At 49.6% G+C, this 57,671-nt stretch carries 48 protein-coding genes and 1 pseudogene (1 of these 49 running past the window's edge); 13 read left to right on the top strand and 36 right to left on the bottom strand.

Annotation, left to right across the window (positions count from 1 at the left end; all coding sequences use genetic code 11):
* The 11 genes from IQ217_RS07790 to IQ217_RS07740 form a co-directional block, all read right to left on the bottom strand.
* Positions 1 to 567 carry the start of a secretin N-terminal domain-containing protein gene (locus IQ217_RS07790; RefSeq protein ID WP_338116534.1) on the bottom strand. The gene continues 1,794 nt to the left of window position 1, outside the view, so only the first 567 of its 2,361 coding nucleotides appear in the window; the start codon lies at positions 565 to 567; the stop codon falls past the left edge of the window.
* A gap of 95 nt (positions 568 to 662) precedes the next feature.
* Positions 663 to 1,472: a pilus assembly protein gene (locus IQ217_RS07785; RefSeq protein WP_190596364.1), complete on the bottom strand. Its 810-nt coding sequence runs from the start codon at positions 1,470 to 1,472 to the stop codon at positions 663 to 665.
* Positions 1,473 to 1,526: 54 nt separating this feature from the next.
* Positions 1,527 to 2,375: a PilN domain-containing protein gene (locus IQ217_RS07780; RefSeq protein WP_194019507.1), complete on the bottom strand. Its 849-nt coding sequence runs from the start codon at positions 2,373 to 2,375 to the stop codon at positions 1,527 to 1,529.
* Positions 2,376 to 2,462: 87 nt separating this feature from the next.
* On the bottom strand, positions 2,463 to 3,566 hold the full coding sequence (gene pilM / locus IQ217_RS07775; RefSeq protein ID WP_190596361.1) for a type IV pilus biogenesis protein PilM: 1,104 nt from the start codon (positions 3,564 to 3,566) through the stop codon (positions 2,463 to 2,465).
* A 184-nt stretch (positions 3,567 to 3,750) separates the two neighbouring features.
* Positions 3,751 to 4,191 carry a hypothetical protein gene (locus IQ217_RS07770; protein ID WP_194019506.1) on the bottom strand — a complete coding sequence of 147 codons (441 nt, stop codon included), beginning with the start codon at positions 4,189 to 4,191 and terminating at the stop codon, positions 3,751 to 3,753.
* A gap of 29 nt (positions 4,192 to 4,220) precedes the next feature.
* Positions 4,221 to 5,015 (bottom strand): iron uptake porin, encoded by a 795-nt coding sequence (locus IQ217_RS07765; RefSeq protein WP_228025717.1) that lies wholly within the window; start codon positions 5,013 to 5,015, stop codon positions 4,221 to 4,223.
* Positions 5,016 to 5,214: 199 nt separating this feature from the next.
* On the bottom strand, positions 5,215 to 5,955 hold the full coding sequence (locus IQ217_RS07760; RefSeq protein WP_194019505.1) for a WecB/TagA/CpsF family glycosyltransferase: 741 nt from the start codon (positions 5,953 to 5,955) through the stop codon (positions 5,215 to 5,217).
* A 132-nt stretch (positions 5,956 to 6,087) separates the two neighbouring features.
* Positions 6,088 to 7,677, bottom strand: a complete 1,590-nt coding sequence (locus tag IQ217_RS07755) for a TolC family protein (RefSeq protein WP_190596354.1) — start codon at positions 7,675 to 7,677, stop codon at positions 6,088 to 6,090.
* Between the two features lie 96 nt (positions 7,678 to 7,773).
* The gene (ggt, locus tag IQ217_RS07750) at positions 7,774 to 9,327 is read right to left on the bottom strand and encodes a gamma-glutamyltransferase (protein ID WP_194019504.1); all 1,554 of its coding nucleotides are present in this window, start codon (positions 9,325 to 9,327) and stop codon (positions 7,774 to 7,776) included.
* A 30-nt stretch (positions 9,328 to 9,357) separates the two neighbouring features.
* Complete coding sequence (locus IQ217_RS07745) at positions 9,358 to 10,539, bottom strand: FtsW/RodA/SpoVE family cell cycle protein (RefSeq protein ID WP_194019503.1); 1,182 nt, start codon at positions 10,537 to 10,539, stop codon at positions 9,358 to 9,360.
* Positions 10,540 to 10,543: 4 nt separating this feature from the next.
* A complete protein-coding gene (locus IQ217_RS07740; protein WP_190596348.1) occupies positions 10,544 to 11,101 on the bottom strand; it encodes a DUF2808 domain-containing protein in 558 nt (185 codons plus the stop codon).
* 129 nt (positions 11,102 to 11,230) lie between these two features.
* On the opposite strand from IQ217_RS07740, the gene IQ217_RS07735 reads away from it, so the two are divergent.
* Complete coding sequence (locus tag IQ217_RS07735; RefSeq protein ID WP_194019502.1) at positions 11,231 to 13,078, top strand: carbamoyltransferase N-terminal domain-containing protein; 1,848 nt, start codon at positions 11,231 to 11,233, stop codon at positions 13,076 to 13,078.
* Positions 13,079 to 13,164: 86 nt separating this feature from the next.
* Here the strand turns inward: IQ217_RS07735 and rpoC1 are convergent, their stop codons facing one another.
* Positions 13,165 to 15,045: a DNA-directed RNA polymerase subunit gamma gene (rpoC1, locus tag IQ217_RS07730; protein ID WP_190596344.1), complete on the bottom strand. Its 1,881-nt coding sequence runs from the start codon at positions 15,043 to 15,045 to the stop codon at positions 13,165 to 13,167.
* Positions 15,046 to 15,399: 354 nt separating this feature from the next.
* On the opposite strand from rpoC1, the pseudogene IQ217_RS19485 reads away from it, so the two are divergent.
* The 8 genes and pseudogenes from IQ217_RS19485 to IQ217_RS07690 all read left to right on the top strand — a co-directional run bounded on the left by IQ217_RS19485 (position 15,400) and on the right by IQ217_RS07690 (position 25,998).
* A pseudogene (locus IQ217_RS19485) lies at positions 15,400 to 18,394 on the top strand (peptidase domain-containing ABC transporter).
* 149 nt (positions 18,395 to 18,543) lie between these two features.
* A complete protein-coding gene (locus IQ217_RS07720; protein ID WP_190596340.1) occupies positions 18,544 to 20,301 on the top strand; it encodes a beta-barrel domain-containing protein in 1,758 nt (585 codons plus the stop codon).
* An 87-nt stretch (positions 20,302 to 20,388) separates the two neighbouring features.
* Positions 20,389 to 20,790, top strand: a complete 402-nt coding sequence (locus IQ217_RS07715; protein WP_190596337.1) for a QcrA and Rieske domain-containing protein — start codon at positions 20,389 to 20,391, stop codon at positions 20,788 to 20,790.
* A 59-nt stretch (positions 20,791 to 20,849) separates the two neighbouring features.
* On the top strand, positions 20,850 to 22,142 hold the full coding sequence (locus tag IQ217_RS07710) for a D-alanyl-D-alanine carboxypeptidase/D-alanyl-D-alanine-endopeptidase (RefSeq protein ID WP_194019501.1): 1,293 nt from the start codon (positions 20,850 to 20,852) through the stop codon (positions 22,140 to 22,142).
* A gap of 75 nt (positions 22,143 to 22,217) precedes the next feature.
* Positions 22,218 to 23,288 (top strand): mannose-1-phosphate guanylyltransferase, encoded by a 1,071-nt coding sequence (locus IQ217_RS07705; protein WP_194019500.1) that lies wholly within the window; start codon positions 22,218 to 22,220, stop codon positions 23,286 to 23,288.
* A gap of 68 nt (positions 23,289 to 23,356) precedes the next feature.
* On the top strand, positions 23,357 to 24,748 hold the full coding sequence (gene rlmD, locus IQ217_RS07700) for a 23S rRNA (uracil(1939)-C(5))-methyltransferase RlmD (protein WP_194019499.1): 1,392 nt from the start codon (positions 23,357 to 23,359) through the stop codon (positions 24,746 to 24,748).
* A 65-nt stretch (positions 24,749 to 24,813) separates the two neighbouring features.
* A complete protein-coding gene (locus tag IQ217_RS07695) occupies positions 24,814 to 25,383 on the top strand; it encodes an ATP-binding protein (protein ID WP_476718267.1) in 570 nt (189 codons plus the stop codon).
* A 6-nt stretch (positions 25,384 to 25,389) separates the two neighbouring features.
* Positions 25,390 to 25,998 carry an alpha/beta fold hydrolase gene (locus IQ217_RS07690; RefSeq protein ID WP_194019498.1) on the top strand — a complete coding sequence of 203 codons (609 nt, stop codon included), beginning with the start codon at positions 25,390 to 25,392 and terminating at the stop codon, positions 25,996 to 25,998.
* Positions 25,999 to 26,035: 37 nt separating this feature from the next.
* On the opposite strand, the gene IQ217_RS07685 is transcribed toward IQ217_RS07690, so the two are convergent.
* Both IQ217_RS07685 and IQ217_RS07680 read right to left on the bottom strand, forming a co-directional pair.
* Complete coding sequence (locus tag IQ217_RS07685; RefSeq protein ID WP_194019497.1) at positions 26,036 to 26,359, bottom strand: hypothetical protein; 324 nt, start codon at positions 26,357 to 26,359, stop codon at positions 26,036 to 26,038.
* 171 nt (positions 26,360 to 26,530) lie between these two features.
* Positions 26,531 to 27,307, bottom strand: coding sequence for a DUF1868 domain-containing protein (locus IQ217_RS07680; protein ID WP_338116535.1), 777 nt, complete (start codon positions 27,305 to 27,307; stop codon positions 26,531 to 26,533).
* Between the two features lie 226 nt (positions 27,308 to 27,533).
* Between IQ217_RS07680 and IQ217_RS07675 the strand changes: the two genes are divergently transcribed.
* Positions 27,534 to 28,775: a glycosyltransferase family 4 protein gene (locus IQ217_RS07675; protein ID WP_228016654.1), complete on the top strand. Its 1,242-nt coding sequence runs from the start codon at positions 27,534 to 27,536 to the stop codon at positions 28,773 to 28,775.
* A 10-nt stretch (positions 28,776 to 28,785) separates the two neighbouring features.
* On the opposite strand, the gene mgtE is transcribed toward IQ217_RS07675, so the two are convergent.
* Positions 28,786 to 30,177, bottom strand: coding sequence for a magnesium transporter (mgtE, locus tag IQ217_RS07670; RefSeq protein ID WP_190596325.1), 1,392 nt, complete (start codon positions 30,175 to 30,177; stop codon positions 28,786 to 28,788).
* A gap of 350 nt (positions 30,178 to 30,527) precedes the next feature.
* Here mgtE and IQ217_RS07665 point away from each other — a divergent pair, with 350 nt between their 5' ends.
* Positions 30,528 to 30,665 (top strand): hypothetical protein, encoded by a 138-nt coding sequence (locus IQ217_RS07665; protein WP_190596324.1) that lies wholly within the window; start codon positions 30,528 to 30,530, stop codon positions 30,663 to 30,665.
* Between the two features lie 26 nt (positions 30,666 to 30,691).
* Positions 30,692 to 31,150, top strand: coding sequence for a type II 3-dehydroquinate dehydratase (aroQ, locus tag IQ217_RS07660; RefSeq protein ID WP_194019495.1), 459 nt, complete (start codon positions 30,692 to 30,694; stop codon positions 31,148 to 31,150).
* 5 nt (positions 31,151 to 31,155) lie between these two features.
* Here the strand turns inward: aroQ and IQ217_RS07655 are convergent, their stop codons facing one another.
* The 19 genes from IQ217_RS07655 to IQ217_RS19480 form a co-directional block, all read right to left on the bottom strand.
* Positions 31,156 to 31,815 (bottom strand): hypothetical protein, encoded by a 660-nt coding sequence (locus IQ217_RS07655; RefSeq protein WP_194019494.1) that lies wholly within the window; start codon positions 31,813 to 31,815, stop codon positions 31,156 to 31,158.
* Between the two features lie 71 nt (positions 31,816 to 31,886).
* A complete protein-coding gene (locus tag IQ217_RS07650; RefSeq protein ID WP_194019493.1) occupies positions 31,887 to 33,005 on the bottom strand; it encodes a response regulator in 1,119 nt (372 codons plus the stop codon).
* Positions 33,006 to 33,531: 526 nt separating this feature from the next.
* On the bottom strand, positions 33,532 to 34,257 hold the full coding sequence (locus IQ217_RS07645; protein ID WP_194019492.1) for a response regulator transcription factor: 726 nt from the start codon (positions 34,255 to 34,257) through the stop codon (positions 33,532 to 33,534).
* Between the two features lie 57 nt (positions 34,258 to 34,314).
* Positions 34,315 to 36,849, bottom strand: coding sequence for a PAS domain S-box protein (locus IQ217_RS07640; RefSeq protein WP_194019491.1), 2,535 nt, complete (start codon positions 36,847 to 36,849; stop codon positions 34,315 to 34,317).
* A 91-nt stretch (positions 36,850 to 36,940) separates the two neighbouring features.
* Positions 36,941 to 40,207 carry a cobaltochelatase subunit CobN gene (gene cobN / locus IQ217_RS07635; protein WP_194019490.1) on the bottom strand — a complete coding sequence of 1,089 codons (3,267 nt, stop codon included), beginning with the start codon at positions 40,205 to 40,207 and terminating at the stop codon, positions 36,941 to 36,943.
* The gene (locus IQ217_RS07630; RefSeq protein ID WP_194019489.1) at positions 40,208 to 42,181 is read right to left on the bottom strand and encodes a bifunctional aldolase/short-chain dehydrogenase; all 1,974 of its coding nucleotides are present in this window, start codon (positions 42,179 to 42,181) and stop codon (positions 40,208 to 40,210) included.
* A 245-nt stretch (positions 42,182 to 42,426) separates the two neighbouring features.
* On the bottom strand, positions 42,427 to 42,624 hold the full coding sequence (pgr5, locus tag IQ217_RS07625) for a cyclic electron transport protein PGR5 (RefSeq protein ID WP_010872019.1): 198 nt from the start codon (positions 42,622 to 42,624) through the stop codon (positions 42,427 to 42,429).
* A gap of 223 nt (positions 42,625 to 42,847) precedes the next feature.
* Positions 42,848 to 44,386 carry an efflux RND transporter periplasmic adaptor subunit gene (locus tag IQ217_RS07620; RefSeq protein ID WP_194019488.1) on the bottom strand — a complete coding sequence of 513 codons (1,539 nt, stop codon included), beginning with the start codon at positions 44,384 to 44,386 and terminating at the stop codon, positions 42,848 to 42,850.
* Between the two features lie 73 nt (positions 44,387 to 44,459).
* Complete coding sequence (locus IQ217_RS07615; protein ID WP_228023970.1) at positions 44,460 to 45,182, bottom strand: DUF1997 domain-containing protein; 723 nt, start codon at positions 45,180 to 45,182, stop codon at positions 44,460 to 44,462.
* Between the two features lie 186 nt (positions 45,183 to 45,368).
* The gene (locus IQ217_RS07610) at positions 45,369 to 45,722 is read right to left on the bottom strand and encodes a Rieske (2Fe-2S) protein (RefSeq protein WP_194019487.1); all 354 of its coding nucleotides are present in this window, start codon (positions 45,720 to 45,722) and stop codon (positions 45,369 to 45,371) included.
* 188 nt (positions 45,723 to 45,910) lie between these two features.
* Positions 45,911 to 47,170: an HhoA/HhoB/HtrA family serine endopeptidase gene (locus tag IQ217_RS07605; RefSeq protein WP_194019486.1), complete on the bottom strand. Its 1,260-nt coding sequence runs from the start codon at positions 47,168 to 47,170 to the stop codon at positions 45,911 to 45,913.
* Between the two features lie 204 nt (positions 47,171 to 47,374).
* Positions 47,375 to 47,812, bottom strand: coding sequence for a DUF29 domain-containing protein (locus IQ217_RS07600; RefSeq protein WP_194019485.1), 438 nt, complete (start codon positions 47,810 to 47,812; stop codon positions 47,375 to 47,377).
* A 110-nt stretch (positions 47,813 to 47,922) separates the two neighbouring features.
* Complete coding sequence (locus IQ217_RS07595; protein ID WP_194019484.1) at positions 47,923 to 48,819, bottom strand: carbohydrate ABC transporter permease; 897 nt, start codon at positions 48,817 to 48,819, stop codon at positions 47,923 to 47,925.
* A gap of 158 nt (positions 48,820 to 48,977) precedes the next feature.
* Positions 48,978 to 50,210, bottom strand: coding sequence for an urea ABC transporter permease subunit UrtC (gene urtC / locus IQ217_RS07590; protein ID WP_190596289.1), 1,233 nt, complete (start codon positions 50,208 to 50,210; stop codon positions 48,978 to 48,980).
* A gap of 103 nt (positions 50,211 to 50,313) precedes the next feature.
* Positions 50,314 to 51,480, bottom strand: a complete 1,167-nt coding sequence (locus IQ217_RS07585) for an ABC transporter permease subunit (RefSeq protein WP_194019483.1) — start codon at positions 51,478 to 51,480, stop codon at positions 50,314 to 50,316.
* A 183-nt stretch (positions 51,481 to 51,663) separates the two neighbouring features.
* Positions 51,664 to 53,334 (bottom strand): DNA mismatch repair endonuclease MutL, encoded by a 1,671-nt coding sequence (gene mutL / locus IQ217_RS07580; RefSeq protein ID WP_194019482.1) that lies wholly within the window; start codon positions 53,332 to 53,334, stop codon positions 51,664 to 51,666.
* Between the two features lie 211 nt (positions 53,335 to 53,545).
* Positions 53,546 to 54,181 carry a peroxiredoxin gene (locus IQ217_RS07575; protein WP_194019481.1) on the bottom strand — a complete coding sequence of 212 codons (636 nt, stop codon included), beginning with the start codon at positions 54,179 to 54,181 and terminating at the stop codon, positions 53,546 to 53,548.
* Positions 54,182 to 54,364: 183 nt separating this feature from the next.
* Positions 54,365 to 54,637: a DUF2442 domain-containing protein gene (locus IQ217_RS07570; protein ID WP_194019480.1), complete on the bottom strand. Its 273-nt coding sequence runs from the start codon at positions 54,635 to 54,637 to the stop codon at positions 54,365 to 54,367.
* A 49-nt stretch (positions 54,638 to 54,686) separates the two neighbouring features.
* Positions 54,687 to 54,878, bottom strand: coding sequence for a DUF4160 domain-containing protein (locus IQ217_RS19480; RefSeq protein WP_194019517.1), 192 nt, complete (start codon positions 54,876 to 54,878; stop codon positions 54,687 to 54,689).
* A 73-nt stretch (positions 54,879 to 54,951) separates the two neighbouring features.
* Here IQ217_RS19480 and IQ217_RS07560 point away from each other — a divergent pair, with 73 nt between their 5' ends.
* Positions 54,952 to 55,278 (top strand): YbjQ family protein, encoded by a 327-nt coding sequence (locus IQ217_RS07560; RefSeq protein ID WP_194019479.1) that lies wholly within the window; start codon positions 54,952 to 54,954, stop codon positions 55,276 to 55,278.
* Between the two features lie 32 nt (positions 55,279 to 55,310).
* Here IQ217_RS07560 and dprA read toward each other — a convergent pair whose 3' ends face one another.
* Together dprA and IQ217_RS07550 are read right to left on the bottom strand one after the other, a co-directional pair.
* Positions 55,311 to 56,507, bottom strand: coding sequence for a DNA-processing protein DprA (gene dprA, locus IQ217_RS07555; RefSeq protein ID WP_194019478.1), 1,197 nt, complete (start codon positions 56,505 to 56,507; stop codon positions 55,311 to 55,313).
* A 27-nt stretch (positions 56,508 to 56,534) separates the two neighbouring features.
* The coding region (locus tag IQ217_RS07550; protein WP_194019477.1) for a tetratricopeptide repeat protein at positions 56,535 to 57,671 on the bottom strand (1,137 nt) is incomplete at its 5' end.

Genomic DNA, 57,671 nt, shown 5'->3' with positions numbered 1-57,671 from the left:
AATAGCCAAATCTCCCACCGGTGGGGGCACTGCCCTAGAACGGACAGGAGCCACGGGCACAGCGGGGGACAAAATACTGGGATTACCTACTCTCGCTCCTCCCTGGGGAGCACCACCCTGTTGTTGAATAATAATTTCCGGATTGGGAAACATGACTTGTCCACTGCCCGCTGGGGGAGGAGGCATAGGACGGCTGGGGGGAGCCATTTGAGCAACACTGGTCTGGTTCGGTTCTGGAAAGTTTAAAGCTAAGGGATCGGATAGGGCTTCCAACTCCTGCACTAGCAACTCAATATTCGTTAACTTTTGCCTTGGCTTGATAAGAGATTTGGTCTGAGTCAACTCCAATGATGGTGACCAAGAATCAATATCTCCTTTTTGCTTGAGGGACTGCTCCAAATTTTTTTCAAACTTTAGCCAATCTCGACTCGAGTCACTGGCGATCGCCGTTTCTAGATTTGCGCCAAATGTATCCGACTGGGGCAGGGTTTCCGCCTGGGCGGGGGCCATAGTCAGTAAACAGCAGGCTACCATTTCCGTCGTTAACCAAAACCGAAAATTTTTCACAGAATTGCTCCTCACACACCAATTAAAATCAATTATTGAATAATTATTCAAAAACCGTAAGACCGTTAGCGATAATTTATCAGTAAAATTGCCCACTAGGGAGCCGGAGGCGTTTCTCCTTCCGCTGGGGGTTGTCCCTCCTGGCCAGGTGGCGGCGGTGGGGGAGTCAGGGCCGCAATCTCCTCAGGGGTTAATGGCATAAACACCTCCAAAGTTAAATCTGTAGTCAGAGTATCCGACGCATCGGTCTGTACTTGCACGGTGTCCCCATCCCTGACCACATTGACTGGAAATTCTGGGTTGACCAAACTAGTCCGCAAATTTTTCATTAAAATCAGCGGCTGTAGCCGTTCAATGTCCCTGATTAAGGCCAAGGTTTGGCTAAAGCCACCGGCCATGGAAATGGTATAGGTTTGCCGCTTCAGCCGATTATTGACGTTGGCCCCCAGACTATCATCAGCAATCACCACCGGCTCTCCCTGGGGCAAAAAACTCAATAACTTCATGTCCCTATCGACGAACAAAGTGTTGAAGTTATAGAGGATTGTGTTCAAATCCTCGCTATTGGCATAGAGTTCTAGTACCGTTGCTTTTCTCTGCTGCGCTTCCTGTAACTGCACCTCCGCATTAGCCAAACGACGCATCAAAATTTCCGGGGATTGCTGATCAACCTCGGCCTGCTTTGCCTGTTCATCTTGCTTAAGTTGTTGATACTCCCCCAAAGCTGGCATGAAAAAATTGAGCAACACATAGCCCATGGCCAGCAAGCCAAGAATCCCTAGGCTGATGCCACTTACCTGGGGAGTAAAAGTTATCCCAAATGCCGTCGGATAATTGCCCCCGGCGTCAAATTCCTCATCAATAATTGTCGTTGTTGACGAATACTCTTCACTGTAGCTAGTCATGACACCCCTCTAAAAACAAATTCAGTCGCAATTGTTGGTAATAAATTAAGGTTGCTAGTTTGACGGCTCCGGTGGAGGAGCATCCCCTGTCGGTTCCACAATCGGGGGAGGGGGGACATCCGGCACATCTGCTGGCCGATCCAATACCCCCTTGAGCTCTAAAAACTTAAACCGGGCCACTAAACCCGCCGCCCCATTTTTAATTAATGCTGTTATCAGATCTTTGTCTGGGGTGTTAGTGATTTCCGTTTGGATGGTGTAGCTCACCCCCGCTGGAATCAAAACCGTAGAAGTGCCCTGGTCAGCTTCTGGTTCCTCTGTGCCGCCCGTTTGGGCTGTTGTGCCTTCCCCGGTAATGGGTAAAGCTGCTGCATTGGCCGTCATTAACTGAGTTTTATTAGCCTGTAAAAACTTTGAACTCTGTAAAGTGAGGAGAAAATCATTTAGGGCGCCGTAGTTCCCGGCAAACCCAGACAGAGTCAACACGTTTCCTTCCTGTTGGATACTTTGTAACTGTACTTCCTGGGGTAACTGATTAGTAATCTCCTGCAACAAAGCCGACCAAGGCTTAATTTGATTAAACACAGCGATTAAGCCGTCCGCATCCTGGTGGGCCGCCGCTGTTTTTGCTTGCACTTCCTGGATTTTCTGCTGTTCCCCCTGTAGTTGGGTCAACTCTGTTTCTAACTGTTGAATATTGGTCTGGGCGACACCCTTTTGCCAATTTATCAGCAGCACTCCCAACCCAGCTAAAGCAGGTAGTAGTACCATCACCCCTGCCCCAATGTAAAGCGGCATTTGTTTCTGTAGATCGTCCCCCGCTAGGGTAATGCTGGTGGTTTGGGTGGACCGAACAACGTCAGAGTTGCGGTCCTTGAGAAAGTTGACGTCTAGGCTATACATGGGAGGGTTTCAGTGGAGTATGGCATCGAATAAAGAAGAGGAGTGAAGTAACTAACAAGTATGGGCAAGGCGAACAAGTCTAAGGAGCTAGGCTTCCCGGATACCCAATCCCAAAACCGTGGCCAGACTGGGACGTTCTACGTCAGAAAAGTTCTGATCAGTATCGATCGCCAGGGCTTCAAAGGGGTCTACCTTGACAGTGGGAATACTTAAGCGTTGGGTGAAATACTCGTCCAATTGGATCAGACCACCACCGGGACCGGCCAAGAGCAACTGCACCAGTTCCAATTCCTCACTCTGGTTGAGGTAGAAGTTGATGGACCGCCGCAGCTCATCAGTTAGTTCCCCCATGACCCGCATTAGGGCGTTCATACCGGGATTAACCGCTGTGCCTTGGGTGCTCATAGTGTCGAACTGGGTGACGGGAATGGTCATACCCTGCAAAATTTCTGGGTTGCGGGAAGGGGGCAAATTCATCGCCCGGGAAAGGGCATTCTGCATCTGGTAGGTGCCAATGGGAACTGTGCGGGAAAATTGGGGCACTCCATCCACAATGATGGCAATTTCCGTGCTGTCGAATTCAATATCCACCAGCACCGCCGCCTCCCGGGAACCAAACTGCCGCAACTGTTCCCGAATGGTTCTAATCAGGGCAAAACTATTAATTTCCAGCACATCTACCTGGAGCCCCGCCTGCTGAAAAGTATCTAGATAGGAATCGGTTACCTCCCGACGGGTGGCAACCAACAACACCTGCACCTTTTCAATGCCGTCTTCATCCTCGAACAAGCCTAGTTTTTGGTAATCCAAATCCACTTCTTCCCTGGGATAGGGCAAATACAGGGCCGCTTCGTGGTTCAGCACCATGTCGCGCAATTCATTTTCGTCCAACTCCGCCGGCACCGGCAGCATACGAATAATGGCCTCCCGCATGGGCACCGCCGTCGCCACCTGCTTGGTGTTAATGCTATGCTCGCCCAGCAGTTCCTGAATAATTTCCGCCAGGGCCGGAGAATCAACGATCTTCCCCTCCTCAAAAATTCCCTCCGGAATGGAAGCGTGGCCAAATTTCCTCAGTTTATAATTCTGACCCTGGGAAGTAAGTTGGGCAACATTAACCCTTTCGGGGGTAATTTCTAGCCCTACCCCGGAGGATTTACGGCTAAATAAGCTAGTGAGACGGCTAAACATGGGGGTTGCGGTAACCGCTGGCGATGATAAAACAAAATTATTAAGGAGTAAGGGTGGGAGGTGGAAAAAATCTATCAGTCTATGGTACTGTCCTGGCCAACACTGTCAATAACAAGTAACAAAGTGTTAACTCAGTCTCAATCAAAACTCCGCTGAGATCTGACCGGAGGCCAGTCAACAAAGTTTACAGTGCCTGGCCGCGGATTTTAGCGGAAAAACCCGAGGCTTTGAACTGTTCTAACTGCAAAGGTAGGGGTTGTTGGGCGGGCACGTTGATACGCACCTCAAAGTTGCTTTTTCCTGGGGGAATTTCGGCAATGTTACCCAAGCGGGTGCGATTTTGCATGGCCGGTTCGTGGTTGGCATCGTAGATACGGCCAAAAACGTCGGCATCATACACTGTTTTCCCCGTCCGATTATTGGCAATGCCGGTTACTAAAAAGCAGTTGGCCGGATTGCTCGAACCACTGCCCACATTGCCTTCCGCTAGGTCTGCCGGACAGGGTTTGTAGTCAATTTCCGTCAGGGGTACTTCAGTCAAGGCCCAAGCGGGCATGGCGATCGCCAAGGAGAGACCGGCTATGGCCAGGATGACAAGAAAAGACCGCAGAGCAGTTAGAAACATAGATTCAGAGGAAAACGAGCGTTAATGCCTTAAAAACCGGGGGCGGTGGGGGGCAGAGGAGGATTCCCAAAGCGGGTGTATTGAGACCAATCTTCCAACAGGGACTGGTTAAAGGGGTCTGGTAAGTCCCTGGTATGGATCACGGTGCCCCTGGTTTGTTGCTCCAACGCATCTTGGTAAACAGCTTCCACCACTGCCGCGTCTTCAGCAATCATGTTGTCAAAGTAGGAGCCAGGCCAACTGCGCCAACCGAAAATTTTGTTAGCTTGTCCAGAAATACTGGTGAGGTCGTAAAAACGCCCTGTGGAATTGTAGGAAGCTCGGGTGAAAACATTCTCCAGGGTGTCCCCAGCGGCGATGGATGTTTCTTTTTCTTCCATAAACTGCCCCAATTGTTGCCGGGAGGCCAACATTCTTGCCTCCAACTGAGTTAGGCAGGCGCTCAAACCGGCGGCAAACTCGTTGCGGGTCAAAGCCCGATCGCCACGGAAAGTTCTATCAGGGTAACCAACAATACAACCGTAGTTATCGACTAAATTCCGCAGTGCTTCGTAGGCCCAATTGTTGGGGGACACGTCCCGAAACTGGTTAATGCTGGTGACCTGCCCCAAAAGCTCTGTATAGGCTTGGTAACTCTGGTCATAGTTGGCTTGGGCCGTTTCTTTGTCCGGGGCTGGGGCCGCCATACCAGGGACAATACTAACGGGGTTGGCGATCGCCGGAGCGGCCATTCCCCCCAGTAGCAATCCCCCTAGGGCCGCTAATAAACAAGATTTCATCGATCGGTTAATCATCACAGAACACTCCTCAACCAAAATGACCAACGGACTGGAAAATAAGCCGCAAAAGTTAATAAAATTTAATATTTCGTCAGCGTAACCGGAGGTGTGGGCGATCGCCTGCCAGTCAACACCAATCTAGACGGCGATACCTAATAAATGTAACCCAATTTCCCCCAGGCGTAACCTTTATCCACAATTTCTCCCCCTTTTCGTCCCCGGAGCAAAATTTATGGTTAAAACATCACCGATGGATGAGGGTGCGGAAGAAAAATTTAGGCAGGGCCAACATCCGCCGCCAGCGCCAGGGTTCTTGGTAGAGCCGATAAAACCACTCCAGGTTATAGCGACAGAAAAATTCCGGTGCCCTTTCCTTAGTACCAGACCACACATCAAAACTTCCCCCTACCCCAATCCAAATCCCTTGGGGACAAAGGTGGCGGTGGTCCCGAATCCAATACTCCTGCCGAGGAACGCCCAAACCGACCAAAATTAGACAGGGCTGCTCCTGGGCCAGGGTTTGTTGCCAAGCTTTCTGCTCCGCTTCAGTTAAAAAGCCATGGTTTGCCAAAATTTTCAACCCTGGATATTCCCCTTGCCAACGTTGGGCCGCCAGCTCAGCAATGCCCGGTGCCCCTCCATAAAAGGCGATCGCCTGATTCCTCTTACTCCGGCCAATGTGACGCACCATCGCTTCCGCCAGTTCAATGCCAGGGCAACGGTTTTGCTCGATGCCTTCCAGTTTCAAATAAATGGTTACCCCAGCCCCGTCGGGAATAACCAGTTCCGCCCGCTGGATAACTCGCTGCACCGCCGCTTCTTTTTCGGCCAGCATCACCATTTCCGAGTTGAGGGTAACCACGTGGGCCCCTTGACCAAGGGCAAGACAATTTTCCAGCCAATGGCCATAGTCATTGCACAGATGTACCGGTACGCCAAAAACAAACGCTTGTTGCAGTGTTAGCTCAGCAAAGTCGGTGGCCATAGGGAAAATTAGGTTGGGAAAAAGGGCCGGTTTAGATGATGCCCCTGGACTGTCACATGGGAAAAATCTGCCACCATTGGGGGGTTTGGCTGTGCAGAATTAAGAGGCAAATTGGGATTTCGCAGATACCCTCTAGGGTTGAATATCAAAGAGATGGTTGTTGGGCAAATTACTAATGGAACGCTGGAGTTGGTTCAAGGACTGGTTATAGCCAATAATTGCCTGCAGGAACCGTCCCCGGGCGTTGGCCAGATCACGTTGGGCATTAATAACATCGGTTTGGGTCCCCACCCCAGCCTGGAAACGCAATCGGGCTAAACGGAGAGCTTCTTCAAAACGAATGACGTTGGTGCGGGTACTACCAATATTTTCTTTATTGGAGATTAGGGTGTAGTAGGATTCCTCTACCTCCAAGCGAATTTGATTTCTCTGTTCAGCAAAGGTGGTTTTGGCAATGTCCATTTGGCGATCGGCCCGGCGGGCTTCAGCCAATGCTCTTCCCCCGTCAAAAAAGTTCCAGCGTACCCGGGCGGCAAAGGAATAACCATCCACTAACCCGGCACTGCTATCGAAATTGTTTTGGTAGGTGTAATTAGCCAGAAAATCCACCCTGGGTTTCATTGCCGCCAGGGCAATGTAGCGGTCCTGTTCACTCACCTCAATTTGCACTAATTGCTGTTCTAATTCAGCTCGATTTTTGTAAGCTTGCACAATGCTTTCATCGAGGGGTAAGTTCCAATCCCCCGCTTCCACAATTTCATCAGCAGCGGTTAATTCCACCCGTTGCCCCACACTCAGCAGTTGGGCCAGGCGGCGGCGGGCATTGCGTTGATCAGCGATCGATCTGGTTAAAGCTTCATTAGCAGTGGCCAAATCCCCTTCCGCCCGTAACACATCAAAACGAGTCCCTAAACCAGCCTGTTCCAGAAGGCGGGCATCCCGTAAACTCTGGGAAGCATCCTCCACGGAAGCCTGGGCGATCGCCACCTGAGCATCGGCCCCTTGGAGAGCATAGTAACGATCCGTAGCTTCAAAGCGGGTTTGTTCCGCCACCACTTCCACTTGAAGGCGACTGTTTTGCACCAACTGCTCCGCCTTAGCAATTTGGGCACTCCTTTCCCCACCGGCATAGATACTGTAGGTCAAGTTAATATTACCCACCGCATTGGTGCTGGTTTCCGGGCGTAATTCTGGGGTGATGGTGGTGGTTTGATCCTGGTTGGCAATGAGGGCATTGTTGGCTTCGGCCGCCGCACTACTATCCCGACTAAAGGTGAAATCTGTATCTAAATTGGGGTAGAGGGCCGCCCGGGCAGCCATTAAACCAGCCTCTTGTTGCTCCAGGGATAGCTTGGCCTCCTGTAGCTGTTCATTGTTCCTAAGGGCCAAAGCAATAGCTTCGTCCAAGGTAATGGCCTGCCGTACCGTGGTATCCACCTCGTCGGGTTTGGTGGGAAACATGAGGGGATTACCAGAAGGATTCAAACGCTCATCGGGCATGGCGGGGGGTAACTCAGGCAAAGCGAACCCATTGGCGCTACTCTCCGTTCCTGTCTCCACAGATGGGAGGGGGGTCTCAGCGGGAGTAATAGTAGGACTTTGGGCCACGACGATCGTCCCCTGGCCGCCACTGAAGCCGGGCAAAAAGACACCGACGCTGGTGCTGAGTAGCAACAACAGAGTGGAAGAAGACCAAAATTTGAGCGGATGGATTGATTTCATTGGGAATGTGACCAGACAACTCAGCCGTAATCGCAAAAGGGGGAAACGCTGTTCGCTAAATAACTTACCGCATTGCCCTAAGAATTGTAACCAATGTTATTCGACACTGTAGGCTACGGCCCCCGATCGCCGGGGATCCCCAACCCCTTCCAGGGTCCCAGCGCTAGTGATGGCAACCCCATGGACTCCCCCAAAAAACATATTTTGTTCTGTCCAGAGGGTACTCTCGGTATCATCGTCAAATTGCAGTTGGGCCAGAATGTCAGCCACAGGGGTTGGCTCCAAATCCAATTTGTGGGCTTCCCAATGGATACGTCCCTGCCCCACCGCTTTAGTTAACGGTAATTGGTAATCCAGGTGATGGCAGACCACCTGCAAAATGGCACTGCGAATACGATTTGATCCCCCTGACCCCAAAACTAACTGGGGTTGTTCCTGATCCAAAAGGATAGTGGGGGCCATCATCGATGATAAACGTTGCCCCGGTTGCCATTGGTAAAATCCCTGGGGATTGAGGTCTTCTTCCCCCAACATATTGTTCAGCATAATGCCTGTGCCGGGAATAAAATGCCCCGACCCCTCCCCATTGGAACTGGTTAAACTAGCGGCATTGCCCTCCCCGTCCAAAACACTAATGTGGGTGGTGCTACCCAATTTGTTGGCCAGGTAAGATGGTTGCAGCTTAGAGAGGCGATCGCCGTCGAGAAATTTGGCCTCAATATCCTGGCAGTGGAGATTGCCATCCAGGTATTGCCGGCGAGCCCTGTTGCTCAGGGCCATTACCTGGCTAAAAAGTTGGATTTGTGCCGCACTACCCAACGGATATTGGCTTAGGTCGTACTTTTCGAGCAACTGCAAGGCAAAGGCAATCAGAATGCCCCCAGCACTGGGGGGAGGATTTGTTAACAATTGCCGTTGGCGATATTGGGTCCGCAGGGGGGGACGAATTGTCACTTGATAGTCAGCCCAGTCCTTGGCAGTTAAGGCACTGGCTTTCCCCAAAGATGCCAACACCCACTCGGTTAATTCTCCCCGATAAAACCAATCAGGGCCGTAGCGGGCCAATTGTTCTAGCACGTCCGCAAACTGGGGCAGATAGGCTTTTTCCCCTTGGCGGAGAATTTTTCCTTGGGGGGCGTAAAATTGTCTGCCTTCCTCCTGTTGGGTCAGAATCGGCTCCAACAGGCGATTGGTAAAATCATTGAAACGGTTGAGGGTAAACCCCTGGCGAGCATATTGCACCGCTGGTTCAATCAAGGCCTTGAAAGGTAAGCGCCCCAGTTTCCTGTGTACCGTAAACAGCCCCGCCACCATCCCCGGCACGGCGATCGCCCCTTTGCCAATGTGGAAAGTTTGCCAAGCTCCCCCAAAGTTGAGGGCCACGGGGTAGAAGTCCACTGCTTTTTCCCCGGGATTGACTAGGGGTGTTTGGCAAAAGAAGTCGAACAGGTAACTTTTCTTAGCCGCGGTCTGGGCCAACAAAAAACCCCCTCCTCCCAGGGAAGTTAAACCCGATTCCACCACACAGGCCGCCAACACCGAGGCGATCGCCGCATCGAAGGCATTGCCCCCCTCTTCCAGCATGCGTTTGCCCGCTTCCGCTGTTTGGGCATGGCCCGCCGCCACCACCCCAATGGTTTTATCCGCCATAGCAGTTTGAATAAAAATCGAAAATTAAACCTAAACCGCCGGGGCAGTTTTGGTTGTCAGGGGAATCACTTCCGCTTCATTACTTTCCCTCGCCACTCGCACCAGCAACCCCGCCAGCACCAAGCTTGATAGACAGGAGCTGCCACCATAGCTAAAAAAGGGCAGAGGCAAACCGGTGGTGGGTAGAGCGCCGCTGGCCACGCCAATATTGAGCAAAGATTGGCCCACTAGAAAAATTACCACCCCTAGCCCAATTAACCGCTTGACCCGATGGCGACAACGCATGGCTACCCGCAGTCCCATGGTGGCAAATAAGCCGAGAAAAAGCAGAAAAGCAACGCAACCCACCAGCCCAAATTCCTCCGCAAAGACCGCAAAAATGAAATCTGTGGTTTGTATGGGCAAATAAAATAATTTTTGCTGGGACATGCCAAATCCTCGACCTAAAATCCCCCCAGAGGCGATCGCGTATAAACTTTGTACCAATTGATAGCCATCGCCCCTTGGATCGGCAAAGGGGTCCAGAAAAGAAGTCACCCTAGCCCTTTGATAGTCCCGAATGGAGATACTGGTGACAGCGGTGATTATCCCCAATAGGGCAGTGGAAATTAGATAACCCCAGGGAAGACCTGAGGCCAGGGCAATCAGCCATAAACCCATGCCACAAAGGGCGGTGGTGCTCAAGTTGGGCTGGAGCAAAATACTGCCCAGGGTCAGCCCGAAAATGCCCAACCAGATGAGGCGAGATCGCCAGGGAAAACGATGCCAATTACCAAACAAATTAGCCGCCTGGAGCACTAAACAGGGCTTCATAAACTCCGACGGTTGGATCAAGATTGGCCCTAAACTAATCCAGCGACGGGCCCCATTCACTTCCACCCCTAAGCCGCTTTTAGTTAGAAAAATCAACAGTAAAACTACAACTAGAAACCAGGGCACTAGCTTGAGACAGACCTGTAGGGGCAGACGCACCAGAAAATTAAAAATATTTAGCCCCAGCCAGAGGTAGGCAATTTGCTTGAGGATAATGCTCAGACCCGTGCCACTGGTATCCAGACTTTCCGCATAGGAAGCAGAGAATAGCACCACCACCCCGATCGCTATCCAGGCGAAAAACAAAGTCCGCATCAAACGGGCTTCCCCCGACCATCGCAGTACTTCAGGGTCATAGAAGGGAAAAATGATTCGGATTAGATTGGCGGCGGTGATCATTGGGCTAGCGATTTTCGTAAAATTGTAACCGCCCCACCCCTAAATCCAAACCAACGGGGGCCGGCCCTGGGGGAAAAGCTTGCACCCGAAATTGATAAACCCCCTCCACCTGTGGGTTTTGCTCCGCCAGCAAAGCGATAGTGACGGTATTGCCGGGGGCAATGGGAGGATCAAATTGCACCACAATGGTTTGGGAGTCGCCACTGGTGGAAACGGCAGAACTGGACAAGTCGTTGCCCCGCTGGGAGGGCATGCCCAAAAATACTTCCGTTTGGCTTAAATCCAGGCTAATGGGAGAAGGATTGGGTTGTTGATGCAGCACCACTTTGCCGAGGGGCTCAATTTCCCCCGCAGGTAGACTAATACTAAAGAAATACCTGCTGTTGGGAATATTAACGCCGTTGAAGCTGGCATCCACATCGGCCAAACTGGGGGGAGTACCGGTGAAAAAGGTGGCATTGGCGGGGAACGGATCCGTTTGTGCTTGGACAACGATCGCCGGGGAAAGAACTAACCCCATCCCCACTAGGGTGCCCAACAGCGAGTAGAAATTTTTCAGCATGGCCTATGGTCCTGACTCCTGATCAAAGATAAACGAATTGGCGATCGGTCTAGTTCCCAACCCAAGTTATTATACGAGGCAACGAATTGACAGTGACATTAGTGTTCCCTTTGGTCAGGATAGTTTAACGTGACTCACATTCTTGGCATTTCTGCTTATTACCACGACAGTGCGGCAGCTTTAGTAAAAGATGGCGTTATTGTGGCGGCGGTGCAGGAAGAACGATTTACCCGCAAAAAACACGATGCTGCTTTTCCCTCCCAGGGTATCAACTACTGCCTTGCCGAAGGAGGAATTAGCCTCCAGGAAGTGGATTACATTGTTTTTTACGAAAAACCCTTGGTGACCTTTGAACGGTTATTGGAAACTTACTTAGCTTTTGCTCCTAGGGGACTGCGGTCTTTCATTGCGGCCATGTCCGCTTGGTTGCAGGAAAAACTTTATCTCAAGACTGTGTTGAAAAAAGCTCTGGCGGAACTGGGCGACTGTCAGACTAAAGAGCTGCCCCCCTTGCTTTTTAACGAGCATCACCAATCCCACGCCGCCTCTGCCTTTTTCCCCAGCCCTTTCACCGAAGCCGCCGTGTTGTGTATGGATGGGGTAGGGGAATGGGCCACCACTTCCCTTTGGTCTGGCCACGGTAACCAGTTAACACCCCATTGGGAGATTCACTTTCCCCATTCCCTCGGTCTGCTTTACTCTGCTTTTACCTACTACACGGGTTTTAAGGTTAATTCCGGCGAGTATAAGCTCATGGGTTTGGCTCCCTACGGTGAACCCAAATATGTGGACCTAATTTTAGACAACTTATTGGATCTCAAGGCAGACGGAACCTTTCGTCTCAACATGGCCTATTTCAACTATGCCACCGGTCTAACCATGACCAATAAAAAGTTTGCCGACCTGTTTGGTGCGCCCCGGCGATCGCCAGAGAGTCCTTTAACCCAGCGGGAAATGGACATTGCCGCCTCCATTCAGGTGGTGACAGAGGAAGTGGTGCTGCGCCTCGGTAATACGGTGTATGAAGAACTCGGTTTAGAAAATCTTTGTTTAGCTGGGGGGGTCGCCCTCAACTGTGTGGCCAATGGTCGTTTACTGCGGGAAGGCAAATTTAAAAATATTTGGATTCAACCCGCCGCTGGGGATGCAGGGGGGGCGATCGGTTCTGCCCTTTCGGTGTGGTACCAGTATTTACAAAACGACAGGACGGCGCACCAGCCCGATGCCATGGCCGGTTCCTACCTAGGACCCCGTTTCAGTAACGAAGACATTGAAGCCTATCTCAAAGACCCTGCCGTGGAAGCTGTGTACGACTATTATCCTGATGGGGATTTATTCGACAAAGTGGCCCATATCCTCGCCGGAGGCAATGTGGTGGGGTGGTTCCAAGGGCGCATGGAATTTGGTCCCAGGGCTTTGGGGGGAAGGTCGATCCTGGGGGATCCACGCAATACCACCATGCAATCGGTGATGAATTTGAAAATTAAATACCGGGAATCTTTTCGACCCTTTGCTCCCTCGGTGTTGGCGGAAAAAGTAGGGGATTATTTTGTCTTGGACCAGCCCAGTCCCTACATGTTGATTGTGGCCGATGTGCAGGAAGAACTGCGTTTGCCGCTGACCCCAGAGCAGGAGCAATTATTTGGCATCGAAAAGTTAAACATTCCCCGCTCCCAGCTCCCCGCCATTACCCACGTGGATAATTCTGCCCGTATTCAAACCGTCCACCCGGACACTAATCCCCGCTATTATCAGTTGCTGCAGGCATTTGAAGCGTTAACTGGCTGTGGGGTTCTGGTCAACACTTCTTTCAACGTGCGGGGAGAACCCATTGTTTGCACCCCAGAGGATGCCTACCGTTGCTTTATGCGGACGGAAATGGATTACTTAGTGTTGGAAAATTTCGTTTTAGCTAAAACGCCCCAGCCCCAACGGCCCCAAGACCAACAGTGGCAAGATGAATTTGAGTTGGATTAATCCTTGAGCCTTGCCATTGCAAAAAAACAGCCGTAACTCCGAAAAGTTAAACGGCTGGATAAACTAACTAATGGCTTTGGCCAACTTTAAAAGACCAACGCTTCGGCGATCGTTTTGTTGTAGATGATTCGCCCTGGAGTCGTTTGAATGTACTGGGTGATGATTTCCCCGTCCGCTGCTTCCCGCACCTTCCGTTCCCGATAATATTTCATTACCGTGCCATCTCCCAATTCCTCGGTTTTGAGAACTTCCGTATCTGGTTTTTCCGTCACTACCTCCTCATCCAGGTGACGAATCCAAATTTGGGCGTGGAGGTCCACCTGGCCATGGTCGTAGGCCCGCAGAGCGTCTTCAATACCGGCAAAGTAACGTCCGGCTCCCTTCTGGGCGTTGGGATTTTCCGCTGTGAGGTAATAACAGCCCAGTACCATATCTTGGGAGGGCGCCACAATGGGCTTCCCGGTGGCAGGGGAAAGAACGTTGTGGCAGGCTAGCATTAATAGCCGGGCTTCACACTGGGCTTCCAGAGACAGGGGCACGTGTACCGCCATTTGGTCACCGTCGAAGTCAGCGTTAAAAGCGGGACACACTAGGGGATGGAGTTGGATTGCCCGTCCCTCCACCAAAATTGGTTCAAAGGCCTGAATACCCAAACGGTGTAGGGTGGGGGCCCGGTTGAGCATGACAGGGTGGCCGGTAATCACTTCTTCCAGCACGCTCCAGATTTGGGGGTCTCCCTTGAGAATTAACTTCTTGGCTGCTTTGATATTGTTGACAATGCCCAGTTTGATCAAGCGGTGAATCACAAAGGGCTGGAAGAGCTCGATCGCCATTTCCCGGGGCAGCCCACATTGATAAATTTTGAGGTTGGGCCCCACCACAATGACGGAACGACCGGAGTAGTCGACCCGTTTACCCAAGAGGTTCTGACGGAAACGACCCTGCTTACCTTCAATGATGTCGGAGAGGGATTTAAGGGCTCGATTGTTGGCCCCTACCACCGTGCGACCCCGGCGGCCGTTATCAATGAGGGCATCCACCGCTTCCTGGAGCATCCGTTTTTCGTTACGGACAATAATTTCCGGGGCGAGGATTTCCTGCAAACGGGCCAGACGGTTATTACGGTTGATTACCCGCCGATAAAGATCGTTTAGGTCAGAGGTGGCAAACCGCCCCCCATCTAACTGCACCATAGGGCGGAGATCCGGTGGAATAACAGGAATCACATCCAGGGTCATCCATTCCGCTTGGGAGTGGGTAGCGATGAAATTATCAATTACCCGCAGACGTTTAATGAGCTTGGCCCGCTTTTGCCCTTTACTGGCCAGAATTTCTTCCCGTAGCTTTTCCGCCACTTCCTCCAGTTGCAATTCCGCCAATAGCCGTTGCACTGCTTCGGCACCAATGCCCACTTCGATGCCTTCTAGTTCCGAGTCTTCGGCATAAATTTGGTCTTCGATTTCCACCCACTGGTCTTCCGTCAACAGTTGTTTATACTGCAAATTGCTGGCGTTGCCGGGGTCAAGTACCACGTAGGCGTTAAAGTAGACGATCTGCTCCACATCCCGCAGGGCCATGTCCAAAAGGATGCTGAGGTAGCTAGGAATGCCTTTGAGGTACCACACGTGGGTGACGGGGGCGGCCAATTTGATATAGCCCATGCGGTGACGCCGGACGCGGGATTCCGTTACTTCTACGCCACAGCGTTCACAGACAATGCCCCGGTGCCGTACCCGTTTGTATTTGCCGCACCAGCATTCCCAATCCTTGGAAGGGCCGAAGATTTTTTCACAGAACAGACCGTCCATTTCCGGCTTTAAGGTCCGGTAGTTAATGGTTTCGGGTTTGGTCACTTCCCCCACTACGGTGCCGTTCGGTAGGGTGCGTTCTCCCCACTGGCGGATCCTTTCGGGGGAGGCGATCGCAATTTTGACGTAATCAAACCGAGGTTCTGATTGGGCTTTCATGCTGGGCAAGGAACAAAAAATTTCAGACCCTTCATTGTACGATATTTATTGCCCCCTGGAAGGCGAACAGGATCAATCAATGGGGCTAATTTCCTAACTTGGAATAATTTTTCGGTTGGAGGACAGCGTTTTTGCCAAACTTTCTTGGGGGTAAACTAGGAACTCGGTCTGGTGAAAAAAGTCCGATCTGTTGTAATGTCTGGGGGAAGTGGAGGCCTCTAGGGGCACTGCCTGGCTTTTCGTCGGCCCAAGCCTTGGTTGAAAGGTGAAGATGTTTCAATATATCTAAAGCCGTCGCCAATTGTCGCTCAGCTATTTGCCAAACCAAATTTCTCCGTCCTTTTATTTGTTGCTATGAGTCTGACCATTGCCGATTATCAATCCTTTTTGCAGGAAATTGAACCCTTTGCTCAACTCCCTGCTCCGGCGATCGCCGAGATAGCGGCAAAATTGAGGCCGTTAAGGTTTCGCATGGGACAGATAATCCTGGCCCGGGGAAAGTTGGCCAATAATGTCTATTTTTTAGTCAGTGGCCAAGCAAGGTTGCTGGGTTATGACCCCGGCACTGGTTACCCTGCCACCATGGCTTTGCTCCAGAATGGGGCAGTGATCGGCGATAACAATGCCATCAGAAATGTCCCCTGTGAAACGGCGATCGCCTCAACGGAAACTATTTGTGCCAGCCTAACTAGGGACGAATTTTTGGCTTTGGTGGATAAATATCCAGAACTGGCCAGGGTTTATCGCCACCAGTGCGGTCGGGTGGAACTGTTCGATTTATTGGGAGAACAACTGCAGCGCACCGCCCAAGGCAATGTGGATTTGCGCCAGCTGACCCTAGAAATGTTGCCCCACAGCCAGGTGCATCAGTTGGAACCAGGCAGCCATAATCTGCCCAGCAACTTGCCCGATCCGGAGAAGCTCTGGTTGGTGAGTAGTGGGGAGTTGGAACAATGTCCCCGGGGTAGTGCCCTGCCGGCCTCAGATTCTCCCCTTGTGCTCAAGGCTCAAACACCCGTACGTCTAATTGGTATCCCTCCCTTGCCCCGGTTTTACCCTGGGGGTTCTGGACAGAAACACAATGGTGGTGGCAACGGCCATGGAGAAGTGCCCCTAGCGACAGTGACCCCCCTGGCCCCGGAGGATTCCCCCTGGGATGACATTCCCTATGCCGATCCTAACCAGTTGGGGGAGCCATTACCAGAGCCCACCGTGGTCAAATCTGGGCGCAAAAACTATCCCATTGTGCGGGGGCAGAATCCCACCGATGCCGGGGTAGCCTGCTTCCAGATGATTAGTCAATATTTCGGTATGCCTTTCCGCCGGGATATTATCCAACGGATTGTCACCGAAGAAATTAAGCGCAGTGAGGCCCTTTCCTTACCTATTTGTGGGGCAATTATTGAATTGATGGGCTTGACTAGTCAGTTGGTGCGGATTCCCACCGGTGTTTTTGGGCAAATGCAGGTTCCTTTTCTGATCCGTTGGCAGGATAGCCTCGCCTTAGTGTACGAAGTTGGCGATCGGGAAGTGAAAATTGCCGTGCCGGAGCTGGGGAGAAGAGGGACAAGGGGAGGTGCTGATGATGCATCCTTCCAAAGACACCCCGCAACAGAGATTTGGCCTGAGTTGGTTTTGGCCAGCGTTGGTGAAATATCGCCATATTCTCCTGTTGGTGTTTGTGGCCTCCTTTTTTGTCCAACTATTTGGCCTGGCCAATCCCTTGATGATCCAAATCATCATCGACAAAGTGATTGTGCAAAACAGCAAAGATACTCTGCAGGTGTTGGGTATTGCGTTGGTGTCGATCGCCATTTTTGAGGCGCTTTTGAGCACCCTACGAACCTATTTGTTTGTAGACACCACCAATCGCATCGATATGAGTTTGGGGTCGGAAATCATTGACCACCTATTGCGCTTACCCCTGCGTTACTTTGAGAACCGCCCAGTGGGGGAAATTTCCACCAGGGTCAACGAACTGGAAAATATCCGCCAATTTTTAACCGGCACTGCCCTGACGGTGGTACTGGACTCAGTGTTTTCTGTGGTCTATATCGTCGTCATGATTATCTATAGCCCCCTGCTGACGGCGGTAGCCCTGGGTATTGTGCCTATTTTTGTTGTTTTGACCCTGGTATTTTCTCCCCTGATCCGGAGGCAATTGCGGCTCAAGGCAGAAAGAAATGCCCAAACCCAGTCCTATCTGGTGGAGGTGATGTCCGGTATTCAGACCGTTAAAGCTCAAAACATTGAGTTGCGTTCCCGCTGGCAATGGCAGGACAAATATTCCCGTTACGTGGGGGCCGGCTTCAACACCGTTATTACCTCCACCTTAGCCAGCTCCTCCAGTCATTTTCTTAACCAGCTATCCGGTTTATTGGTGCTCTGGGTGGGGGCATCCCTAGTGCTGGACGGGGATTTAACCCTGGGTCAATTAATTGCTTTTCGGATCATTGCCGGCTACGTGACCTCCCCCATTCTGCGTTTGACCCAACTGTGGCAAAACTTCCAGGAAACTGCCCTGTCCTTGGAACGGTTGGCGGACATTGTTGATACGCCCCAAGAATCGGAGCGCGATCGCCAAAACATCCCCATGCCAGAAATTGCCGGCGAAGTGAAGTTTGAAAACGTCAGTTTCCGGTTTAAAAAACAGGGACCCCTGCAATTGAGTAATATCAATCTTTCCTTCGCCCCTGGAACCTTTGTGGCCCTAGTGGGGCAGAGTGGTGCTGGCAAAAGTACCCTGACCAAACTGCTCTCCCGACTGTACGAACCGGAAGGGGGGAGGATTTTGGTGGATGGCCTTGATATTGGCAAAGTAGAACTCTATTCCCTCCGTCGCCAGGTGGGGGTAGTGCCCCAGGAAACCTTGCTCTTTGAGGGTACGGTGCAGGAGAATATTGCCCTCACCAACCCCGATGCCAGCACAGAACAAATTATTGCCGCCGCCAAAGTGGCCTCTGCCCACGAGTTCATCATGACCTTACCCAACGGCTATAACACCAGGGTGGGGGAACGGGGCGCTACCCTGTCCGGGGGACAAAGGCAACGGATTGCCATCGCCAGATCGGTATTACAACGCCCTCGTATTTTGGTGTTGGACGAAGCCACCAGTGCCCTGGACTACATCACCGAACAACAGGTTTGCATTAACTTGGGTGATGCTTTTAGGGAACACACGGTTTTCTTCATTACCCACCGCCTTAGTTCCGTCCGGAGTGCCGATGTAATCGTTATGATGGACCAAGGTTCCGTTGTGGAACAAGGTAGCCATGAAGAATTAATGGCCCTCAAGGGACGTTACTATTACCTCTACCAACAGCAGGGAGCCGGCAGTGACGATGTTTAATTCCCTGGTCTAAACCGTATGAATTTTTATTAACTAGCCAGACGGCCTGTCCCCATCGGTTTTAAAACTTTGTCTATACAATTAGCGTAAATAATTTCCTCGCCTAATCACTTCTTTGTCCATCATCTTTGGCGATCGCCTCTAGAACTATGAATAGCCCTATCCAAAAAAACGTCCCCCAACGGAACGGCCACAGCCCCAAAACCATGGATGCAGGCACCTTGGCCGACGTCAAGGAGAAAGAACAGGAGAAGGCCGCCAAAACCCCCGTCGCCCTTACGTCCAACTCATCCCTATTCCAACCGGAACAGGCCATCGTCATGCGTCAGTCCCCCATGTGGGCCCGAGGCATTGCCATTGCCATTATGGGAGTGACTGTTGTGGCTGTGACCTGGGCTTCCATTGCCACCATTGAACAGGTGGTGCCCGCCACGGGGCAATTAAAACCTATTGATAAGGTGAAAGATATCAATGCACCACTGAACGGGGTGGTGAAAGAAGTGTTGGTGGAAAATAACCGCAAGGTCAAAAAAGGTGAAGTGCTGGTGATTATGGATTCCAGCAGTACCCAGGCAGAATTGACCGCCGCCCAAAATGTGCGTGCCAAAATCCTCCAGGAAAACGCTTTCTACCGTACCCTCCTGCAAAACGGCTTGGAAGGCAGTGCCCTCCAGAGGGCCGTCACCCAACTTAACCTACCCTGGGAAGTTGTGGCCCTAGCTAATAATCGGGCGGAATTGATTAATGAAAATGAACTTTATCGCCAACAATTGGGGCTAAGAACCGCCAGTGGGGAAGGAAAACTCACTTCTGAACAGCTTTCCCGTCTGGAAATGGCCCGCTTTGAACTGGGCAGTCGCATGACCGCCGCCGAGTTAGAAATTCGCCAAATTCAGAAACAGTTGGAACAAGCCGGTTTGCAGTTGAGGGCAGAAAGAAGCCAATTGCGGGAAGACCAAAAAATCCTAGCTGGTTTATTGGGGCGCAACGAAGCGGCCCTCGCAGAAGCCGAGAAAAGCCTGGCCATTGAGGCGGGCATTGTGGACAGCATGACTCCTTTGCTGGAAGAGGGAGCCCTGGCACGGTTACAGGTGGAAAAACAACAACAGTCCCTCAACGACAGAACCCAACAGTTAATCGAGCAAAAGGTTAACACCGTGGTGGAAGTGGACCGCCAAAAACAACAAATTGAGTCCCGCCAAGCGGAAATTCAGCGGCTGGAAACGGAGCAATTGCGCCTCCAGTCCTTAATTTCCCAGGCCCAAGCCCGCCTAGCCAACACCAGTGCCGTCACTGACAAGGATATTTACGATCGCCTGGCGGATAATGATAAGCGGCTGGCGGAAATTAATACCCAGATCACCAAAATTATTGTTGATAACGACAAACGGCTCACCGAGTTAAACGGGCAGATTGAAAGGAACAAGGTCAACCTGGGCTATCAGGAAATTACCTCCCCGGTGGATGGGATAGTTTTCGATCTCAAAGCAACCCCTGGTTACGTTACCCCCCCCAACCAAACCGAACCTCTGCTGAAAATTATCCCCGCCGATAGTTTGATTGCCGAAGTAGACGTCACCAACAAGGACATTGGCTTCGTTCGCACTGGTATGCCCGCCGACGTGCGCATTGACTCCTTCCCCTACAGCGAATTTGGGGGGGTCGATGGGGTGGTGGAGTCTGTCGGTTCCGATGCTCTGCCCCCAGATCAAACTTATCAATATTATCGTTTCCCCGTCAGAATTAAACTGGATAGCCAGGAATTGGTTAGCCAAGGGCGAGAGATTCCCCTCCAATCGGGGATGTCCGTGACGGCCAACATTAAAGTCAGGGAAAAACGCACGGTGATGAGTATCTTCACCGAATTATTCACCAAGAAAATTGAAAGCCTGGAAACTGTCCGTTAATTTTCCTAACTTTGTGCTCACCCATGGTCGCTGCCACAGTACCAATAATTTGGCTACACTGATGGCAGTTCTTTTTCTCTAGCCACTATGGTCAAGCGACGCAAGCTAATTTCTTACACTGCCTTCAGTACGGCGATCGCCGTCATCACGGGTTGCTTTGGCGGTAACAGCAGTAACGGCCAGGGACAAACGGTCAATGTCGGTACCATGGCGGATCTCAAGGCCAAGGGGGAATTAAAAGGGAACACTCCTAAGGGACCGGTGACGGTGGTGCCCAATGGTAGTGGCGGCCAGATCAGTGCGGTCAATCCCACCTGCACCCACAATGGTTGTCAGGTGGAATGGAAGAAAGCTAACGGTAAATTTGTTTGCCCTTGCCACGGGGCGGAATTTGCTGCTACGGGTAAGGTGCTCAAGGGGCCCGCCACCAGGAATCTGCCTACCTACGCTACCCAGGTGAGCGGCAACAACGTTTTGGTCAAAGCTTAGGGTCTAGCCATGGTTTTCAAAGGCTAGGTTGGACAATTGGTGAGAGGAGAAAATTAATTATGGTGAAAATCCTGGGGGCGACGGTATTAGCCCTACTCAGTTGGGGCAACCCTGGGGAACCATTAGTTGGGCAGGAAGTGGCCTGGCAAGAAGCAAAGGTTTTTGCCGTACCAACCCAAGCGGACCCCGCCATCGACAGAATTGTTGATAATTACCTCGATCGCCTGGAATCCTTGGGTTATGACCGCCAGCGCCAGGGTATCTGGTTGCAGTCGGAGTGGGCCTATTTGGGCTATAACCAAGCCAATAATGCTTTTCCCGCCGCTTCTCTAACCAAAATTGCCACCAGCGTCGCCGCTTTAGCCACATGGCCACCGGATCATCGCTTTACCACCCGTTTTTATGCCGATGGCCCCATTACCGCTGGGGTTTTACAGGGTAATTTACTGATCGCCGGGGACCATGATCCTCTCTTCGTCTGGGAAGAGGCGATCGCCGTTGGCAATGCCCTCAACCGAGCAGGGATCCGAGAGGTGACTGGAGATTTGGTAGTGGTGGGCAATTTCGCCATGAACTTTGAAGCTGACCCTGCCGTAGCGGGAGCTTTATTCAAACAGGCAGTGGATGAAAGCCAATGGTCGGCCATAGTCAATAAAGCCTTTGGGGATCTGCCCTCGAATACTCCCCGGCCCCAGGTAAAAATTGCTGGCACCATCCAGACCCAGGCCGTTTTACCTCCCAACCTAGAACCATTACTAGAGCACCAATCCCTTCCCCTGGCGGCCCTGCTCAAACAGATGAACATCTACAGCAATAACGACATGGCTGAGATGTTGGCCCAGGCCATGGGGGGAGCGGCGATCGTGGCCCAAACTACCTCCCGTTTGGGGGCAATTCCAGCGGCGGAAATTCAGTTGCAAAACGGCTCTGGCCTCGGAGTGGACAATCGGCTTTCCCCCAGGGCAGTGACAAAGATGTACCAAGTTTTAGCAGAGCAGCTCCAACCCCACGGCCTAGGCATTGACGATATTTTTCCTGTTATGGGGCGCGATCGCCAGGGAACATTGGAATGGCGCAGTATGCCCCAGGGATTAACGGTAAAAACCGGTACATTAAATACGGTCAGTGCCCTTGCCGGCATCATTCCCACCCAGGAGCGAGGCACTGTTTGGTTTGCCATTATCAATAATGGCCCCAACTTTGACCGTTTGCGGGTAGAGCAGGACCGACTGTTGCAACAAATCGCTGAGCATTGGCAGATATTGCCAGAGAACTTGAATCCCGGCCCCATGGATAAGGTTTTGCTGGGGGACCCGGCCCGTAACCTAACGCCCCAACCCTCTGAATCTTAGCCGTTGCAACCTAAGGGCATTGCCGCCGTTGTATCCTAGGCGTTGAAAATGCCCGGCTAGCTAATTTTGCTCCCTATGACCCCATCATCCTCCGTTTTCATTCCCGTAATTCTTGCCGGTGGCAAAGGAGAAAGGTTTTGGCCCCTCAGCCGTAAGCAACGGCCTAAACAATTTTTGTCCCTGGATGGTTCCGGGGTCAGTTTGCTACAGGCCACAGCCCAACGATTACTACCCTTGGCCGGGGGCTGGGAAAATTTATGGGTAATTACGGCGGCCCCCATTGCGGAGGGGGTTTTGGCCCAATTGCCTTCATTGCCCAAGGAAAATTGTCTGGTGGAGCCGGAAGGAAAAGACACGGCCCCCGCTGTGGCCTGGGCTAGCTTGGCAATTGCCCAACGCTATGGGGAGGATGCCATCATTGGTTTTTTCCCCGCTGACCACTGGATTAAAGACCAAGCCGCCTATGAGCAAACCTTGGCTGCGGCGATCGCCTACGCCCAGGAAGAGGACGCCATTGTCACCCTCGGTATTAAGCCCCATGGCCCGGCCACTGGTTATGGATATATTGAACAAGGCGTATTGCAACGGGAAATGGGCAACCTGCCGGTGTATCAAGTGAACCGTTTTACCGAAAAGCCCGACCGAGCCACAGCCCAGGCCTTTGTGGACAGCGGTAAGTTTAGTTGGAATAGTGGCATGTTCATTTTCCGCGCCGGGGTGGTACTAGGGGAGTTCGCTAACCATGCCCCTCAATTACTCACTGCGTTAAAAGCCCACGGAGCGGCTGCTTATCCAACATTAGAAAAGAAAAGTATTGACTATGTCTTGATGGAAAAAACCCAATTAGCCTCGGTTCTGCCGGCCAATTTTGGTTGGGACGATTTGGGGGATTGGAATGCGTTGGAGCGACTGTTTCCCGAAGCCGAGGCCAATGTGGACTTGGGCAACCATGTCAACTTGCATAGCCAGGGCTGTATTGTTTACGCCAGTGATGAGGACCAGGTAATTGCCACCATCGGTTTAAAAGATGTGGTGATTGTGCGAGAAGGCAATGTCACCCTGGTGGTTCCCAAAGACCAGACCCAGGACATTAAGGGTTTACTCAAACAATTACAATCCCAACCGCAGTACGAAAATTTGTTGTAGGGGAAGAAAGTAATGGCAAGATACAATGGCTGTAATTAAGGCCGTGCAAGTATTGGAACCAATTTTCGATGATCCAGAGTAATAATTTCTCCACTAGTCCTCTTTGGCAACAGGGGGCCGTAGTGGAATTGACCATTACCGGCCTCAATCACCAGGGAGAAGGTATCGGCCGCTTCGATGACAGGGTGGTATTTGTGCCCGACACGGCCCCCGGCGATCGCCTGGAAGTCAGACTGATGCGGGTCAAGAAAAATTATGCCCTGGCCCAACTGCTCAAAATTTTAGAGCCTTCCCCCCAGCGCACCCGACCGTCTTGCATTGTGGCGGACAAATGTGGCGGCTGCCAATGGCAACATCTGGATTATCAATTCCAAGTAGAAAGTAAACAGCAACAGATTATTGATGCCCTGGAGCGCATTGGTGGTTTCACCGCTTTACCTCTGGAACCCATGTTACAGTCCCCCGCTAGTTTGGGTTACCGCAACAAAGCCACCTATCCCCTGGCTCGCTCCAAAACCGGCCAGGTGCAAGCTGGTTATTACCGCAAAGGCAGCCATCGTTTGGTAAATATTAACCAATGTCCCGTCCAGGACGATCGCCTGAATTTATTGTTGACGGAGGTGAAGAAAGATATTGAAAATCGCGGTTGGTCTATCTACGATGAAGAGAAAAAACAGGGCAAACTACGCCATTTAAGCCTACGCATTGGCCACCGTACCGGGGAAATGTTGCTGACCCTAATTTCCGCCCATAAAGGTTTACCGGATTTGGAAGAGCAAGCCGGGGAATGGTTGGAGCGTTATCCTGATTTAGGCGGCATTTGTTTAAACATTCAGCCAGAACCTAACAACCGCATTTTTGGCGAAGAAACCATAGTGATTGCGGGGCGGGGCACCTGCCGAGAAAAGTTTGCCGATTTAAGCTTTAGCCTGGGGGCGAATACATTCTTTCAGGTCAATAGTGAGGCGGCGGAGCTATTGTTAACTCGGCTGCAGCAAGCATTAAATTTACAAGGCACAGAATTGTTGGTGGATGCCTATGCCGGTGTGGGCACTTTCACCCTCCCCCTAGCCCGCCAAGTTCGTCAGGCGATCGCCATTGAGGTCAATCAAGACTCGGTGCAGCAAGGACAACGCAATGCTGAGATGAACCAGATTACCAACGTGGACTTTTTAGCTGGTACGGTGGAAACTGTTTTACCCACCCTGTCAAATATTCCAGATATTTTGCTCCTCGACCCTCCCCGTAAGGGGTGTAACCCAGAGGTGCTCAGGGAAATTGTCCAACAGCGCCCAGGGAAAATTGCCTATATCAGTTGTCAGCCCCCTACCCTAGCAAGGGATTTGAAACTCCTCTGTGCTGAGGGCTCCTATGAAATTACCTGGGTTCAAGGTTGCGACTTTTTCCCCCAAACGGCCCATGTGGAGTGTGCAGTGATTCTCCAAGCAGTCAATGGTTAACCAAAGATTTTCTAGGGGTTATGGTAGCGGCAGGCACATTCAGACCACCCAGGCGATCGAGTATAATGGTCAAAGTCAGTACTGTTAGATTGCTACTAGTCCAGTGTGAGGTGGAGCGTTTGCTAAACATTAATTTTCCCCACAGGCAATCCCATTGGCAAAAAATCAGTTTTTCCTCAACCCTCTATCTTTATCCCATCCTTGATTTATTGCTCAATTCTGTGCCCAAGCCTCTGCACAACGAGGTCAGGCTGGGGTTACAGGAGGCTTTAGTCAATGCTGCCACCCATGGCAACGCCCTCAACCCAAGCAAGTCCATCACAGTGGAATACCGCCAATCCGCCCGGGGTTATTGTTGGATCATCACCGACCAGGGCATGGGGTTTGATCGTCCCTGTCCTTGCCCCCAGGTAGTGCTTGATTGCCCCAATTGTGTGAGCCCCTGGTTTCCCCCCGATGAGTCGGAGAATGGCCGGGGGTTAGGCATTTTGATGCAAATTTTTGACCAAGTCCATTGGAATGAAGATGGCACCCGTTTGCGCCTGAGCAAGAAAATTAAACGGCGGCCCCAGGGAACTAGTCAAAATGCAATTAAACGCTTCTTCAGCGAAAGCTACCGTTTTCTGAGTTTGTAGAACCTAGTGGTAGCAGAAGTCCCAGACCGTCATCCCGTTGTTTTAGTCCATGGCATTTACGACACTAGGGCCAAGTTTGCAACGATGGCGGACTTTTTGACCCAGGGAGGTTGGTCGGTCCATTGCCTAGATTTAGAGCCCAACGATGGCAGTGCTTCCCTTGCCGTGCTAGCAACCCAAGTACAGCAATATATCGATCAAAAATTTGCGCCCCAGCAACCAGTGGATTTAATTGGCTTTAGCATGGGGGGATTAGTAACTCGTTATTACTTACAGCGTCTCGGGGGCGTAGAACGGGTCAGGCGCTACATCACTATTTCCGCCCCCAACCAAGGCACCCTCCTGGGCTATAGTTTGCCCTACCAAGGAGTGAGGGAAATGGCCTGGCAGAGTGATTTTTTGCGGGATTTAAACCGAGATTGTTGCGAGTTACTGGCGGGACTCCAGGTGACGGTGATTTGGACTCCCTTTGACCTGATGATTTTGCCCCCCAGCAGTTCCCATTTAGAAATTGGCCGAGAAATTATTTTGCCCGTGCTAGTCCATGCCTGGATGGTATCGGATGCCCGTTGTTTAGCAGAGGTGGCCCTGGCTTTGGCTAAACCTTTGACCTGAGTGAAGCGGGAATTATTGGAATTTCCCCTAGGCCCCCCTATTCGTACAAGCATTCTTCCCCTACTTCCGCCAATTGTCTGGCGATCGCCTTATTGGTTTCGGACTGTTGCACAAGCTTGGTAAATTCCGTTATGGAGTACTTTTGCTTGAACTTATTAATTGTGCAATTACACATTTCCTGGGCCGCCGCCCCCTTGATACCGGCTTGTTCCACCCGACGGAGACATTGCTGGCGGTAATTTTCAAAACTATTTTGTCCCTGGGCTTCCACTGGAACGGCGATCGCCAAGGAGGTAAATAGGCCAAACAGAGCAGTTAAGCCCAAAGGTGTAGCATAACCACGGACAAGTAACTTGAACATTTTGGTAAACACTCCCATCAATTAACAGAAAACTTCTTTCCCATTACCCATAGAAAGCGATAAATCCGAAGAAAAGTATCCCCATAAGCCACAAATTGGCCCTGTACACTCTCCATATTAACCAGAGAAAATTTATGCATTGACCGCGGTCTAAAAGTCTATCTCCAGCCCCTAGCTGGCCCTCAACACCGGATAGTGATCATGGCGAGTAAATTGGGTCATATCACTGAAATAACGCAGTTCAATGCTATGAATATCCAGAATTTGAGGGTCACGGCCAATCCAGCGGTCATTAACGGCGGCCAGCTGCTCACTAACCCCAATTGGGTCTGCTAACTTCTCGATCGCCGGGTCGAAGTAACCAAGGGTGATGTGGGCGGTGTAACGGTATTGCTGCTCAATACCCAAACCGATCAGGGTGGGATTTTGGAAAATGGCTCTTCTTACTTTGAGCATCGGTTCATAATCCGCCTCCCGTTGGGGCACCAAAACCACCCCCAGGGAACGGGGCAACACTAACAATCCCAGCACCTGCCAATGACAGCCGGTGTATTGCCCTGACTGATGTTGATGATCAGCAAAGGAATGTTGTAAACAGCTACAGAGTTGTTTTTCAAAATCTGGGTTATGGCGACGGAGGGCCTGGTAGGGGCCGTCCCAAATTAAATCCGCCACTGTGAGATGCAAACTAGGCGGGGGCACTGCCACCAAACTCTCCCCCAAAATTTCCCCCACCTGGCCCTGCACAGTGGTTAGATGGCCATAAAAGCTTTGATTGATTTGATCATCGGCGGCGATCGGCGTTACCACACTGAAGCCAGGAAAAGGTACCGGTTGCCCTTGGTCAAACTTAGGTGAACCCTGGGCATTGACCAATTGTTGCTCGTAGGCGATCGCCAAGGTTTGGGGCGCCACCCGATTAATATAGCCTTGGTAAGTATCGTCCACACTCGCCTCCCTGACACAGATTGAAAAAGTTCCTATGGCAAGTTTACTGGCTGGGTGGAATCTCTGGACATTTAGTGTCGATCTTTCCAGGTTTTCAGCGGTTAGGCAGGAGCTAAAAAGCCCATTGCAGTGGCCAAAATCCATGATTTCATTATCCCTAGGGGAAAATTCGGCAGTATGACCACGCCAAGATTGCGCATAATGTTTTAGAGTGCCCACGACACCAATGGCCCCGATCGCCGTCTTCCCCTCCATGCACTCACAAAAATTGGTCACAGCCATGAAAATTCTGGTGCTAGCTTGGGAATTCCCCCCCCGCATTGTCGGTGGCATTGCTCGCCATGTGGCAGAACTCTACCCGGAATTGGTTCAGCAGGGCTATGAAATCCACCTAATCACGGTGGCCACAGAGGAAAGCTTACCCCAGGAAATGGTAGATGGCATTCACGTCTATCGGGTACCAGTGCCCCCCAGCAACGACTTTTTCCATTGGGTGGATAACATGAACCATGCCATGGAACACCAAGGGCAAGAACTACTCCGGCAAAAGGAAAAATTTGACGTCGTCCACGCCCATGATTGGTTGGTGGGAGATGCGGCCATCAACCTCAAGCACTATGGCAAAATTCCCCTAGTGGTAACTATCCATGCCACCGAATACGGGCGCTATAACGGACTGTACAACGACACCCAACGCTACATTGCCGGCAAAGAAGGGATTCTGATTTACAACGGTTGGCGAGTAATCGTTTGCAGTAACTACATGCGCCACGAGCTAGAAAGGGCCTTTGGTACCCCCTGGGACAAAATTGACGTAATTTACAATGGCATCCGCCCCGAAAAAAAGCACCGCCGCCCAGGCTTTGATTACCCAAACTTTCGCCGTAAATTTGCCAGAGACGGGGAAAAAATTGTTTACTACGTCGGCCGCATGACCTATGAGAAAGGCATTTCTGTTCTATTAACCGCCGCTCCCCAAGTCTTAGAATCCCTAAACAATCAGGTAAAATTCGTCATCATCGGTGGGGGCAACACCGATCGCCTCAAGCAGTTAGCCTGGAACTTAGGCATTTGGGAACATTGCTTTTTCACCGGCTTCATGTCCGACGAAGATTTAGATAAATTCCAAACCATTGCCGACTGTGCCGTTTTTCCCAGTTTGTACGAGCCCTTTGGCATTGTCGCCCTGGAAAGCTTTGCCGCCCGGGTGCCAGTGGTGGTATCCAATACCGGCGGGTTGGCAGAAGTGGTGCGTCACCATAGCACGGGCATAGTTACCCAAACCAACAATCCCGACTCCCTCGCCTATGGCATCCTGGAAATTCTCTCCAATCCTTCCCTAGCCAAACAATTGGTGGAAGCGGCCTATGAGGATTTGGGCATACGATTCAATTGGTCTAAGCTAGCCGGAGAAACCGCCGCTATTTACGAACGGGTGGTGCAGGAGAGGCAAACAGTCCATTGGTAAGCACCAGACCCTAAATTCCCAACAAAGAGCGGGCAATGAGCAGGTAAATAGCCACCCCCAACACATCCACCGCCGTAGTGATAAAAGGAGCCGACATCAAAGCCGGATCTAGCTTCATTGACTTAAACAAAAAGGGTAAGCCGCCCCCCGCAAAGGCCGCCAACAGAGAAATAATGAATAAACTACTGCCCACCGTAATGGCCACCAACCAATCCCCTTGGAGAAAATAGGCCCACACCGTTACCACAATACCCAGCATCAAGCCTAATAAAGCGCCGGCTCCCCCTTCCCTGACAATTACCGGTAAAACTTGGGTCAGTCGTACATCCTCCGTATTTAAGCCCCGGATGACCACCGTGGAAGATTGAGCCCCCACATTGCCCCCCGCATCAATGAGCAAGGGAATAAAGGCCGCCAACGTAATAGTTTTTTGCAACACATCCTCTTGGGAGTGAATCACCTGACTGGTGAGGGTATTGGTGATTAAAAGAATAAATAACCACACCACCCGCTTCCGGGCCACAGTCATTAAACTGCTTTTAAAATAGTCATCCCCCTGGGATTGCACTCCCCCAGCGGTATAGATATCCTCCGTTGCTTCTTCCTCCAAAATATCAATCACATCGTCCACAGTGACAATGCCCACTAGTCTTTGCTCCGAGTCCACCACGGGCACCGCCAAAAAGTCGTAGTGCTGGATGGTGCGGGCCACCTCCTCCTGGTCCGTGTTGGTGTGGACGGAAACCACATCAGGTACCATAATTTGGGCAATATACTCCTCCGGCCTAGCCATGACCAAATTACGCAGGGAAAGGGTGCCGGTGAGACGACGGGAATCATCGGTGACGTAGAGAACGTAAATAGTTTCAAAGCTGGTGGCAATGTGGCGGATGCGGTCTAGGGCTTGGCTGGCGGTGTAATCTTCCTTGAGGGAAACATATTCCGTGGTCATAATCCGACCAGCGGTTTCCGGTTTATAGCCTAACAGCAGGGAGGTGGCTTTGCGTTCTTCGTTGCTGAGGTGCTTAAACAGTTGCCTTACCACTTTGGCCGGAAGCTCATCCAATAATCTCACCCGGTCGTCGGGGGACATTTGGTTAAAAATTTCCAGTACTTCAGGATGTTTAAAATCCTCCAGGAGGGATTCCTGCACCGGGGGGGCTAAATGTTCATAAACATCGATCGCCTCATTTTTGGAGAGTAAGCGAAAGGCAAGTACCTGGAGCCGACTGGGGAGAGACTCAATGACATCGGCAATATCCGCCGGTTGCACAGGGGTAAGAATGGTTTTAGCCGCATCGAATTGGGAAGTTTCGAGGAGAGTTTCAATCTGGGCCCGCACTAATCCTTGTAATTCTTCTCGGTCAGGATTGAGTCGAACAGTCGTAGTGACCTCTGTCATGGCAACTCCCGGGGCGAAACGACACCCCCCAATATACGTTATCCCCATGCGGTTCCAACCATTTTGGACTGGCAAAAAATCGCTGGTCAATGGTTAAGATTGGCTAAAAACTGATGGATCTCTGTCCGAAAAAATTGTGTTAGGCTGTTCCCATGGGCTAAAAATAAATTTCCCTGGCCCCCTCATACATTCTGAGCCTTGGCCAAATATGGTCTGACCCGGGATCACTGCCTAGGGTTTTGCCCCAGGGTTGTGGCTAGCACCTTAAGCTGTGACTTTATTAAACAGATCTGGTGGTGCTTATTCCGTCGGGGTTCAGTTAGACATCATCACAGGAGTCGTCCTTGGTAATGGACTATTTAGAAAGACTGCTCGATAAACTTAGAGAACTGGCCCAGAAGTTGATCGAAGGCTTGCTCGGCCCCCAGGGGGAACCGGAGCCGGAACTAATTCCCATTCCCGTCAACGATCGCCGTTCCCGCCGTTAAAGGGAAGTTAACTGGCTAGTAAAAATATGTCGACTGTTTGGAAAGTATTGGTGCTCCATGGCCCCAATTTGAATTTGTTGGGCCAACGGGAACCGGGGATTTATGGCTCCCTCACCTTAGGGGAAATTAATCATTATCTCCAAAAAGATGGGGTGGATTTAGGGGTAGAAGTGGCCACTTTTCAGTCTAATGGGGAAGGGGAATTAGTTAGTGCCATCCATAGTACCCTGGGTAATTACCACGGCATTGTTTTTAATGCGGCGGCCTATACCCACACCAGCATTGCTCTCCGGGATGCTTTAGCGGCGGTACAACTCCCCTGTGTGGAAGTGCATCTGAGTAATATCCATCAGCGGGAATCGTTTCGCCATATTTCCCACATTGCCCCAGTGGCGATCGGGCAAATTTGTGGCTTTGGGTTAAATAGTTATCGTTTAGGGTTGAGGGCTTTGGTGGACTATCTCAACGAAAAGGCCGATGGTTAAGGATTTTACTCTGTGACGTTGTGGTCTCGGCGGATACTCAGGTAGGCTAAAGCACCAAACAAGGGCACCATGGCCATAGGAGTTAACAGTGAGGAACGCATCCCTTGCCCATGGTGCAGATTTTGGGCCAGCAATAGGGGAAAGGCCAGGGTTAAACAGAGAAAATCACTACTCATCACGGCGATGAATTGATTGGTTTGTAGTTGTTGCCAATAATCGCCCCAATCCCCCAGAAGCACTGCCCCAAGCGCACAGGCGATCGCCAACAGGAATAAAATTCGCCCCAACCAGGGAGAGCGCCAGAATTTAGCTACTTTTGATGATGCCGAGTTCGATGTCTGGGAATCGGTTTGTGTCGGGGGCGGCCAGATAACTAAATAGGGCAGTAGGGCAAAAGCCCCCAAAAAGAATGACCCTGCCACAAAGGGCCAAGCTGGAAATTTTCTCCCCTGGCGATCGCCGATTAACATGGCAGCATAGGCCATGGGCCAGATTCCCATCAGATTGAACAGAGCAATAATAACCGGATTGATGTCCTGCCACTGACCAAGAGAAAGGGCCTTGATTAAAGCTAAGGTTTGGGGATCACTGGGGGGAGCAAAACCAAAGGCAAAAATCACCAATGCCAACCATAGGCCAGCCAACGCTAAACGGTTTAAAACCACAGCAACAAACCCCAGACAAATTGGAAATCACTCCATAATAGGGAAATGTATCACAAACTCAGAAACTTTTCCTAGGGGCAAAGAGCTGGGGCAGAATCCAAATAGTCTTTCCTAACCTGCAGCAACTCTTGGGATAAAAACTGTTTATTGATCTGTCCAGAAGCCTTAGCTATACGTCCTTGAATTTGCTCCATTACCCCATCATTTTGATTGAGTAGAATAATGGGAGTTTCCTTCACCGCGGAAGATTTTCGCAGCAAACGACAGAGTTCATAGCCACTGATCCCCGGCATGTCCGCATCAATTAGAATTAACTGGGGATTATGACTAATGGCGGCCGCTAAAGCGTGGCAGGGGTCGTCAATGCAAACGACTTTAAAACCCCGCTGGCCCAATGTTTCTCGCACAACTTGCTGCACAGAGGGTCGATTATTAACGGAAATTACCACCGGTAGGTTGGTATCATCAACTGAAATTTCTTGATAGGGCAACATTTTGATTTCCCCTGACTTAATCCGCGGATAAAATAACAAGGCTAACTCTAAAACACTGCTGTTTGTTTTGCGGGCTAGCTCATATAAACAAGAGAGATTTTTAAATCCCTCCAAGAGATGCTCACACCACTGTTCACTGCGGCGATAGCTCAAATTCAGCATGGTTTTTACTTCTTGCCAATTTTCCACCAAGGGGCGCTGAAAAGGCGAATTGATCTGAGGATATAGTTCTCCCCAGTATCTAATCTTATGTTCCACAGATTGGGTGGTTTTTGCCAATTCTAAATTAAGAAATAGGTCCTTAATGCTATCGTCTTGATCAAAATAACATTGGGTAACGGGAATGGCCAAAAAATGAACCAATGCTTCCTGGGCAAACTGAGTTAGAATCGAGCGGGTTTGCTGAAAGGAAATTACTTCCTGTTTCCAAAGGTCACAGATATATTTATAGTCGTCTGTAATTTTGGGAGGTAGGCTAATTTTATTCTCATTCAGATAATTACCCAGAAGATACCTGACCCTTTGCATCCCCCCCACGCCACTGTTAGCAAAATTAATTTTCCCTTTGCCAAGATAAACCTGCCAGGTGACCAACTCATCAAGGGGATTCTGCACCGTCAGTCTCCCGGTGGCCTTTTCCTTAATTAAGGTTTGCAGGAATTCGCTAGGAATTTGGCGGGTGATTACGGCGGTCATGGGAAACTCCTTTGCAAGCTTTGGAGGATAAACGATAACAGTGTTCAGTCGATACCTTTGCCATGGGAAGAACTAAGGGCGAGAAGTTCCCCCATTTCAACTGTTACGGGGGTTGACATAGGAGAAAATTCTCGGCTCCCTAGGTGTTGCACCAAATGGTGACTATTAGGACTGACCACAGAAGGATTCAAGGAAAACGGCTGGTGTTCGTTGCTAGTCAAGGCACCAAAACATGGATCTCGCTCGCCAAGGCCCTGGGGTCGAAGGAAACCGCTATCTAAGACCCAGACCTAAAAATGTAAATTAGGATTCAAACTTGCAAGAGCTTGCCTAAAAAATAAGCGGGTAGGAATGGGTCTAATCCTTGGCAACGCGGGGAGTTGAGCCGATGGCATCTACAGCCCGCCTATCACCAGCACAAATCTATCCTAGGAAAATTCCCAGATCTGTCTTGGTCAATTTTTGACAAACTAGTTGATTTTTGACATCAATTTTATTTTTTTGCGTGGGTTTTACCTAGGAAACGCTAACGACTGCGATATTCCTTCGGGGTAATGCCCAAGAGGTTACGAAAATGGTAGTTAAGCTGACTGTGGGAGCTGAAGCCACATCTCAACGCGACTTCGCTAATGGGCAATTCCCTTTCCAGTAATATTATTTTGGCTCGCTCAACCCGTTGTTGAATAATGAATTGGTAGGGTGAACACCCCATTTCCTTTTGGAAAAAGCGACAAAAGTAGGCTGTGCTCATGCCGATCGCCCCGGCCAGAAACTCAACGGTAATGCCTTGGTCGAGGTGTTCTTGGATATAGTCCAAGGTCGGTTGCAGGCGATAATGCCCCGTTGATCCGGAGAGATTGTCTTCCTCTGGTTTTTCTTGCTGTTGATGGTTAGCCATGGCGATCGCCAGTGTAGAGATCAGTTGTTGTCGCCTAAAGGGCTTGATCACATAGCCCTGGGGATTGGTTTTCTGGGCCCGCTCCAGGGTTTCGCCATCGGAAAAAGCTGTGAGATAAACAATGGGAATGGAATAGAGAGATTTAATCCGCTCAGCCACCTCTACTCCGTCAATCTCCCCTTTAATGCGAATATCTAGCAAAATTAAATCTGGGTAAAATTCAGCAATTTTTTTCAGCGCCGTTGCTCCATCACTGGCGATCGCACAAACTTCATAACCATCGCTCTTTAACAACTGAGCAATGTGCTGGGCCACCAGTCGTTCATCCTCCACAATTAACACCTTACTTCTCATAATACCAACCAAATAATTTTGATTTCTGGTAGCTTTTTTGGTGATTAAGCAAGCCAACTAAATTGAAAATTGCAGGGCAAATTTAGCGCCGTCGGCATATTGATAATGCAATTCTCCCTGCAGTTGCTCGGTAAGACTGTAAATAAGTTGCATACCCAAGCTATCAGTATTTTCCAAGTCAATCTCCTTGGATACCCCCACTCCGTTGTCTTGTACTTGGAGGCTATAATGATTTTCCACTGAGGTAAACTGAATTGAAATTTCCCCAACTGCGGTGGGAAAAGCATGTTTTAAAGCATTAGACACTAATTCTTGAATAATCAACCCCAAAGGAATAGATTGTTCCAGGGGCACTTTAACTTGCTCAACCAAAAGTTTTATACTAATATCTCCCTGGTGAAAACCATAGCTTTGGCAAATGTTATGGGTTAAATTTTTGAGATATTCATTGAAATCAATATTGGCCAAGTCTTCACTGCGATATAGTTGCTCATGGATAAGGGCCATGGACTGAATACGATTTTGATATTCTTCACTTAACTTCTGCACCATTGGAGATGCTTTACTAAATTGCAGATAAAGCAAACTAGACATGATTTGTAAATTATTCTTAACCCGATGATGAATTTCTTTGAGTAGAACTTTTTTCTGTTGCAACTCATTGGTTAACTGAACAAAAAGATGATTTTTTGAAGCTAGTTCCTGTTGGGCCTGCTCATATAAAATGGCCTGCTGAATTGCGATTTCAAACTGATTAGTTATCTGCTTAAGCAAGTCGATTTCCGTTGGTTCCCAAAGTCGAGTCTGATCACATTGATGGATGCAGAGTAAGCCCCATAAAACTGCGTCATTGACCAATGGTAAAACCAAGTTAGCCCTCACTTGTAAACCGGCCAAGAAATCAATATGGCATGGACGTAAAGTAGATTGATAAATATCCTCAATGGCTTGGATTCTACCCTGTTGATATTTGTGGGCGTAATTGCTACTAAAGCAAGTTTCTTCAATAGTTTGATTGAGGAGAGATTGAAAAGAGGGTAATACTGATTCTGCCACAATGTCGCCAATGGCAAAATTTGTAGCTGATGCAAACTGAAAAATTACCACTCGATCCGCCCCTAAAAATTGACGAATTTCCTGCACCACCGTTTCAAAAATAGTTGGTAGATCTAAAGATTGGCGAATGCGTTGGGTAATCTGCCTTAGTAGTAACTCCCGGCGCCCCTGTTCATAGAGCTTTTGCTCTTGTTTTTTACTATCACTAATATCTTGGGCTGTACCCAAAACCTTGGTAACTTGGCCATAGTCATCTCGAGCAAAAACCACTTCCCTGGAACGTAACCATCGCCAAGACCCATTTTTGTGCCGCATACGATATTCGGTGGTTAAAATCTGACCTTCCTGGGCAGTTTGCCAAAAGTTTTGATTTTCATAGAGGGTGGATAAATCATCGCCATGGATAATATCTAATAACAACTCGGTGCCACCATTTTTAAATTCCTCTGGGGTGTAGCCTAGGATTTCTAAAGACTGATAATTAACATAAATATTTTTCCAGGCAATGGGATCTAAAATGTATAGAATTTGGGGAGAATAATTGGCTAATTTTTCAATGAAATGTTGACTTTCCCGTAGGGCATTTTCCACCTCCAATCTAGCGGTAATATCCCGCGCGATTTTAGACGCTCCCACCACATTTCTGTGCTCATCTCGAATGGGAGAAATGGTCAGGGCAACATCAATTTTACTGCCATCCTTACGCTGTCTTTGAGTTTCGTAGGTATTAATCCTCTGACCCTGGCGAATACATTCGGAAATAAGATCCTCTTCTATGATTAAACCTTCAGGAATCAGCTTGGTGATATGGGTGCCAATCATTTCTTCAGCCGTATAGCCAAATAATCTTTCGGCGGACTCGTTCCAGCTAGTGATTATCCCATCTAGAGTTTTGCTAATAATGGCATCCTGGGAAGATTCCACAATGGCGGCTAATTGCGCTAGTTGGTCTTTGTTTTTTTCTAGGGCTTCTTTTGCTTGGGTTTTATCCTGAATTTCCCGTTCTAACTGTTGATTGATTTTTGCTAATTGAGTAGTCCGGTCCTCTACCCTTTTTTCAAGATGATTGTTTAATTCTTGTAGCGCTATTTCGGCTGTTTGTCTTTCTTTAATTTCTTGATTAAGGGCAAGATTAAGGCTGGCCAATTCTGTGGGAGATTTTAAGTTCAGAGCATTGGGTACAATTTTAATTAATTCAGAGACGGTGATGACGGAAGCGATCGCCATGGAAGCTTTAATTGCACCGGATACCCAATAGATGGGATACCAGAGGGTAACAATGTCAAAAAAATGACTGGTACCACAACATAGAATAAAGGCCCCAAATAGAAAAATAATGTTGGGAAAGGGAATATCCTGTCGCTTACGCAGGAAGTACAGCAGAATGACGGGGATGGAATAGTAGGCGATCGCCGTGAAGAAATCGGCGGTGACATGGAGCCAGACCAGGGGAGTTTGCCAAAGGTAGCAATGGCCATGGGGCATATAGCCATTGGCTTGCAAAAAGTCTCCCAGGGTAAATGCGGTGATTGCCATGGACATACCTTTGGTTAAAGTGTTTGAACAGGCTAGGCTAATCGAATACTAAACAATGGTGACTATTTACACCATTCAATATCTACCTAATTTATTTCAGCTTTTCTTGCCTAGGGTAGATTTGACTATTTTCCAAAATTTCTTCCGCATCATGGGCGATCGCCCGTAGTTGATCTAGTAATTCGCTGTCAACATTGTTCCAAAGTTGTCGTTGGTGGGCTTCCAATAACCTTTCCGCCATATCCCTTAACGCCCAAGGATTATGCTGTTGGATAAATTGCTGGACCTTGTCATCGAGTAGATATGCCTGGGCCACCCCCGCATACATAAAATCCTCTACACAATGGGTAGTGGCATCGTAGGCAAAGAGATAATCTAACGTAGCCGCCATTTCAAACGCTCCCTTATAGCCATGGCGCATCACCCCAGTGATCCATTTGGGATTGACTACTCGGGAACGGTAAACCTTGGTAATTTCTTGGCTTAATAACTTAATTTTGGGCTGGGCAGGGTTGGCATTATCCCCAAAATAAACGGTGGGATTTTGCCCCGTCAATGACCGCACTGCCGCCGTTAATCCCCCTTGAAATTGATAATAATCATCGGAGTCTAGTAAGTCGTGTTCTCGATTGTCTTGGTTATGCAAAACAATTTGGAGATTTTTTAGCCGCTGCTCAAATACTTCCGGTTGATTGTGGCCAACGCCCTGGCGATCGTAGGCATAGCAACTCCAATTGAGATAGGCCCTGGCTAAATCACTATCGTCTTGCCAATTTTGCGCCTCAATTAATCCTTGTAAACCCGCTCCGTAGGCCCCTGGCTTAGAGCCAAAAATACGATAGGTTGCTTTAGTGACAGCTTCCTCCATCGGTAAACCCAATTGTTGCCATTGCTTTGTTTCTTGCTTAACTTTTGCTGCTAAAGGATTCATCGCTTCCGGTTCATCCAGTTGACTCACAGCGGCGATCGCCTGGTGGAGAAACTCCACTAAGTTGGGGAAACTATCCCGAAAAAATCCAGAAATTCTGACAGTCACATCCACCCGGGGGCGTTTTAGTACGGTAAGGGGCAAAATTTCAAAATCAATAATGCGACGGGAAGGGCCGTCCCACACTGGCTGTACTCCTAACAGGGCAAGAACCTGGGCAATGTCATCCCCGCCTGTGCGCATGGTGGAAGTGCCCCAAATGGAAATGGCTAGGGTTTGGGGATATTCTCCCTGGTCTTGGGTGTACTTTTCAATTAAGGTTTCGGCGGCCCGACGGCCAATGTCCCAGGCCGTTTCCGTGGGAATGGCTCGAATGTCCACTGAATAAAAATTCCGTCCCGTCGGTAATACATCAGGTCGACCCCGACTAGGTGCTCCCGCTGGACCACTGGCAATATATCCACCATTTAAACCCCGGATTAAATTGGTGATTTCTTGGGGAGTTTGTAGTAGTAGTGGCAGAAGAATTTTTTCAATGTAATCAAGACTAGGTTTAGTTTTACCATCGGGCTTTTGGAAAGATAAATTAACTGTTTGATCCGTAGTTATTCCTTCAAGTAAACTTCCCACTAATTCCTTCGCAATTTCTTCTAAAATTTCAATCACCTGTCCCGCTATGCGACAGGATTGAAGCGGTTCAATAAATTTAACCAATCCCCATTGTTGCAAATTCATCACCATAATGGAAGACAATTGCCATGGCTCTTTGGGGTCATCTAAAACTGGATCAAATTCTAGTTCTAAATCAAGGGCGATCGCCTGGGTTAAACCAAGTCTTTGATAGGACGGCGATCGGGCAATGCTAATTACTAAATCCCGCAACTGTTCCCCCTGGGGAGTTTGACCAAGAATATGTAGACCATCCCGGATTTGGGCTTCCTTTAGTTCACATAGGTAACTATCCGCTGAAGTTAATAGGGGATTTAAATCCTTTAGCTCTGGTGGTTGTAATCCTAAATCTTTCTGGAGGTGACTTTCCTCAAATAGTTTCCTGAGGCGATCGCCAATGGTCTTAACGCGAGTTGGATCCAAAGCCTGGGCTTCATAATATTCATCAATTAAAGCCTCTAATTTCTCCAAATCACCATATAATTCTGCCCTAGTTAAAGGAGGAGTTAAATGGTCAATAATACAGGCCTGGCTCCGGCGTTTAGCTTGGGTTCCTTCCCCTGGATCGTTGACAATAAAGGGATAAAAATTAGGCAAGGTTCCTAGGGCAATTTCTGGGTAGCAATGGTCAGATAAAACAACACTTTTGCCCGGTAACCATTCCAAATTACCGTGTTTACCCAAATGAATTACCGCCTGGGCAGAAAATTCCTGACGTAACCAAAGATAAAAAGCCAGGTAATGGAGAGTAGGTTCTAAATCCGGAGCATGGTAGTTCAAACTAGGATCAAAGTCATAGCCCCGGGCTGGTTGAATACCGACAAAAACATTACCCAATTGGATGCCACTAATGACAAATTGATCCGGTAAATTATCCCAACTTTCCCTGGTCTGCCACCGCTCTGTCATGGCCTGTTGTACAGGCTGGGGTAGGCTATAAAAAAAATCCCATACTTTTTCTGTGGCAATAGTTTGATGAACAGCTCGATATGAGGCTAATTCCTGGTCATTAGTTACCCCTTGGGTTAATTGTTTAATTAAAGTCTTAGTATCCTGGGGAATTGGGTCAAGAGTATAACCAGCATTTTTTAAAGCTTCTAAAATCTGCAAACAACTAGCAGGAGTATCTAGCCCTACCCCATTAGCTAAACGACCATCTTTATTGGGATAATTCGCTAAAATTAGGGCGACTTTCCGTTGGGGAATTTTAGTTTGAGCACAATTAATAATATTTTTAGTTAGTTCTGCTACCCACTCAACCCGATCTGGCACAGGCTCATAAATTACCACTTCCGTTTCCAGTTGGGGATGACGAGTTGCCATTGCTTTAAAGGAAATGGCCCTGGTGATAATTCTGCCGTCCACTTCTGGTAAAGCCACATTCATGGCTAGATCCCTCGGATTTAAACCCCTTAGGCTCTCCTGCCATTGTTGGCGATCGCCACCGCTAAGAATTACCTGGAGCACCGGGACATTCAGTTTTTGCCAGAGAGGAATAGTTTCGAGATTACCGACCTGTCTTTGTAACTTAGCCAGGGAAAAACTAGTGGTATTTAAAATAGCTCCTAAAGGTTGATCCAAATTCTCGAAAATAGCTAAAACTTCTGCTTGGACGTCCGGCTCCCGTAGGGAAGAAACATAGATAGCAAGGGGATTTAAATTATATTTTTCTAAAGCTTGGCAAATAGCATCAATGGGAGTAGTGTTACCTGATAAGTAGTGGGAACGGTAAAAAATAATCGCAACAGTTGTAGTGGGCATTTAAATAACTCGATCATTGCCGCCATCTAAAGGTAACTGAGCACCAGTGATTTTACTAAATAAGGGACTAGCCATGGCTGTGACTAATGCCGCCACATCTTCACTGGTAATTTCCACTTTTAACAAATTATTAGCTTTGTATTCTTCCACTGTTAAACCGTAATGTTGTGCCCTGGCTTCTAGCACTTCCTCTGTCCAAAAACCTGTATCAAATACCCCATTAGGATGAATAGTATTCAAACGAATATTGTCCTTAGCCCATTCCAAACTGGCCACCCGCATTAACTGATTTAATGCCGCTTTTGACGCTGAATAAGCCGCTAAACCTGGCCCCGGTGCAGCCACATTTTTAGAACCAATTACCACCACCCGGCCTCCCCTGGGAGCTAACTTTAACAGGGGATAACATTCCCGCAACAGAGTTAAATTGGCATCTAAATTAATGTTTAAAACCTTTTGCCATTCCAGCGTAGATAATTCGGCGATCGCCCGGGCCACGGGAAAAATACCCGCATTCAGCACCAGCATATCCAGACCACCAAATTGGGCTATGCCCTGCTCCAGAGCTTGTTTAAAAGCATTGGTATCCGTGAGGTCGCATTCAATGCCAATAAAGTCGGGACGATGATAAAGATCTTTGATACTGGGTTGAATATCTAACGCAATCACCGCCGCCCCTTGTTTCAGTAATTGGGCAACGGAAGCTTTACCAATGCCGGAGGCTCCCCCCGTCACTAGGGCCACTTCCCCGGCAAACATGGGGGGATTGCCAGCTTGTTTTAATTTGGCCTGCTCCAAATCCCAGTATTCCACCGCAAAAATGTCCGACTCTGGCAAAGCTTGGTAACCACCTAATCCTGTGGCCCGCTGAATAATTGCCATGGTGTGCTGATAAATATCCCCGGCGATCGCCGCACTTTTAGCGGAAGTTCCTAGGGTGAGTAGTCCCAGTTCTGGATCAAGGATGATGCGAGGGGCTGGGTCGAGCATGGTTTTAGTTTCCCCACCTTTGCCGTCGTTGCGCTGAAAATACTGTCGATATTGCTGGGCATAATCCCCTACGTCCCGACCTAACTGGGGTAGGCGTTTGGTGCGAATAACGTGATCTGGGGTAGCGGGGCCTTGCTGGCTAATGGTAACTAAATCAGGTCTTTGTACAAAGCTTAAACTAGCTTCGTCTTGATATTGCCGCATTACCAGGGGAAATCCAGCTATTTTGCTGGCGTCACAGCGTAATTGGGCCAGAACCTGTCGTTTTTCCTGGGCAGATTTTTGGGGTTGACCATAGTCAATCTGCCAGACTCCTTGATTTTTGAGATATTCTTCCGCTTCATTCACTAAACTGATCATGCCTTCATAGGCTTCCCTAGCGGTGGCCCCAAAGGAAAAAATGCCATGGTTCATTAACACCATGCCCACTGTTCCCCCATGGGCTTCGGCGGCAAATCTTTGGGCGCACACCCGAGCTAAATCAAACCCCGGCATCACATAGGGAATAATTACCAGGCGATCGCCGTAGATTTCCCGAATTCTTTCTTCTCCATTGGCCGTATTGGTAATGGTCACCACCGCATCGGCGTGGGTATGGTCCACATATTTGAACGGTAAAATGGCGTGGAGAATGGTTTCCACCGAAGGGCTGGGGGCACTGGCCAGGGTCATTTGGGTCTTTAATTCATTGACCATCTGGCGATCGGATAATGCCGTCAACTTAGATAGTTTGAGCAAATGGGGCATTCTCACCGGGGCAAACCCGGCTTCCTCAATGGTGGCCAAATCCCAACCACTACCCTTGACATAGAGAATGTCTTCCTTTTCCCCCACCAAATTAGTTACTTGACATTTCACCGAGGTATTGCCGCCGCCATGGAGCACCAGGGACGACTCCCGACCCAGCAAACGGGATGTATAAACCCGTTGGGGTAAATCCCCCTGATATTGGTTTGCTTCTTGGTCATCCCATAAACTCTTCATAACGCCTCCGGTCAATTGCTGAGGTTGCCACCAAGGGTATTATCCCTGCTTTCGGCCTGGGACGATTGTGACTGTTTTCTCAGCAAGACACAGGTGTTCCATATCCAGACAAAGCAATCCCCCCATGGACGTAGAGAGTTAGGGAGGATTTCTAGGAAAGTTATAGGGGAGAGCCGGATCAGTGAATGTCAATCTCAAAAGACCTGGACCGACTCAGTTTGGTAAGAACGGTCAGCAATAAAGAATTAGGCCAATAAACCCAGGGTTTTGCCGTTGGATTTAGCCAAACGGATTAAATTTTGGCGCTGTTTGGCATCGATGCCCACCCGGTTACAAAAGTTGGTGATGGTCTGGCAATGGAGGGCGATCGCCTTGCCACGGATCTGATTGAACTTAGCTTTGCCCAACTGTTGACGAACCAAAATAACGATGGGGGCGAACATGGCAGTGACTCCTAAATTCCTACAAACAATCAAGAAAAATAATTATTCCTGGGGCATTGGCTTGCTCCCGGAGGAGACTTCCTTTGCCTTATGTAAATAAATGTAACAGCTTTGTAAATTTTTGTAAACTAAAGTTGACAAGAAGTTTTTTTGTCGTTGAGTGTCGCCATGAAAAAAGGAGCCGACTTGGGGCTCCCTTGACGTTTGATGGTGTTTGGCTTGGTTAATTGCCGGATTCGTTGGAGTCTTCCGGCGGTTTGAGGGCATCCTCGCTCCCCTCTGGCAAATCAATAAATACCCGTTCCCTGGGTCCTAGTCCTCTGAGAATTTGAGTTTTGTCGTCCAACACGAGGCCAATGGTGACAGGCTTAAACTGGGGCTTATCCTCTGCATCGGGCACCATGACCCCGGTTCTACCCCCCACAGTCACAATGGCCACGGTGGGCACAGTTAAAGCATCGGTCAACCTATCCCCCTTGAAGACCACGTCCACGTTCATCTTGGAGCGCAATTGTCCCTGGCCAGTGGTTAAACCAATGGTGACCTCAAAGGAAGTGACGTTATTTTCCACAATGGCTTCGGGGGCAACCCGGATTACCCGGCCCGTAAAAACTTCGTTGGGAAAGGCGTCGGCCACAATGTCCACCATTTGCCCCGGACGGAGAGCGGAAATGTCAACTTCAGGTACCCTGGCCACCACTTCTAAACCCTGGGCTAAAGCCACAATGGAAGTGGAGGTAGCGGAAGCTGTACTGGAAGCGGAGGTGGTGGGAGTAACAAAGGAACCCACTGTGGCAAATTTTTGGGTGATGATGCCGTCAAAGGGGGCCAGGATGAAGGTATCTTCATAGGCAATTTTGCTCCGCAGTAGTTGGGCTTCTGCTTGGGAAGCGGCGGCTTGGAGAGTGGCTAATTCCGTTTCGGCGGTGGCCTGTCGTTGTTGCAGTTGGGACATTTGGTCCACTAGCCCCTGTTCTGCTTCGGCGATCGCCCCTTGGAGTTGGATAATTTCTTGCTCAATCTGCCCCACTTCCGGGGAGGCGGTGGTTTTGGCATTATTGAGGCGACTTTGGGCTTCAAATAGACTGGCCTGGGCATTTAAAAACTCGTTGGAAAGTTCATCATACTGATCCTGGGTAATGGCCCCTTCCTGGAGGAGGCTTTGATTACGGTTGCGACGATTTTCCGCCAGCTTGAGGCGAGATTCCGCTGAAGCCACCTGGGCCCGCAGTTGGTCAATGTTGCTGGGAATACGGGATTGGGCTTGTTCCAAACGAGCCTGGGCACTGGCCAATTGGGAGCGGGCCTGGGCAATGCGGGTACGACCTTGATTCACTTGGGCCCGCAGTTGGTCAATTTCAGCCGGAATTCTGATGCGAGCTTGTTCATACCTGGCGATCGCCTCCTGTAAACGGGCTTCTGATTGCTTACCGTCGGCAAAAAACTCTTGATTTTCCATCACCGCAATGCGATCGCCTTTTTTAACGACATCCCCCTGTTCCACAAAAAGTCGCAGTAAACGGCCGGGGGCTTTGGGGCTAATGTTGACGGTTTGTTGGGGTTGAACGGTGCCACTGGCCTTAATTTCCACCTCCAGGGGAGACTCCGTCGCCATGACCGTATATTTATCCAATTCTGACTGGCGGGAAGGGCCATAGGCCGAACGGTAGGCAAAAATTCCCACCACCAAGATCCCTAACCCCAACAAACCGAGCAGAATAGGTAGGGGTTTTTTCATTGATTGGACAAGGGGCATGGCCATGGGCACTAAAAAATTGGTCTGTTGATCTTTAAGGTAATTCAGTAATCCCCCCTAACCGTTTGGTCAGGACAGATTAAGATTCGACTTCCGTTTCCAAATCCGGCTCCAATTGATCTTCCCCCGCTCGCTTGACCCGCTGGAAATAACGGCCGCTTTTGGGCGGTAGGGGCAAACTCTTTTCCTGGTGAAAATCCTGCTGTACTTTGTAGGTTAAACGGGGGGAAACTTGACGGATAATTTCCGTTAAGAGGCGATCGCCAGTGGATTGGATTAACTTCATAGGCAGCTTGTAGATATAGCCAGGGAACTGCACCGCCACATCCATTTTCAAGTCCCATTCCACCTGGGTAATGGTTTCCGGCCAGGGAATTTCCGCTTGGGCAAATTGTTTTAAACTTTTCTCCGTCAGGCGATCGCCATTGACCTGATGCAGAGTCATATTGGACAGAAAGTCTACCTCGTAACCCAGATCGGGGCCGTCAGGTAAAGGAACCGTATGCATCAGATAATTGCCATCCTGGGGAGGTTCCAGCATCACAGCAATTTTGGGCTCCACATCAAAACCCAAAGCGCCAAATTTACCAATGGTTAATACATAGCCATGATCCCCCAAAGGATCTGCTTGCATAGGTTGAGCACAGCGACGGAACCAACCTTGGTGGGCTTGTAGATAATCTTCTACCTCTTGCCCGGAGGCAAACATTTCCATTCTGCCTTGGAAATGGGTTTGGAAACGGACTGGGGGAAAGCCATTGTCCTGGGGGTCAACGGGTAGGGGTTGGGAATTATGGGTCAAGGCAATGTGAATTCAATAAAAACTATTGTGAACCAGGATTTCAGGTGAGATTGTCCCAGAACCTAGCTATTTGATTCTAGACACTAGACAGATTAATCAAAATCCCCCAAAGTTTGAGGGATTAAGAAAAATCATTTAGATCAAAAATATAGTCTTGTCTGCTTTGCAAAGGGTTCAACTGAGCGATCAGGCACCCAAATCGACCTGTACTTCTCCGTTTTCCACCCGCACAGGGAACACCGGCAGGGGCTTTTCCGCAGACATTTTGCCCATCAAGCTCCCCACCACGGGAGGAAAGGGGCTCCATTCCTTCACAGCGCCGGAACAAAGGTCGAAGGCACTGCGGTGGAAAGGACAAACAATGGCTCCGTCCTTAATTTTGCCGCTTTTCATCGGTAATTTGAGATGGGGGCACTGGTTACTAACTGCGTGGATAGTGCCCGCTTCATTCAGCAACAGAATGGCCTGTTGGTTTACCTTAACCACTTGACGACTACCGGGGGGAAGCTCACTTTGGGCGAGGGCTTTGGTCCAAACCATAATTTTAGTTAAATCTAAAAAATCAAAGTTAAAAGGGATTGGGAACCGGTTTAAACCTGCAAACTCCTCAGGTTGGCCAGAGCTTCCTTGGGGAGGGTGAGGGGCAACTTAAATTTTTGCCGACGGGCCTTGATCCAACATCCTAAAAGTTTAGGAGAAAAGCCCCCGTTTGTCCTAGCAATAGTCATTTAGTTGGGCGGGGTAATCGGCAAAGCACCAATGGTAACCTTCAAGTTCTCTTTTTGGCCGTTGCGGAGAATGCCTAGTTCCACTTCGTCTCCCACCGCTAGTTTGCCCACTAGAGATTGTACCTGTTCAGCATTTTCTACCGGTTGTCCTTGGAGCGATTGGAGCACGTCTCCCTGTTGCAGTTTGGCGATCGCCGCCGGAGAGTTGGGCATAACCTGCATAATCACAACGCCCTTATCCACAGGAATGTCCATATTCGTTTCTTGGCGAATTTGACTTTGCAGTTCCGGGGTCATGGTCACCATTTGAATGCCGAGGTAGGCGTGTTCCACTTTGCCAGTGGCAATTAACTGTTCAGCAATTTCCTGGGCTTTATTAATGGGGATGGCAAAACCAATGCCCTGGGCGTTTTGAATAATGGCGGTGTTCATCCCAATCACTTGGCCATCGGCATTGAGGAGGGGGCCGCCAGAGTTACCAGGGTTGATGGCCGCATCGGTTTGGATAAATTCCACCCGTTTGTCGGGCACACCAATGTCTGCACTGCGCCGGCCCGTAGCACTCAAAATCCCCGTGGTGACAGTATTATCTAAGCCCAACGGGTTCCCAATGGCGATCGCCCATTCCCCCACCTGCAGGCGATCGGAATCCCCCAGGGCCACGGTAGGCAGATCACCAGCGTCAATTTTGACCACCGCCACATCCGTAGAAGGGTCAGAGCCCATCACCCGACCGGGGAAGGAACGACCATCTTTGAGGGTTACTGTCACTTCATCGGCCCCATCCACCACATGGGCATTGGTGAAAATCTTGCCATCATTGCTAACGATGAAACCGGAGCCCGTTCCCCGTTGCACCCGCTCATTGGGCATGGGGGGCATCTGGGAGCCAAAAAATCTTTGGAAGAAGGGATCGTTAAACGCCTGGGGTACCTGGGATTTAACCGTTTTTTGGGCATTGATGCGCACCACAGCAGGGCCGGTGGATTCCACCACATCCACCACAAAATTACTAGGCTCCCTAGGGGTTAAACGACTTTGTAAGTTAGTTGCTAAGTTCTCCTTAGCGGGAGCGCTGGATTGGTTAGTAACCAAAGGGGAAATAACGGAGTGATCTGCTAAGTGTTCTGCCCATTGGGGATTAGTTAGAACGAAGGTCCCCCCAGCACCAATGCCCATACCCACCAGGACTAGCCCCAGGTAGGCCAAGGAAATTTTAGAAGGGGTCTGTTTGGCAGAATGGAGGGAAACGTCTTTCATGGCTTGGTGGCACTTATTTGCTGGATTATTGCTTAAAACAAATCTAGAGAAAAAAAGTCAGCCCGGTGAGGAGCAATTGGGAAAACGGCTTGGGCTGACATTTATTAATGTAGGGGAGGGGTATGGCAGGGCTGTGACGACCATATGAAATTTTTGTGTCAGTTTTTCAGGACAAGGTCATTGTTTTAGAGGGCTTTTTTGTATTTATTCTGATTTTGGGAAAAAGTCGGGGTCTAGGATCTGAGCTTGGGTGTAGGGGGATTCTTTGGGGAAGTTGTCGGGGGTTAGTTTGGTTTCCTGGGCTGCATCCTTTCGGGCATCTTGGTAACAATCGTCTAAAACCTGTTGCAAAAAGGGCTTCAGGCTAGGGCTGTCTTGCAGAATTAGCTTGAGTTGTAAGCGTTGCTCTTTGATGGTGTAGATCCAGCTATTGCTCTGTTTTTCGGGTTGGTATTGCCATTTCAGTAGGTGAGCCATGAGGACGATTAACCGGCTTCGTACTTCCCTTTTGTTATTCCGTCCCATGGATTCTATTTCTTCAATGAGGTTGTCCAGGTCTAACCCCTTGATGTCACCGCTTTTGAGTTGGTTGACGGTCTGCTCTATCCACAGGTTGAAGTCGGTTTCATACAGTGTTTTCATACTTTTTGCACTTCCTTTTCTTCCACTACGACATCGGGGAATTCCATCATACTGTCCTCCTGGATTTGTCCATTTTTTTCAGTCAGGGTCAATTATGTCTCCTAAGAGCTTTAACGGGACGGCAGGTTACCGCCGGAAAGTTTGAGATTAATCACCGAAAAAATGAAGATGACCAAAAACAGGACTAGCCCGATCGCCGAAGCGTAATTCATTTCCAAGTCCTGAAAAGCCCGTTCGTAAACGTAGTAAACCACCGTTTTGGAAGCGTTGAGGGGGCCCCCCTGGGTCATGATATACACTTCTTCAAAAACTTTGAGGGCGGAAATGGAAGATAGCACTCCCACCAATAAACAATAGGGCCGCATGAGGGGAATGGTGATGTCCCAATGTTGCCGCCAACCGTCAGCCCCGTCGATCGCCCCTGCTTCATAGAGTTCCTGGGGAATGGCCTGCAGTCCTGCCAAATAGATAACCATGTAATATCCCAAACCTTTCCACACCGTCACCACCATCACACTCCAGAGGGCTAAATGGGGACTGGTGAGCCAGGGGATGCCATCACTAAATCCTAGTAGGGCAAGAATTTGATTGAGGATGCCGTTGGAAGCGTAGAGAGCTTTCCACGCAATGCCTGCCACCACAATGGAAATAATCACCGGGGTGTAATAGGCCATGCGGAACCAAGTAATGCCCCGCAGTTTTTGGTTAACCAAAATGGCTAGCCCCAGGGGCAACATGATTAATAGCGGCACTACCCCCACTAGGTAAAGAAGAGTGTGGCGAAAGGTCAGCCAAAAAACTTTATCCCGCCAAAGCCGTTCAAAGTTAGCTAACCCTACCCAGGTAGGGGCTTTGGTCAAGTCCAGTTCGTATTGGGTAAAACTGAGGGAAAAAGCCTGTAATGCTGGATAGAAAACCGTTGCAGCCAGCATAATCAAAGCGGGCAACAAAAACAAATAGGGAGTCACCCCCCTAGGCCAACGGCGATCGGACCCAGAGACTGTCATAGGAAAATGCCATAAAACTAGACCAGGTTAACATACCCATTGCTATCTCTTGACCCATTCTGTACAGGGGAAATTGCAGTGGTAATGGTGGCGGAGTAGTGATGCTTTTCGGCAGGAGAAAATTTTCCTTGGTTAAGGTCGGCCCAACCTTAAAAAGCTTACGGTTCTTCCGGTTCCCCTTCGAATTGTTGACGCTCTTCCTGCACCAGGGGATCTTCTTCCAAGCTGGGAAAGGTGGCCAACTGGGGTTTACCCCGGAATAAATTGCGCAGTTGGACAATGCCCTGTTCTTGCCACCAGCCCACAATACCGTTGGGGAGCACCGTCACCACAATCAGGAACAAAGCCCCTTGGAAAAAGAGCCAAACTTCGGGAAATTGTTCACTCAAACTACTCTGGGCGAGGCGTACCAAAAGGGTTCCCAACACTGCCCCCACTAAGGTAGCCCGGCCTCCCACCGCGACCCAAATGACCATTTCAATGGAAAAGGCCACGTCCATAATGCTGGGGGTAATAATACCCGTTTGCACCGTGTATAACCCCCCCGATAAACCGGCGATCGCCCCGGAGATGCCAAACACCAACACCTTAAAACCGGTGGGGTCGTAGCCCGTAAACCTGACCCTAGTTTCATCGTCCCGGATGGCTACTAAAATGCGCCCAAAGCGTCCGCTGGTAAGCCAACGACAAAGAATATAAACCAACAACAAAGCCACCACGGTCAGCTCATAAAATACCAGTTGGGCTCCGTCAGAACTGGCCAGGTAACCAAAAATTCTTTCCGTATCGGTTTTTAAACCATTGGTTCCGTTAATTAATTTCTGTTGCCCGTTGAAAAAGTTGTAGAACACCAACAGGGCCGCCTGGGTCAGAATTGAAAAATATACCCCCTTAATCCGGTTACGAAAAATCAGATAACCCAACAGCGCGGCGATCGCCCCCGGCACCAATACCATGGCCAGCAGCGTGATCGGTAGGGAATGGAAAGGTTGCCAAATCAACGGCAGTTTGTCCACCCCGTAGAGACCAAAAAATTCCGGTAATTGACCATCCGGCAACTGGAGATTGAGGTACATAGCAAAGGCGTAGCCCCCCAAGGCAAAAAAGATGCCATGACCCAGGCTCAGCAAGCCTGTGTAGCCCCAAATTAAGTCGATGCCCAGGGCAATAATGGCCAAGGAAAGGAAACGCCCCATTAACCTGAGCCGTAGGAAGGGAAAATTCTTCAGCAACCATTGACCCACCACCCAATCCGACAGGGATAAAACGGCAATAATCAAGGGAATACAGGCAAAAACCAGCACCGCTCCAAATAGGGCATAGTCACTCCAACCTAGCTTCTTTAGGAGTTTGCCTAGGGGAGAACCAGGGTTTTGGGGAGGATTTTGCATAGGAAAAATGACCAGGGATAAACAAACAAGTTAGCTAAATGAGTTACCCCCTTGGGCCAGAGCAACAGAACTGACCTGCCAGAGGGGAATGGATGGGTCACTGCTATAGCTCTGCGGTACGCCCCTTGGGGGGGAAAATGCCCGCTGGCTTAATTTGCAAAAAGAGAATAATCAAAGCAAATACCAACACCCGGGCCATACTGGTGGTGGCGAAAAAGGTGAAAAATTCGTACAGGGGTTGCAAGGCTCCCTCTGCGGGAAATAGGCGAATTAGGGTGCCACTACCGATGAGGTCACTGGATACCCCGATCGCCAGGGAAGCAATGATGGTTCCCAATAGGTTACCGACGCCCCCCACCACCACCACCATGAAGGTGTTGATAATGTAGTTTTGGCCAATGTTAGGCCCCACTGCCCCGAGAAAACTAATGGCACAGCCTGCAATGCCCGCTAGCCCAGAGCCTAGGGCAAAGGTCAAAGCATCCACCTGCCCAGTGGGAATGCCCAAACAGGCACTCATACCACGGTTTTGGGTAACGGCTCGAATCCTCAGTCCCCAGTTGGAGCGGTAGAAAATCAAATATACCGCCAGCAAACAGAGCAGAGTCAGGAAAATGATAAAAATCCGGGTGGAGGGTACTTGGAAAGTGCCAATGGCAAATCCTCCCCGCAACCAAGTGGGGGCACTGACGTTAACGTTCCTGGCCCCAAACCAAGCCCGATTCCATAGGGGCGAATTGCCCTGGGCCACAGCGAAGCCACTAATGCTGGCGATCGCCACTGAGAGGAAGAAAAGAATTACCTGGGCTTTCCCTAACCAAGGTTTGCCACCGGCCTGGCGTTTGATTAACCAGGTGCCGCCAAAATAAAGCAGTAAAAATATGCCCACCACCAGCACCATAATCCAGTTCACACTGCGGACAAACTGCTGCAAAATCAGGCTTACTCCCCAGGTTGCTAGCAACGTTTCCAGTGGTCGGCCATACAAGTAGCGGATGACCTGTCTTTCCAAAACTAGACCGGCGATCGCCGCCACCAGGAAAGCAACGGGCAAAGCCGCAAAAATGTAGAGGTCAAACCAAGGTTCACCAAAGCCCTGGAAGAGGTTTTGCACCACAAAGGTGCTGTAGGCACCCAACATCATCAATTCCCCATGGGCCAGATTAATCACCCCCATGAGGCCAAAGACGATCGCCAATCCCAGGGCGGCAATCAGTAATACTGAACTTGTGCTTAAACCGTTAAAAATACCTTCTAGGAGTACTGACACAATGTTTTCTAGAATTGGAGGAAAGGGGGGCAAATCCAGCTTAAACCCTTCGTTTCCGATGGTTTGGACGGAAATGCCTTGGGGGAAAACCGAGTTAGCCTTTATAGTTAACCCTGCCCTGTCCGATAAATTTGTTACCCGTGATACCAAGAGTGGGTTGAGCCAGCATCGGTTCACAGTAATTTAAGGGGAAGAAGTTTTCGGGTTAACAAGCCAATTCCGGCGGAAAAAACGGGCCAGGGATGATTCTTCCAGGGCCAAATAGATGGGGCGACCGTGGGGACAGGTGTGGGGATTTTCACATTTTTGCCATTGCTCAATCAATGTTTTCCAAGCACTGCGATCCAATTCCGTACCATTTTTAATTGCACTACGACAGGCGATCGCCGCTTGGGTGTTGGAGAGGGAAGACAGTCGACTGAGTTCCTGGAGAATTGCCACAATTTCCAGGTGCCCATGCAATAGAGCCGGTAAACTCCGCACAGCCCAGATGTCCTCCCCGAAAGGATCTATTTCTAGCCCTAAACTTTGTAATTTTTCCACCTGTTCCAAGCTAAATCCTTGCAATATCAGCGGTTGCTCGAGGGAAACACATTGCCAATGTCGTTGCAACTCCTCGAACAAAACCCGTTCATGGGCCACGTGCTGTTCCACCAACCACATACCCCGGTCATGTTCCACCACAATGTAGGTCTGGCAAATTTGGGAGATCGCCTTGAGGGTAGTGGGCTGGCCCAACACACTTTCCGTGAGGGACGTTGGGGACTGCAACTGGTAAACTCCACCAGGTTCTGCGGCCTTGAGCAATTGGTTCAAGCGGGGAGTGGCACTGCCTTCTACTAGGGCTAACTCCTTTTGCAACAAGGCTTGCAGTTGTCCCTGCCAGTGGGGCATATCCTGCAAATAAATTTCCGTTTTCGCAGGGTGACGGTGCCAATCGATGCACTGGGGGGGCAGTTGCCAATGGGCAAAGCACAGGGGATAGCGTTGCCGGGGCAAGGTGCGGTGAAAGGCAGCCGTAATTGTCTGGGTTAGCTCCGGCACATTCACCGGGCGACCATTAATGGCAATGATTAACCAATCTGGACGGGGACGATGGCAGCGGTCGGGGTAGCCAAAGGTCAAACTTAAATGGGCTGATGCTAATGAATCCTCCACGGTAGTGGGTAGGGGCGAAGATTGTTCCCCATGGCCAAGCTGGCTAGCCTGGAGGGATTTCAGGCATTGCAACAAGATAGCTTCAGCATTGGGGCCAGGGCTAAGGCTTAACCGTAACCGTTCGTCCTGCCACAGTTGCCAAGTTACCTGGGGATGGCAGAGGGCTAATTGTTGCAAATAGGTCACCATCGGCCGCCAAAACTGTTGACTTTTGCTAAAGGCTTGCCGACGTTGGGGAAAATCAGCAAACAGTTGCCGCACTTCTACCCTCGTCCCCATGGCGATCGCCACCGGTTCAATCTGCTCTGGTTGACCCTGGGGGTTGTAGGTAATGCGCCAACCACAATCCGCACTGGCCACACTGCGACTGCTAATGGTCAACTGGGCCACCTGGGCCAAACTATGGAGAGCTTCCCCTCGAAAACCTAAAGTTTTAATTCGCTGTAAATCTGCTTGGCTACTAATTTTACTGGTGGCATGGGGCAACACGCTAGTTTTCAGTTCCGTCAAATCCATGCCCTGGCCATTGTCCAGCACTTCCAAGCGCCACTCTTCCCACCAAAGACGAACCAAAATTCGATCAGCGTCAGCATCCAAGGCATTTTCCACCAATTCCCGCACCACCGCCAAGGGAGAATCAATCACTTCCCCCGCCGCAATTAAATCCACCAACTGGCGATCAAGAACTTGGATCATCGGAGTAGGTTGAGGAAATTTTTGCAAAAGGCCACAAAAAAGAGGGTAGATGATTATTCTCCCCCTTTGCTCAAAAGCTTGTTGAATTTAATTGATCAAATTGATCTCAGAAGCCAATCGGTCAGCCCCCATGGCTAACGGCCAAGGAGGCGGATCAGAAAGTGTTTCAAATATCTGTCAATCGCGGCCAAAGGATTTATGCAGATCAAAACTACTTGTTGGGTTGGGGGGTCATGCGCAGGTAAGGTTTGATCTCTTCCACACCTTTGGGGAATTTGACCTTGGCCTCTTCAGTGGAAATGGAGGGCACCACCACACACTTGTCGCCATCTTGCCAGTTAGCCGGGGTGGCCACTTGGTGATAATCAGTCAACTGGAGGGAGTCAATGACCCGGAGGATTTCAGCAAAGTTACGGCCAGTGCTAGCGGGATAGGTGAGGGTCAACCGTAGTTTTTTAGCGGGATCAATGATGAAGACAGAACGCACCGTCAAATTATTGAGGGCATTGGGGTGGATCATGCCATAGAGATCGGACACCTTTTTATCGCCATCGGCCAAGATGGGATAGTTAACGCTGGTATTCTGGGTTTCATTAATGTCACAGATCCAGCCTTGATGGGATTCCACGTCGTCCACACTGAGGGCAATCACCTTAACGTTGCGCTTATCAAATTCCGGCTTCAGTTTGGCAACAGTGCCCAATTCGGTGGTACAAACCGGAGTGTAATCCGCAGGGTGAGAAAATAAGACAACCCAGCTATCGCCGGCCCACTCATGGAAAGAAATGGGGCCTTGGCTGGATTCTTGGGTAAAGTCGGGGACAACATCACCGAGTTGTAACGCCATAACAAATAGTTCCTAATACAATGCAAAATGGGGATCTTCTTCGATCATACTGCCATATCAGATACAGAATTTGGACGAATTGTTAGAAAACGCAAAATTGTCAGGAAAAGAGTGGCATTGGTGCAGAAATCACTGATCTGATCGACAATACTCGACCAGTTAGTCTGGGGTAGGGCGATCGCCTTAGGTCAAAGGCAACTGAAAATGGCCGGCCACTACTCCAGGGACAGTAATATCTTCATCTAGCTCTTCCCAGCGGAGGGCATAACCATTCACTTCAACTTTGACCTTTGCCAATTGTTCATTGGTAGCTTTTTTAAGGATACGGAAGCGATCGCCAGGAAAGCCAAAGATCCGTCCATCACTGAGTTCAATGTATATCATTCGTTTCTCCGCCCATGCTCTAACAGCAGTGGGTTCAATAACAATTTTGGAATCAACGGTGATGGAATTCATAGTAAGCGTTCCTCAAAAATAGTAAGCGTTCCTCAAAAAATGATGATTTTCATAAACTAAGTTTCTCTACTTTACGCAACTCACGCACAGGAATGTCATGGTTAGAAGATAGCAGTATTGCTGGTTCAAGCCAGAATTTACATTCACCATCAGGAGAGCGAACATGAATGTGTGCCGGTTCTAATCCCTCGTCTGAGTAAAAATGAAAACGAAATTTTCCAATCCTAATTACTGTGGGCATTTCTTGGATTTTTAGGGGTGGTAGCATTAATAAACCTTGAGGTTAAAAATTATTAAAACAGAATCTTAAAACTATGCTGACTTCCACAACGGATATTGTTCAAGGCCGGACTATTGCTCGCTACCATGGCATTGTCACAGCCGAAGTGGTATACGGCACCAATGCTCTGCGGGACTTTTTTGCCGGTATTCGAGATTTAATTGGCGGCAGAACCGGCAGCTACGAACAAATTTTTGAAAAAGGCCACCGAGAGGCGATCGCCGAATTGGGTCAACGGGCCCAAAAACTAGGGGCCAATGGAGTAATCGGAGTGTCAGTAAATACTGGAACCATTAATGTAGATGACCGGGGAGCATTGCTATTAATTACGGCGACGGGAACGGCGGTAACAGTGGATTAGTTTGCTCGGTGGTGATACCTGATACCCCATATTCAACGTCTTTGGTAGCGCATGCCCGGTTCCTGGCTGACTAAACCAAGAATTTCCAACTGTAATAATCCAGCGGAAACATCTCCAATGGCCAGGGCTGTGACAGCGACAATTTGATCTAGGGTTGTGGGCTCTTCCTCTACTGCGGCCAGGATTTTTCCTAAAGTTGGCTCCAAGTTCTCCGGTGGTTCAGTCAAAGGTTTTTTACCCCTTGTCCCAGTGCTTGAAGTAGGAACATTGGTTGGGACTGGATAGCGAGCTTGGTGATCGCCTTGAACATTTTTTTGCTCTTGTCCTTGATCCAGTAGGGGCATAGCTCCTAGGCTGGCCAACAATTGATTTTCCGAGAGAATTACCTCCGCTCCGTTATGGATGAGATTTAAACAGCCGTGGGCTTCGGGAATATCGGGGGAATTAGGTAGGCTAAACACGTCCCGGTTGAATTCGTTGGCATACTTGGCGGTGATTAATGCCCCGGATTTGGGGGGAGCTTCCATGACCAACACAGCCCTGCTCAGACCGGCAATGATGCGATTACGGGCGGGAAAATTGCCCCTTTCCGGTTTACTACCCACGGGATATTCACTCAAAATTAGTCCTTCTGCGGCGATTTGCTCAAATAATTGCCGATTCTGGGGAGGATAAACCAAATCTAACCCAGTGCCTAAAACGGCGATCGTCCTTCCGTTCACCCGTAAACAACTGTTATGGGCATCAGCATCAATGCCAGCGGCTAAGCCAGAAACGATGGTGAAACCAGATTTGACCAGAGCTTGGCTAATTTTCCTGGTCCAACGGCTCCCATGCTCCGTGGGGTAACGGGTGCCCACCATGCCTACTCCGGGAATTTGTCCTTGACTTTCTCGGTGGTCAAGACGTCCCAGATAATACAACACCGGCGGCGGACTCGGGATTTCCCACAGTAAACGGGGATAGTCTGGGTCATTGGGGGTAAGAAACTGAGGATTTTTTTGTTGATGTTCCTCTAAAAATTGAAAGGGATTGAGAGTATTTCTTTGTCCGACAATTTTCTCAATTAATTTTTGGCCAAAACCCTCCACTTCCCCCAAGGCGATCGGTCTAGCCTTCCAGGCATTTTCCAAGAGCTCAAAATGTTGAGCCAGCCGCTTGAGCAACACTGGCCCTACCCCCTTAACCTGACTCCAGGCTAACCAATAGGCCTGTTCAGAATTCGCCATGGCTAATCAAAAATTTGTGAATAAAATCTATGACCCAGTGCCCCCAGAAATAGTTTGTATTTGATTAAGAATATTGTTTTCCTTTGTGCTGTATTTAAGGGAACGGGCTAGAGATAACGCTTGTTGATAGGCGGTTAACGCTGCACTGGGCTGTTGGGCATTGATGTAGAGTTGGGCAATTTTTTCGTAGGTAATCATCATGCCGTAATAGTTATAGGATTGCTGCTGTACCTGCAAAAGTTGTTTATAAATTTCCAAGGCATAGTTGGCCTGTTCACTGAACAGGTACAAATCCCCCAGCTTATCCAAGGCGATCGCCGCTGTGCTCAATTGTTTAATGGACCAAGCCAGGGTGTAGGCCTTTTGATAGGCTTGGCTGGCATTTTCCGCCTGTTCTAGTTCTAAATAATGATCGCCAATGGCAATCTGGATGTCGGGCACCAATTCTGGCTTACCGTCCTGCAATCTTCTTTGCACCAGTTGCTCTTTGATGCGAATGGCATTGTCGGGCTGGGCAGACTGTTTGTAGATTTCCCCCAATTTTTGTAAATAAATGCCTTCGTAATAGCTGTTGCGGGCGTTGGTGGCCCTGGCTAAAAGGATTTCATACACTTCAGCGGCGGCGGGATAGTTAAATTTGGCCAGATACAATTCACCCAACATCGAGAGGGCCTGGTTTTCCCGGCGGTAATCCCCCTGTTGTTGAGCTTCCCGACGCATTTGCTGATAAACGGCGATCGCCGCATCTAGACTGTGGAGTTGCCCATAGGCTTTGGCAAAGGCCGTCAACAGTTCCGGGCTCATAGCCTTTTCCCTAGTCAGGGAAAGTTGTAAATCTTCCAACCGTTGACCGATGGCCATGACGTCCTGATTGCGCCCCTGCTCCCAGGCGATCGCCCCAATACGACCCAGGGCTTCAACCTCGGCCAAATCCCCCAACCTTTGTCGTCCCCGTAAACTGCGGTAACGGAGTTGAAAAGCCTGGTCTCCCTGCCCTGCTTGATCCAACACCAGGGCCTCAGCTTCCAATGCATCTAGGGCTTCGATTAACCGTCGCCGTTGCAAAGGGGTGAGGGTTTCCCCAGAAGGAATCAAGGGATCCGTGGGAAAAAGGCTGGGGTCAAAGGGATTTTCGCTGGGGCTGAGGGGGGGCGGTGTAATGGG

Source organism: Synechocystis salina LEGE 00031 (assembly GCF_015207985.1).
In the GTDB taxonomy this organism is placed as follows: domain Bacteria; phylum Cyanobacteriota; class Cyanobacteriia; order Cyanobacteriales; family Microcystaceae; genus Synechocystis; species Synechocystis salina.
This window is presented reverse-complemented; position numbering and strand designations above follow the sequence as displayed.

Coding starts and splice junctions, on each gene's coding strand:
- IQ217_RS07785 (WP_190596364.1), bottom strand. CDS start 1,472: ATGACTAGCTACAGTGAAGAGTATTCGTCAACAACGACAATTATTGAT.
- IQ217_RS07780 (WP_194019507.1), bottom strand. CDS start 2,375: ATGTATAGCCTAGACGTCAACTTTCTCAAGGACCGCAACTCTGACGTT.
- pilM (WP_190596361.1), bottom strand. CDS start 3,566: ATGTTTAGCCGTCTCACTAGCTTATTTAGCCGTAAATCCTCCGGGGTA.
- IQ217_RS07770 (WP_194019506.1), bottom strand. CDS start 4,191: ATGTTTCTAACTGCTCTGCGGTCTTTTCTTGTCATCCTGGCCATAGCC.
- IQ217_RS07760 (WP_194019505.1), bottom strand. CDS start 5,955: ATGGCCACCGACTTTGCTGAGCTAACACTGCAACAAGCGTTTGTTTTT.
- IQ217_RS07755 (WP_190596354.1), bottom strand. CDS start 7,677: ATGAAATCAATCCATCCGCTCAAATTTTGGTCTTCTTCCACTCTGTTG.
- ggt (WP_194019504.1), bottom strand. CDS start 9,327: ATGGCGGATAAAACCATTGGGGTGGTGGCGGCGGGCCATGCCCAAACA.
- IQ217_RS07745 (WP_194019503.1), bottom strand. CDS start 10,539: ATGATCACCGCCGCCAATCTAATCCGAATCATTTTTCCCTTCTATGAC.
- IQ217_RS07740 (WP_190596348.1), bottom strand. CDS start 11,101: ATGCTGAAAAATTTCTACTCGCTGTTGGGCACCCTAGTGGGGATGGGG.
- rpoC1 (WP_190596344.1), bottom strand. CDS start 15,045: ATGAAAGCCCAATCAGAACCTCGGTTTGATTACGTCAAAATTGCGATC.
- IQ217_RS07720 (WP_190596340.1), top strand. CDS start 18,544: ATGAATAGCCCTATCCAAAAAAACGTCCCCCAACGGAACGGCCACAGC.
- IQ217_RS07715 (WP_190596337.1), top strand. CDS start 20,389: ATGGTCAAGCGACGCAAGCTAATTTCTTACACTGCCTTCAGTACGGCG.
- IQ217_RS07710 (WP_194019501.1), top strand. CDS start 20,850: ATGGTGAAAATCCTGGGGGCGACGGTATTAGCCCTACTCAGTTGGGGC.
- IQ217_RS07705 (WP_194019500.1), top strand. CDS start 22,218: ATGACCCCATCATCCTCCGTTTTCATTCCCGTAATTCTTGCCGGTGGC.
- rlmD (WP_194019499.1), top strand. CDS start 23,357: ATGATCCAGAGTAATAATTTCTCCACTAGTCCTCTTTGGCAACAGGGG.
- IQ217_RS07695 (WP_476718267.1), top strand. CDS start 24,814: ATGGTCAAAGTCAGTACTGTTAGATTGCTACTAGTCCAGTGTGAGGTG.
- IQ217_RS07685 (WP_194019497.1), bottom strand. CDS start 26,359: ATGTTCAAGTTACTTGTCCGTGGTTATGCTACACCTTTGGGCTTAACT.
- IQ217_RS07675 (WP_228016654.1), top strand. CDS start 27,534: ATGGCCCCGATCGCCGTCTTCCCCTCCATGCACTCACAAAAATTGGTC.
- mgtE (WP_190596325.1), bottom strand. CDS start 30,177: ATGACAGAGGTCACTACGACTGTTCGACTCAATCCTGACCGAGAAGAA.
- IQ217_RS07665 (WP_190596324.1), top strand. CDS start 30,528: ATGGACTATTTAGAAAGACTGCTCGATAAACTTAGAGAACTGGCCCAG.
- aroQ (WP_194019495.1), top strand. CDS start 30,692: ATGTCGACTGTTTGGAAAGTATTGGTGCTCCATGGCCCCAATTTGAAT.
- IQ217_RS07650 (WP_194019493.1), bottom strand. CDS start 33,005: ATGACCGCCGTAATCACCCGCCAAATTCCTAGCGAATTCCTGCAAACC.
- IQ217_RS07645 (WP_194019492.1), bottom strand. CDS start 34,257: ATGAGAAGTAAGGTGTTAATTGTGGAGGATGAACGACTGGTGGCCCAG.
- IQ217_RS07640 (WP_194019491.1), bottom strand. CDS start 36,849: ATGGCAATCACCGCATTTACCCTGGGAGACTTTTTGCAAGCCAATGGC.
- cobN (WP_194019490.1), bottom strand. CDS start 40,207: ATGCCCACTACAACTGTTGCGATTATTTTTTACCGTTCCCACTACTTA.
- IQ217_RS07630 (WP_194019489.1), bottom strand. CDS start 42,181: ATGAAGAGTTTATGGGATGACCAAGAAGCAAACCAATATCAGGGGGAT.
- pgr5 (WP_010872019.1), bottom strand. CDS start 42,624: ATGTTCGCCCCCATCGTTATTTTGGTTCGTCAACAGTTGGGCAAAGCT.
- IQ217_RS07620 (WP_194019488.1), bottom strand. CDS start 44,386: ATGGCCATGCCCCTTGTCCAATCAATGAAAAAACCCCTACCTATTCTG.
- IQ217_RS07610 (WP_194019487.1), bottom strand. CDS start 45,722: ATGGTTTGGACCAAAGCCCTCGCCCAAAGTGAGCTTCCCCCCGGTAGT.
- IQ217_RS07605 (WP_194019486.1), bottom strand. CDS start 47,170: ATGAAAGACGTTTCCCTCCATTCTGCCAAACAGACCCCTTCTAAAATT.
- IQ217_RS07600 (WP_194019485.1), bottom strand. CDS start 47,812: ATGAAAACACTGTATGAAACCGACTTCAACCTGTGGATAGAGCAGACC.
- IQ217_RS07595 (WP_194019484.1), bottom strand. CDS start 48,819: ATGACAGTCTCTGGGTCCGATCGCCGTTGGCCTAGGGGGGTGACTCCC.
- urtC (WP_190596289.1), bottom strand. CDS start 50,210: ATGCAAAATCCTCCCCAAAACCCTGGTTCTCCCCTAGGCAAACTCCTA.
- mutL (WP_194019482.1), bottom strand. CDS start 53,334: ATGATCCAAGTTCTTGATCGCCAGTTGGTGGATTTAATTGCGGCGGGG.
- IQ217_RS07575 (WP_194019481.1), bottom strand. CDS start 54,181: ATGGCGTTACAACTCGGTGATGTTGTCCCCGACTTTACCCAAGAATCC.
- IQ217_RS07570 (WP_194019480.1), bottom strand. CDS start 54,637: ATGAATTCCATCACCGTTGATTCCAAAATTGTTATTGAACCCACTGCT.
- IQ217_RS19480 (WP_194019517.1), bottom strand. CDS start 54,878: ATGCCCACAGTAATTAGGATTGGAAAATTTCGTTTTCATTTTTACTCA.
- IQ217_RS07560 (WP_194019479.1), top strand. CDS start 54,952: ATGCTGACTTCCACAACGGATATTGTTCAAGGCCGGACTATTGCTCGC.
- dprA (WP_194019478.1), bottom strand. CDS start 56,507: ATGGCGAATTCTGAACAGGCCTATTGGTTAGCCTGGAGTCAGGTTAAG.